The following is a 47803-nucleotide window of genomic DNA, read 5'->3' on the forward strand; positions in this document are numbered from 1 at the left end:
GCTCCCGCCCTCGGCGGCGGCGCCCCGGCGCAGGCCGTCGGCCGGCGCGAAGCCCTCCGCCTGGGGCAGGCCGTCGCCCTGGACGAAGCCCTCCTCGGCCGCCCGCTCGACCGCGCGGGAGGGGACCGCCGCATCCACGGGCGCGGGCGTGAGCGTCGAACCGCCGAGGGCGGTGCCGCCGAGGGCGGTGAGGGCGGCGCCCGACACCGTGAGGGCGAGGACCGCGAGGCGGCGCCGACGAGGCGAGAGCAGCATGGATCCCGTTCCCCTTGAGCAGTGTCCGGCGGAGTGGAGACTGGTTCGACTGAGAAAATGCGGCAAACAGAAGACCTGTTGGCCCCGTTCGACGGCGGAGCGATCGGGCGAGGTCCCAAGAGTTCGGCCGATAGCTCGGTCGATCGGAGCCCGAACGACCGGACGCCCCATGGTGGAAGCGCCACGTTAAGAAGCGCTTAACCCTGGCGCCCGATCGGGCCGGAACGCCGGGGGGCATCGGAGCGTTTGCGCGCGGCCCGGCGAGGGCATATGTGTCGAACGCCGGACGGCCGAGGTGTCCACCCTGCTGCTTCCCGCATCGGACCCGGTGGCGGTCCGCTTGCGGGCCGGCCTCCCAACCAGACATCCCGGGGGCGCCGCCCCGACCGGGCGAGGAACGCCAGCATGACGTCGACGCAGATCTCGCAGCGCCTGAGGGGCTCGCTCACCGCCCTGGTGACGCCGTTCCGCGACGGCGCCTTCGACGAGCACGCCTTCCGGGCCTTCGTGGCCTGGCAGATCGAGAACGGCACCCACGGCCTGGTGCCGGTCGGCACCACCGGCGAGAGCCCGACGCTGAGCCACGCCGAGCACGACCGGGTGGTCGAGGCCTGCATCGACGAGGCCGCCGGCAAGGTGCCGGTGGTGGCCGGCGCCGGCTCCAACTCCACCACCGAGGCGGTCGAGCGCTCGCGTCACGCCGAGAAGGCCGGGGCGGACGCCCTGCTCATCGTCACGCCCTACTACAACAAGCCGACGCAGGAGGGGCTGTACCAGCACTTCAAGGCGGTGAACGACGCGGTCGGCATTCCGATCCTGATCTACAACATTCCCGGCCGGTCGGTGATCGACATGAGCGTCGACACCATGGCCCGGCTCTACGAGCTGCCGAACATCGCCGGGGTGAAGGACGCCACCGCCAACGTCGCCCGGGTCAGCCTGCAGCGCCAGGCGATGGGCGAGGACTTCATCCAGCTGTCGGGCGAGGATGCGACGGCGCTGGGCTTCATGGCGCATGGCGGCCACGGCACCATCTCGGTCTCCTCCAACGTCGCGCCGCGCCTGTGCGCCGACTTCCAGGAGGCCTGCCTGTCCGGCGACTTCCGCACCGCGCTCGCCCTCCAGGACCGGCTGATGCCGCTCCACACCCACCTCTTCGCCGAGACCAACCCGTCGCCGACGAAGTACGCGCTCGCCCGCCTCGGCCTGATGGGCGACGAGGTGCGGCTGCCGATGGTGCCGGTCGGGGAGGGCACCCGCGCCCTCGTCGACGGCGCGCTGCGCCACGCCGGCCTCACCAACGGCTGAGCCGCACCCTACATACGACGGGAGCCCCCGGGGCTCCCGTCGCCCGCTTCCCAGGACCTCCGCCGCCCGATGGCCAAGAAACCCGAGCCGAAGAACCGCGTCGTCGCCGACAACCGGAAGGCCCGCTTCAACTACGAGATCACCGACACGGTCGAGGCGGGCATCGCGCTCACGGGCACCGAGGTGAAGTCCCTGCGCGGCGGCAAGGCGACGATCGGCGAGGCGTTCGCCGGGCCGTCGGGCAACGACCTGCTGCTGTTCAACGCCTACATCCCCGAATACCTCGAGGCGAACCGCTTCAACCACGACACCAAGCGGCCTCGCCGCCTGCTGCTGCACCGGCGCCAGATCGACAAGTTCATCGGCGCGACCCAGCGCGAGGGCTACACCGTGGTGCCCTTGAAGATCTACTTCAACGAGCGCGGCCGGGCGAAGGTCGAGCTGGGTCTGGGCCGCGGCAAGAAGCTCCACGACAAGCGCGAGACCGCCAAGGAGCGCGACTGGCAGCGCGACAAGGCGCGGCTGATGCGCGACAAGGGCTGAGCCCGGCACGGCGCGCCGGTACGACACGCCGCACTGTCGCCGCCGCCGCGGCCTCCTAGCTCCCTTGGCCTTCAGGCCGGCACGGGGAGGCTCCGATGTTCGTCGAGGGAGGATGGCGTCCGTCCTGGGAGCCGCCGCCGCGCCCGCCGCAGCCCCGGCTCACTGGGCGCCAGGAGCGCACGCTGGTCTGGATCATTCTCGTCAACGTGCTGCTGTGGTTCATGGCGCCGATCGGCGGCGCGACGCTGATCCATGCGGTGCTGGCGCTGATGCGGTAGGCATCGGCCGCGTCACCGGCAGGTGACGAAGACGCTCATCGCCTTGGCGTGGTCGGCGAGATCGGCCGGCGCCATCGCGGTCGCCGTCGTCCCGGCCGTGAACGCGACGCCGTTGCTCTCCAGGAAGGTCGCCGCGACCGCGCCCTTGAGGGCGAAATTGACGTTCTGCGGGATGTCGCCGTTCGTCGCCACCATCACCTTGAGGGCGTTGAGCTTCGCGGTGACGACCCCGACGAGGTTGCCGTTGCCGTCGAGGAGCGGACCGCCGGAATTGCCCGGCTGCACCGGCGCGGAGACCTGCAGGTAGCTGGTGTTGTCGCCCAGCCCTGTCAGTGCCGTGACGTTGCCGAGGGTGAAGTTGCCCGAGGTCGAGAGCATGCCGGCGAGGGGATAGCCAAAGGCCGCCACCGGCTCGCCGAGGCGGATGCCCAGCCGCAGTCCCGCGACCTTCGGGGGCGTCAGCGTGGTGCGCAGGATCGCCAGATCGTTGGCGGCGTCGCGGGCGACGAGGCGCGCGGGCACCGTCCCGACGGCGCCGCGCACCTCGACCTGCCCGCATTCCTCGACGACGTGCGAGTTGGTCAGCACCTCGCCACCAATGCCGACGAAGAACCCGGTGCCCGAGCTCTCCCGCGGCTTGGCAGCCGACGGGGAGGCGGGCGGGACGGCCGCGACCGCCGACGGGGCTTGGGCGGCCGGCGGCGGCGCCAGGACGGGCGGGAGGGTGACCGTGCGCGCGTCCGGCGCCGTGGCCTCGGGAAGCGGGATGAACGGGGCGTCCGGCGTCATCGCCGACCATAGCGAGGCCGAGAGCAGGACGGCGATGCGCTCGGCGGAGAGATCGGTCGCGCGCGTGTCCCAGCGCAGGACGAAGCCGAGGGCGCCCGGCCCGTCCTGGTGATAGCGCATGTAGATGTCTGTGCCGTTCTGCGACGCCGAGATGGCGAAGAAGTCCGATCGCAGCACCTTGTAGTGGAGCGTGGCGCCCTCGCGCTGGAACTTCTCGACCGTGTAGCCGAAGGCATCCGCCACCGCGACGTTCGGCAGGGCGTTGTACGCGAGGGTGAGCCGGCGCGTCGGGTCCTTGAGGTCGAGCCCGCGGGCGGTGCGCTCGGCAGTGAGGCCGAGCCCCATCGGCGCCCAGATCGAGACCGGGCGGAACGGGTGCGCGATCGTGCGCAGGCCCCATTGCGAGAGGTTCGGCGCGGCCAGCATCCGCAGCCGGGCGAGCTGCGCGCCGTCGAGCCAGCCGGTCGGCCGGAAGCCGTTCTCGCCCTGGAATTGCGCGATCGCCTCGAACAGCCGGCGGCCGAAGGTGACGTTCGGCATGCCGGTCCAGTATCCGGCGGCGGTGAGGAGCGTCTGCAGCCGGACCCGGCGCTCGGTCTCCATGAAGGCGAAGCGCGATTCCGCCTCGCCGTAGCCCGCCGGCGCCTGGGCTAGGGCGGGGGCCGGGCCCGCGAGCGCGAGACCGACGGCAAGGACGGTCAGGTGGGCGCAATGCCGGGCCATGAGCGGGAAGCCTCTCGTGTCGCGGCGCATCATGCACGCCCAGGTTTTGACACGAAATTGACATGCAGATGGCAATTGTTCAATCGCACGAAACCGTCGGGTCACCTCGCGCCGGCCTGTGGCGAGACTGCCCGCAGCCCAGCCCCGCGCCGCCCCGAATTGCCGCCCGCCCGACCCGCGTGCTAGCGCCACCGTCCACACCCCACGGACGAAGCGAAGCATCAATGGCGCGGCGCCCCCTCCTCTCCGGCGACATGCTGCCGTTGCTCACCCGGCTCTGGCGCGACTGGCTGCGGCCGCATGCCGGGACGCTCGCGGTCGTGCTGGTGCTGATCGCGGTGATCGGCGCCGCCACCGGCTTCTACCCGACCCTGATCAAGGCCGCCTTCGACGCCTTCGACGCCAAGGATGCCGGGGCGCTGGCCTACGGTCCCGTCCTGGTGATCGCGGTGACGGCGGTCCGGGGCTTCGCGCTGCTCGGCCAGACGGTGCTGACCAACCGGGTCGTCACCCGGGTCGAGGCCGACATGCAGGCGGCGCTCTACGGCCACATGATCGACCAGGACCTCGCCCAGCTCGGCCGCGAGAGCCCGGCGAGCCTCACGCAACGCTTCACCACCGACTTCGCCTTCATCAAGGAGGCGCTGACGCGCATCTCCACCGTGCTCCTGCGCGACGTGGCGATGCTGGTGGCGCTCGTCTGCGCCATGGTGTGGATGGACCCGTGGCTGACCCTCGTCGCCGGGGTCACCGTGCCGTTCGTCGCCGGGCCGATCGCCCGGATCGGCAAGAAGCTGCGCCGGGTCTCGACCTCGACCCAGGAACAGGTCGGCCTCACCGCGAGCCTGATCAGCGAGAGCCTGGCCGGCGCCCGGGTCGCCAAGACCTACGGTCTCGAGGGCTACCTCAAGGGCCGCACCCGCGACGCCCTCGACGAGGTGCGCCGGCTCAAGATGAAGGCCGCCAATGCCCGCGGCCGGCTCGACCCGCTGCTCGAGATCGGCGGCGGCCTCGCGGTCGCCGGGGTGCTGGCCTTCATCGGCCACCGCATCCTGTCGGGCGAGAAGACCGTCGGCGACTTCACCGGCTACGTCGCGGCGCTGCTGCTCGCCGCCCAGCCGGCCCGCGCACTCGGCAACCTGAACGCCATCCTGCAGGAGGCGCTGGCTGCGCTCTCGCGCACCTTCGCGCTGATGGACGAGGCGCCGACGATCCGCGAGAAGCCCGGGGCGCCGGCGCTCGTCGTCGCCGGCGGCGAGGTCCGGTTCGAGGGGGTGCGCTTCCGCTACCGCGACGACGCCCCGGCGCTGGAGGGCATCGATCTCACCGTCCCGGCCGGACGCACCACCGCGCTCGTCGGGCGCTCGGGGTCGGGCAAGTCGACGCTGCTCTCCCTGGTGCCGCGGCTCTACGACGTCACCGAGGGCCGGGTCGTCATCGACGGGCAGGACGTGCGCGACGTGACGCTGGATTCGCTGCGCCGGGCCGTCGCGGTGGTGTCGCAGGAGGTCGTCCTGTTCGACGACACCATCGCGCGAAACATCGCCTTCGGCCGCGAGGGCGCGAGCCGGGCCGAGATCGAGGCAGCCGCGCGCAACGCCGCCGCGCACGACTTCATCGCCGCCCGGTCCGAGGGCTACGAGTTCCGCGTCGGGCCGGCCGGCAGCCGGCTGTCGGGCGGCGAGCGCCAGCGCATCGCGCTCGCCCGCGCCTTCCTGCGCGACGCGCCGATCCTGCTCCTCGACGAGGCGACCTCGGCGCTCGACGCCGAATCCGAGCAGCTCGTCCAGGCGGCGCTGACCCGGCTGATGCGGGGCCGCACCACGCTCGTCATCGCCCACCGCCTCTCGACGGTGCGCGACGCCGACCTGATCGTCGCGATGGAGGCCGGCCGGGTCGCCGAGACCGGCAGCCACGCCGCCCTGATCGCCCGGGGCGGCACCTATGCGCGCCTGCACCGGCTCCAGCTCGCCGACGACCGGGAGCCCGCATCGGCGGCGCAGGCGTCGTGAGGCCGGAGGACGGGAGAGCGACCGCCGAGGCGCCGTCCGGACGCCGCCTCGCCGAGGGGGTCGCCTTCGCGCTCCTCGCCGTCAGCCTGTGGGGCGGCTGGTTCGTTATCACCCGCCGCGCGGTGGGGGCGGGGGGCGTGCTCGGGCCCGCCGACCTCGTGGCGCTCCGCTTCGGCATCGGCGGGCTGCTGCTGCTGCCGGTGCTGGCCTTGCGCCTGCGCGGCCTCGACCGGCGGGCGTACCTCGACGGCGCGGTCCTGTACGTGGCGCAGGGCGCGCCCTTCGCGCTCCTGATCTCGATTGCGCTCCGCTACGCGCCGGCCGGCCACGGCGCGGCGCTCACCCCCGGCACGATGCCGCTCTTCGCCGCGCTGCTAGGCGCCCTGGTGCTGGGCGACCGGCCGGGGCGCCTGGCGCTCGCCGGCCTCGGGCTGATCGCCGCCGGGGCGCTCACCCTGGCGGGGGGCTTTCGCGATGCGGACGAACTCTTCGGCTACGGCCTGCTCCTCACCGCCGCCTTCCTGTGGGCCGCCGGCACGGTGCGGATGCGGCGTTCGCGTCTCACGGCCCTGGAGGCCACCGCGCTCATCTGCGTCGGCTCACTCGTCACCTACATCCCGGTCTACCTCGCCTCGGGCCTGTCGCGCCTCCTGGAGGCGGCACCCGCCGAGGTCGCGCTCCAGGCCCTCTACCAAGGGGTCCTGGTGAGCGTGGTGGCGCTCGTCGCCTTCAACCGCTCGCTCGGGCTGATCGGCCGGCGCACCCCGGCCTTCACGGCACTCGTGCCGGTGATCGCGACCATCCTGGCGATACCGGTGCTCGGGGAGGTGCCGGACCCGCTCCATGTCGGCGCCATCCTGGCGATCGGCGCGGGCGTACTGCTGACGACGCGGGGGTAGCCTCACTCCCGCCGCAGCAGACGGTCCACCAGCAGGTCCGACCACACCCCGGTGCGGAAGTCGCGCTTGAGCGCCTCGGGATCGTAGTGGTGCTCGACCCAGTCGAGGAAGCTCAGGCCCTTCGGCTCGCCCTCGGTGAGGTAGCGCTCGAAGAACGCGTCGAGGATGCCGGTCTTGGCGAAGCGGAAATGGCCGAACTTCGCCGAGAGCTGGCGCGCCGCCTCGCGCACCGGCCGACCCTCGTGCAGGATCAGGTAGAGGGCGGCGGCCAGCCCCGCCCGGTCGGCGCCGGACTTGCAGTGCAGCACCGCCGGATAGGCGAGGCCGGCGAAGAAGTCCCTCGCGGCCAGCAGCGTCGCCTTGTCGGGCGCCTCGCGCGAGCGCATCACGAACTCGACCAGCGCCAGCCCCTCGCGCTCGCAGGCCTCGCGCTGGAGCTGCCAGGAGCCGTGCTCGCGCCCGCCGCGCAGCGAGATGATGGTGCGCACGCCCTGGCGCCGGAACCAGGCGAGGTCGTGCGGGCCCGGCTGGGCCGAGCGCCAGACCATCCCGCGGCCGATCCGGTGGCGGTTGAGATAGGCCAGGCGAAACACGCCGTGATCGACGAGCAGCATGTTCGCCCAGGCGCGCAGGCGCCCGCCCGGCCCGGCGATCGGCTGCTCCCAGCGGGCGATCCGGGCCATGCGGCGGGCGTAGCGGGTCTCGGGCGGGAGGAAGCGGTTGAGCACGAAGGGACGGGCGCCTGGCTGGGACGGGAGAACGCGATTCGCGCGGAGGAACAGTAGGCCGCTCTACCAGCCGCGTGACCCGGCCGCAACGACCGGCCGTTCGATGAGCCGGCGCAAGAGCGTGGCATTGCGCTTGCGAAGTCTCCCCCGCATCGTGGGGACGCGATCCGTCGGCTAACAATCGAGGGGGTAGACCGTGAGCACTCAGGTCGTCAGCATGCGCAGGGCCCGGGAGCAGGATGCCGGGATGCTGTCGGAGATCTTCGACGCCGCGTGGCGCGAGGCCTACCAGGGCATCATCCCGGGCGTCGCCCTCGACCGGATGCTCGCCCGGCGCGGGCCGCGCTGGTGGCGCTCCACCATCGGGCGCAGCCGGCCGCTGGTGGTGCTGGAGATCGGCGAGAGCGTGATCGGCTACGTGTCCTACGGGCGTTGCCGCGACCGGGCCCTCAAGGCCGAGGGCGAGATCGACGAGATCTACCTGGCGCCAAACTACCAGGGCCTCGGCTACGGCACCCGCCTGTTCCGGGCGGTGCGCAACGACCTCGCCGACCGGGACGTGCGCCGGATCGCCGTCTGGTCGCTCGCCGAGAACGACCGGGCGCGGGACTTCTACGAGCGGATGGGCGGGCGCGTCGTCGCCGAGGCCTGCGACCGGATCGCCGGCGCCGACCTGCCCAAGGTCGCCTACCTGTTCGGTTGAGGGCCGGGGCGGGAGGCATCCTGCCTCCCGTTTGGTCGCCGGCGCGCCGTCATCTGCTCAACGCGTGCTCATCGGCAGCAAACGGACCGTCCGCGCCGGTTTTCGCGCGAAGCGTGGCCGGACGGGACCTTGTCCTCGACTGTCATGGCCACCGTTGCGCGCAGGCGCTTGTGCCGGCGCCTGCGGCCCTCTAAGGACCGCGCCATTCAGGGGCGCGTCCGCCCTTGCAGGGAGTTCGCTCATGCGCCTCGACGCCATCTCCATCGGCAAGAACCCGCCCGAAGACGTCAACGTCGTCATCGAGGTCCCGGTCGGCGGCGAGCCGATCAAGTACGAGATGGACAAGGATGCCGGGACGCTGATCGTCGACCGGTTCCTCTACACCGCGATGCACTACCCGGGGAACTACGGCTTCATTCCCCACACCCTGTCGGGCGACGGCGACCCGTGCGACGTGCTCGTCGCCAACACCCGGGCGATCGTCCCCGGCGCCGTGATGAGCGTGCGCCCGGTCGGCGTGCTGGTGATGGAGGACAATGCCGGCGAGGACGAAAAGATCATCGCCGTCCCGTCGCGCAACCTGACCAAGCGCTACGACCGGATCGAGAACTACACCGACCTGCCCGACATCACGATCCACCAGATCCAGCACTTCTTCGAGCACTACAAGGATCTCGAGCCCGGCAAGTGGGTGAAGATCGTGCGCTGGGGCGACAAGGCCGAGGCGCAGCGCCTGATCCTCGAGGGCATCGAGCGCGCCAAGAAGGCGTGACGCCGGCGCGGGCGCCGACCGCGCCCGCCTCGCCCCCTGGGGGGCCGCCACGCGAACCCTCCCTCCTCCGCGGGGGGAGTGTTCCTGCATACCGACCGGCGCGGATCACGTCCCCGGTCGCGGAATCGTCCTCAGACCGCCCGCGCCTGCGCGGCGCGCGGCTTCTTCACCGCATCGTTGTAGGGCGCGTTGTAGGCCCGGCGCACCGAGGCCCAGTAGGCCTCGCGCTCGTGGGCCGGGAGGCGGCCGAGCGCGGCATTGAGCGCGGCCTCGCCGGCGGCTTCCAGCCCGCGCAGCTGGTCCGGGGTGACGTCGTGAACGGTGGTCATCGTGAAGGGGTCCCGAGCCCGGTTGGGTTCGAGCGCCACCATGCCACAAGCGCTGCCGTTTCGCACGTCCGACCCTGGTCGTACCGGGAGGCCGCGCTAGGGCTGTCCCCGCTGTTTCGGTGTCATGCCCGAAGACGGCCGCCGCCTCAGCGCCCGGTTCCCTTGCCGGCTCCCTTGCCGGTCAGGAACGGGTTGCGGTCCGCGGCGCGGGTTGCGCTCGGCGGCAGGGCGTCGGCCTCCGGCGTCCTGCCCCAGGCGGGCAGGGGGGACCCGGACCGGATATCGGGCCGCTTGGCCTGCCATCCGTAGCCGGCATTGATGCCGGCGTAGAAGCCGGTGAAGTCCTCGGCCGCGGCAGGGCCCGGCAGGGCCAGGACCGCCAGGAATCCGAGCAGCGCGAGTTTTGTCAGGACGACGCGCAAACGGAAAGGAGCGGTGGCCATGGGCCACCGCTCCGTCCGTATCAGTCGATCATCCGTGCTGGAATGCACCGAGGATCAGTCGACGCTGATGCTCTGAGCCTCGCGGCCCTTCATGCCCTCGACCACGCCCATGGTGACGGGCTGGCCCTCGGCGAGGGACTCGAGGCCGGCGCGGGCGAGCGCCGAGCGGTGGATGAAGACATCCTTGCCGCCGTCGTTCACCGACACGAAGCCGAAGCCCTTGGCGGGATCGTACCACTTCACGGTGCCGGTCATCTCGGTCGAGGGACCGGAGGCGAAGCGGCCACCGCCGCCGGCGCCACGCTCGGGACGGTCGCCGTAGCCACCACCACCGAAACCGCCGCCGCCGAAGCCACCGCTGCGCGGCGGACGGGGATCGCGACGGACCGGGGCCTCGGCCGTGCTGGTGTCCACGCTGGTGATGTTGGTCACCTGCGGGCCCTTCTGGCCCTGCGCGGTCTGCACGCTCAGGCGGGTGCCCGGCATCAGATCGGCGTGGCCGGCCGCCTCGACGGCGCGAATGTGGAGGAAGGCGTCGCCCGAGCCGTCGCCGAGCTCGACGAAGCCGAAGCCTTTCTCCTTGTTGAACCACTTGACCGTCGCGTCGCGCTCCGGCCCCGAGGGGGCAGCGCTGCGCGGGCCGCCGCGGTCAAAGCCACCGCCGCCGCCGCCGAAGCCGCCGCCGCCGTAACCACCACCGCCGCCGCCACCGTAGCCGCCGCCACCACCGCCGCCGCCATAGCCACCGCCGTAGCTGCTGCCCTGCGGGGCCTGGTCAGGCCACCGCGGCTCGCCACCACCCTCGTCGAAGCCGCGACGGCGCGGCTCCCTGAAATCACGACCACGTCCCATTAGAAGCTCGCCAAAACGTAAAAACCGCCGACCACCCTTGTACCCCGGTGCGTTCTGTACCTGACAGCGGACGCCTCGAGATCGTTCCATTCCCGGTTGCGGTGACCAAGATGACCGCCACACTCCTGACGCAACTCAGACCGTCCCGCAAGGCGGATCTGCCACGTGTGGCGATGACGAGGGACACTTTCTCACGTCGCGAAGCGGATTGACAGCCCGATTCGCACGCTTTTCCGCGTGTCGTTCACGCATCACTGTGACATGCATGCACCCGCCGCGGCGATGCCGGAACGGGTGCCCCCGGGGCACCCGGGACCCGGGATCGCGGGCGGCGCGTTGCGCCACCGACCCCGCCCGACCGATTCGCCTCCCGTCGATCGGCCCGGCCACCCCGCTCCTTCGTCGAGGTCCCGATGCCGGCCACACCGTTCCGTCCCTCGCGCCGCCACGCCGATCTCGGGCCCGACTTCTACGACGTGGTGGCGGCCGCCCGCTTCCCGGCCCACATCCTGCGCCACCGCAACCGGCCCTGGGCGGCGCGGGTGGGGCTGGAATCGCTCACCGACGAAGAGTGGGTCGCGCATTTCGGCCGCTTCGCGCCGCTGCCCGGCAGCTTTCCCGAGCCGCTGGCCCTGCGCTACCACGGCCACCAGTTCCGCAGCTACAATCCCGAGATCGGCGACGGCCGCGGCTTCCTGTTCGCGCAACTCCACGATCTCGCCGACGGACGCCTGCTCGACCTCGCCACCAAGGGCAGCGGGCGCACCCCCTGGTCGCGCACCGCCGACGGCCGACTGACCCTCAAGGGCGGGGTGCGCGAGGTGCTGGCCACGACGATGCTGGAGGCGCTCGGCGTCGAGACCTCGAAGTCGTTCAGCCTGATCGAGACCGGGGAGGCGCTGGTGCGCGGCGACGAGCCGTCGCCGACGCGCTCGTCGGTGCTGGTGCGGCTCAGCCACTCCCATATCCGCATCGGCACCTTCCAGCGCTTCCGCGCCTACGACGACCGGGAGAACCTGCTGCGCCTGCTCGACCACGCGGTCGCGACCTACCGGCCGGAAGCGTGGCGCGACGACCCGGCCGACCGGGCGGCGGCCTTCCTCGCCGACGTCTGCCGGCGCGTCGCCCGGATGGGCGCGCAGTGGATGGCGGCGGGGTTCGTGCACGGGGTGCTCAACACCGACAACATCAACGTGACCGGCGAGAGCTTCGATTACGGCCCGTGGCGCTTCGCGCCGGTCAACGACCCGGCCTTCACCGCCGCCTATTTCGACGAGTACGGCCTCTACGCCTTCGGGCGCCAGCCGGAGGCCCTGGGCTGGAACCTCGCACGACTCGCCGAGTGCCTGCTGCCGCTCTCCGACGAGGCCAGGCTGGGCGCGGCCATGGACGTCTACGGCCCGGCGCTGCAGGAGGCCTTCGCGGAGGCGATCCTGCGCCGGCTCGGCCTCGCGACGCCGGCGGACGAGACGGCGACGCACACCCTCGTGGGCGCGTTCTGGGCCTTCCTGCAGACGAGCCGGGCGCCATTCGAGCAGGTCTTCTTCGACTGGTACGGCGGCCTGGCGAGCCAGGACCGCGCCGCCCGCAGCCCGGCCGCCGCGCACTACGCCGGCGAGGGTTTTTCGCGGGTGCGCCAAGCGCTCGGCGCCCTCTCGCCCGATCCGGCGGCCAGGCTCGACCACCCGTACTTCGCGCAGGCCACGCCGTGCACGATGCTGATCGACGAGGTCGAGGCCCTGTGGGCGCCGATCGCGGAGGGCGACGACTGGTCGGCCTACCACGCCAAGCTCGCGGCGATCGACGCCATGGCGGAGGCCTACGGCACCCGGCCGGCGGCACCGTGACCGCAGCGCCCCGTACGCCAAAAACCCCCGCTCGGCGATCGGGCGGGGGTCGTGTCCGTCGGCGGACCGGGGCGGCCGCGCGGATTACTCCGCCGCGGTCTGCTCGGCGGTGAAATGTCCGCACCAATCCTGGCCGGCGACGACCGGCCACAGGCCGTGGCCCTGCGGGTCGGGCTGGCTGACCGGCGGGTTGAAGCGGCACAGGCCGGCATCGGCCGAGGCGGCGGCGCCGTTGAGCTTGTGGTCGTCGAAGTAGCGGCAGCTGTTGCAGGCCGCGCCCTGGGTGGTCGCCATGATGGTGTCTCCCGGTCGTGGGCCGCCTCCGGCCCGTTCAGTTGCTAATTAGAACAACTAAAAACTGATGGCAAGGGGCGCTCCCGCATTCGGGCGGCGTGCGGGGCGGGCTGCGGCGGCGGGGCAGGGGCACGGCCCCGACGCGCCCCAAGGAGCGCCCTGATCGTCTCCGCGGATCCAAGGCTTCGATCCGGACACGGCTGGCGCGGCCGACCGGCGGCGACCCGGACCGCCCGGGCGGCACCGGGGGAGGAGAGTCGAGCGGGCCCATCGCCAAGACATGTCGGTGCCGGGACACGGCACGAGGACGCGGGCGGGAACGGCCGTCGGCACGCCGATTCGCCTCGACGCCGGTCGCCGCCACGGCGCGTTCGCCGGCGCAGCCGCCGCACATCCCGTCGCGGGCTCGCCGGACCGGCTCCGGACGGGGACAAGGGTTCGCCAACGCCCGTCGCGACGCGCCGAATATCCACCCCCTCGGTTGCGTCGAAAGCGATCGCGACGGCACGCCGATCCGCTTCACGACTTCGAATGGCGTCTATTCCTGGGTCGAGACCATGCCGATCAGGACGGGAAGCCAGATATAAAGGCGGATCGAAGCGATAGTTATGTTTTGTTAGTGCCTGACTCTTACGCGCTGGCACCGACATCATCCAAGATTATACCAACGTTATTTTTGTTAGTTCATAAGTAGATCGTCCCGGTCTCGACGGCAGAAATGTGATGATTCTGCCACATTCCGGCAGCAAGGGCACAGCCGAGCCTTGTTAGAACTTGAGGACGATTGATCAACTCGGCCGTATGAAAGATTGTTCCGATCGCACCGAACGAAGTCAGGTGTGGTTCGGCACTGTCTGTGCGGCAGCCGAATCTTCGGGGGCATAAGAGGGACATGGTCTCGAGGCCGAAAAGGTCTTCGGAACAGAGTCGTTCACCCCAATCGGGTCCGAAATCTTGGAGGTCTCCATGAAGCTCGTTAAGAGCCTTCTGCTCGGTTCGGCCGCTGGCCTGACCGTCGTTGCCGGTGCGCACGCTGCCGATCTGCCGATCAAGAAGGCTGCGCCCGTCGAGTACGTGCGCGTCTGCTCGGCCTACGGCGCCGGCTTCTTCTTCATCCCGGGTACCGACACCTGCCTGCGCGTCTCCGGCCGCGCCCGCTTCGAAGCCGGCTACTCGCAGGGCTACACCCGCGGCGGCAACAACGGCGACCTGATGGGCTACCGCGGCCTCGGCCGCCTCAACCTCGACGCCCGCACCCAGACCGCCTACGGCACGCTCCGCGCCTTCGTGCGCTTCGAGCTCGCCTCGCGGACCGGCGCCTACCTCACCTCGGGCACCCAGAACCGCGCCGCCAACGGCTTCTTCGGCATCGGCGTCGACACGTTCAGCCGCTCGCAGCAATACGTGAACGTCGACAAGGCCTTCATCCAGTTCGCCGGCCTCACCGCCGGTCGCGCGGCCTCGTTCTACGACTTCTACGCCCACGACTTCGAGATCATCGGCACCTCGCTGGGCTCGGACGTCGCCTCGACCAACCTGCTCGCCTACACCGCGACCTTCGGGAACGGCTTCTCGGCGACGCTGTCGGTCGAAGACCCGATCTTCCGCAAGACCCCGCTGTTCGGCACCGCCACCGCCGGCAACGCGGCGAGCGCCTTCGCGGTCTACACCGCCGCGACCGCCAACCTGACCCCGGTCATCGCCACCAACGCGGCCGGCGTGCCGGTCGGCGAGGCGTTCTACGACCTGCGCCAGACCTCGCGCATGCCCGACTTCGTCGGCGCCCTGCGCTACGACGCTGCCTGGGGCTCGGCCCAGCTCTCGGCCGCCGTGCATGAGCTGAACGCCGGCAACGCTGCCGCCGTCCTGAACTTCGCCGGCGGCGGCATCACCGGCGCCTCCGCGCCGCGGGTCAACTCCGAGTACGGCTGGGCCGTGCAGGGTGGCCTGAAGATCAACATGCCGTTCATCGCCGCCGGCGATGCGCTGTACCTGCAGGGTTCGTACGGCGAGGGCGCGCAGCTCTACACCGGCTACTCCTCGTACATCGGCTCCTACACCGTCAGCTCCGGCAACACCCAGGGCGCGCCGTTCGCCACCTTCTTCGCCGACGCCGCGGTGAACCCGCTGAGCGGCAAGATGGAGCTGTCGACCAGCTGGACCGTCGTCGGTTCGTACCTGCACTACTGGGCACCCGAGTGGCGGTCGGCCGTCATCGGCAGCTACGGCGAGATGAGCTTCGGCAAGACCAGCCGCAACCTGCTCGGCGGCCTGAACTTCAACGGCCTGGGCAACCCGGTCAACAGCCCCGGCGCCTTCCTCTACAGCGCGGCCCTGCGCGACACGAGCCAGATCGTCGTCGGTGCCAACCTGATCTGGTCGCCGGTCAAGGATCTCGATATCGGCGTCGAGGGTCTCTACAACCGCGTCGACCTGAAGGGCGGCGCCGTGATCGACCAGAACAAGGCCCCGGGCGCCAGCGCCGCCGGCATCAACGCCGCCGGCCTGCCGATCAACGCGGCCGGCCTGGTTCTGCCGACCGCCAAGTCGGCCGACACCTTCAACATCCGCATGCGCGTCCAGCGCGACTTCTAAGATCAGTCTTAGTCGATATCAGGGGGTCCCGGCGCGAGCCGGGGCCCCTTTTTCGTTTTGGGAAACCGAGCAAGAAAAAAGGCGCACTCGGGGAGTGCGCCTTGCAGGTTCCCTGGGTCTCGAAACTCAGGATGATCAACTTATAACAGGACGATCGGGTCGTTTCAACTATCGAAAGATCATTTTCTCGACGGCGCAAATAAAAATTGCCGCCGGGTCGAGCGCCGGCAAGTTTCCTCGGGAACGGTGGGGCTCCGGGTGAGACGGCGGCGCTGACGGCGGCGCTCCAGGACGCGAGACCGGCCGCACCCCGCCCGATCAGGCCCCGTCGCCGCGCCTCGGCGGACGCGCGGGCCCTCAGGCCTTCTGCTCCTTCAGGCGGCGGACGCACTTGCTGTAATATTGCGGCCAACGCGGGCCTTGCACCGCCTTCTCGGACGGCGCGAGGGCGCGCCACTCGGCGCCGCACTTGCGCTGGCGCTCGCGGGCGGCGAGGGCGCGGATGCCGGGCTCGCGGCGGGGCGCCGCTTCGATGCCCGGACCGGCCTGGCCGAGGGCGGAAGCGGGCGCGGCGACGACCAGGACCGCCAGGGCGGCACGGAGAAGGGCAGGGCGGATTCGGGCGGGGCTCACAGCGGAGATCATGTCAGGGCTCGCGGGAAGGACAGGCGGTACGGGCCGCGGATCGACGCGCCGCGCAGCCGAGACTGCCACAACCTGACGTAAGGGCAAGAGGGCAGGGCGGTTGCGCCCGCCCGCCGCGCGCACCGAAGCCGGCCCGGCCGGACGATCGGGCTTCGGGGAAAAACAGCCCTGCATGACCGCCGGTTGAGACAACCTTCACCCTGTACAGCGCAGGCCCGGCCCTGTTTATCTGCCGGGGAAGCCCGATGCGCGACGGACGCGACCCGTCCCCGCCGTGCGAGAAGGACCAGCCGCATGTCGGCCGTGACGACGCCGCCGATCGACCTCTACTACTGGACGACGCCGAACGGCTGGAAAGCCTCGATCATGCTCGAGGAATGCGGCCTGCCGTACCGGATGATCCCGGTCAACATCGGCAAGGGCGCCCAGACGGCCCCCGAATTCCTGGCGGTGGCCCCGCTCGGCAAGATCCCGGTCATCGTGGATCCGGACGGGCCCGGGGGCGCGCCGATCACGGTGTTCGAATCGAACGCGATCCTGCAATATCTCGGCCGCAAGACCGGGCTCCTCTACCCCTCTGAGGAGCGGGCCCGCATCGCGGTCGACATCTGGCTGTCCTGGCAGGCGGCGAATTTCGGGCCGACCCTGGGCCAGACCCATCATTTCCGCATCTACGCTTCCGACAAGATCCCGTACGCGATCGAGCGCTTCACGGCCGCGACGACGAAGCTCTACGCCGCCCTCGACGCCCAGCTCGGCCGCCACGCCCACGTCGCCGGCGAGGCGTACAGCATCGCCGACATCGCGATCCTGCCCTGGGCCAAGATGTGGGAGCGCCAGGGCCAGGACATCGCCGGGTTTCCGAACGTCGCCGCCTGGATCGAGCGGCTGAAGGCCCGCCCGGCGGTCCAGCGCGGGTTCCGGCTCAAGCCGGACGCCGACGAGCCGCCGGGGACCGGACCCCGCGGCTGAACCGCGGGCCCGTCCCTCGGCGGGCTGATCACTCGGCCGGCTTTGGGGCCGGCTTCGCCTTGGCGGGCGCCGGGGCGACCTGGGCGAATTCCTCCGGCGCCTTGGTCCAGGTCTGCGAGCCGCACAGGATCTTCAGCATGCAGCCCGAGATCGCGAGCTCGCTGGCGCTCTCGCGGCTGACCGAGACGTCGTAGATCTTGCCTTCCTCGGCATTGTAGATCTGGCCCTTGTAGCCGCCGTCCTCGGGCTTCAGCCCGTCCATCAGTGTGAGGCCGATCACCGGGCGGCTGCGCTTCTTCGGGTCGGGATTCTTGATGTCGGTGCGCGGCTGGCCCTGCTCGTTGAGCGGCGTCTTCAGCCACACCACCTTGCCGCAGGCATGGGCGGCACCCGGGCCGCACTTCTCGATCTTGATCTTGGCCCGGCCGTCCTCGGTGAGCCAGGTGCCCGACGGATCGCCGGCGGCGGCCGCGGCGGTGACGCCGGCCGAGAGCAGGGAAGCGGCGAGGGTCGGGATCAGGATCGAGCGCATGCAGGAAGCTCCTGGCTGTCCGCCACGGCAGCCCTGACGGGCCTGCGCGGGGCGGAAGGGGCGAGGGACGCCGCCGCGGGCGAGCCGGGCAGCGTGGCCGAAAGGTCACGTCGAAGCCAGGAAGCACGAGCTTTGGGGCGATTTTTCGGCCGCGTTGCGGCAAGGTCGCAATGGATGGCTCGGCGCGCCGCCGCGTCACCTTCCGTGCTTGAGGGGCGCCGGGCCCGCGGCTATAAGCCCGGCGCCGGGCGTCCGCATGGCCCCGGCGCGCGGGCGCTCGCGCCCGGCTCACGCCGGACCGTCAGGGTCCGGTGCCGCGCGGCCTCCCACCGCCCCCGCCACCGCTTTTCTTCTGAACGGACCGTCCCATGGCCACCGAGCGCACCTTCTCCATCCTGAAGCCCGACGCCACCGCCCGGAACCTCACCGGCGCGGTCAACGCCGTGATCGAGGAGGCGGGCCTGCGCATCGTCGCCCAGCGCCGCATCCGCATGTCGGACGCCCAGGCCAAGAAGTTCTACGAGGTCCACGCCGAGCGTCCGTTCTACGGCGAGCTCGTCGAGTTCATGACCTCGGGCCCGGTCGTGGTCCAGGTGCTCGAGGGCGAGAACGCCGTCGCCAAGTACCGTGAGGTGATGGGCGCCACCAACCCGGCCCAGGCCGCCGAGGGCACCATCCGCCAGAAGTTCGCGAAGTCGGTCGGCGAGAACACCGTCCACGGCTCCGACAGCCTCGAGAACGCCGGCATCGAGATCAAGCAGTTCTTCGACGACAAGGACATCGTCGGCTAAGGTTTCCCTGACCGGAAAACGCCGATAGGTTCAGAGCCCCTGCCGCCAAGCGGCGGGGGCTTTTTTCATGGGGGAGCGACACGGTGACGGCGCAGCCACGGATCGAGCGGACGACCTCCACCTGCCCGCACGACTGCCCGTCGGTCTGCGCCCTCGAGGTCGAGGTGATCGACGGCTCGACCATCGGCCGGGTGCGCGGCAACCCGCGCCACAGCTACACGGCCGGCGTCGTCTGCGCCAAGGTCGCCCGCTACGCCGAGCGCATCCACCATCCCGACCGGCTGACCCAGCCGCTGATCCGCACCGGGCCGAAGGGCTCGGGCGCGTTCGCGCCGATCGGCTGGGACGAGGCGCTCGACCGCGTCGCGGAGGAATTCCGCAGGGCCGAGGCGGCGCACGGGCCGGAGGCCGTCTGGCCCTACTACTATGCCGGCACGATGGGGCTGGTGATGCGCGACGGCATCAACCGCCTTCGCCACGCCAAGGGCTATTCGGGCCAGTTCTCGACCATCTGCACCACGCTCGCCTGGTCGGGCTACATCGCCGGCACCGGCCGCCTCGGCGGGGTCGACCCGCGCGAGATCGCCGAGAGCGACTGCGTGGTGATCTGGGGCACAAACCCGGTGCACACCCAGGTCAACCTGATGACCCACGTCCAGGCCGCCCGCAAGAACCGCGGCGCAAAGGTCGTGGTCGTCGACATCTACGACAACCCGACCATGAAGCAGGCCGACCTCGCGCTGCTGCTGCGCCCGGGCACCGACGGGGCGCTCGCCTGCGCGGTGATGCACGTGCTGTTTCGCGACGGCCTGGCCGACCGCGACTACATGGCCCGCTACACCGACTGCCCGGACGTGCTGGAGGCGCACCTCGCGACCCGCGACCCCGCATGGGCCGCCGCGATCACCGGCCTCACGGTCGAGGAGATCGAGCGTTTCGCCCACCTCGTGGGGGAGACGAAGAACACGTTCTTCCGCCTCGGCTACGGATTCGCCCGCAGCCGCAACGGTGCCGCCAACATGCACGCCGCGCTCTGCATCCCGGCGGTGACGGGCGCCTGGCAGCATCGCGGCGGCGGCGCCTTCCATTCGAACAGCGGCGTGTTCGGCCTCGACAAGCGCCTGATCGAGGGGCTCGACGCGATCCGGCCCGGCACCCGCATGCTCGACCAGTCGCAGATCGGCCGCGTGCTCACCGGCGACGGGCAAGCCCTGCGCCACGGCCCGCCGGTGACCGCGATGCTGATCCAGAACACCAACCCGGTCTCGGTCGCCCCCGAGCAGGAGCTGGTGAAGCGGGGCTTCTCGCGCGAGGACCTGTTCGTCTGCGTCCACGAGCAGTTCATGACCGAGACCGCCCGGATGGCCGATCTCGTCCTGCCCGCCACGATGTTCCTGGAGCACGACGACCTCTATACCGGCGGCGGCCAGCAGCACATCCAGCTCGGCCTGAAGCGCATCGACCCGCCGGCCCTGTGCCGCTCGAACCACGAGGTGATCGTGGGCTTGGCCGAACGGCTCGGCGCCGCGCATCCGGGCTTTTCCATGAGCCCGCGCGAGCTGATCGACGCGACGCTGAAGGCCTCGCGCCGCGGCAGCCTGGCAGAGATGGAGGGAGACGGCTTCCTCGACGTGCAGCCCGCTTACGAGCGTGCCCACTTCCTCGACGGCTTCGCCTATCCCGACCGGCGCTTCCGCTTCAAGCCGGACTGGGGCTCCGTGCCGGTGGCCAAGGACGGCCCGCGCGGGCCGGCGATGCCGCCGCTCCCCGACCATTGGGAGGCGCCCCTGATGGCCGCCACGCCCGACCACCCGTTCCGCCTCGCCACCAGCCCGGCGCGCAACTTCCTCAATTCGAGCTTCACCGAGACCCCGACCTCTCTCGCCAAGGAGCGCCACCCGACGGTGATGATCCATCCGGAGGATGCCGGCCCGCTCGGGATCGGGGAGGGGACCTGGGTGCGGCTCTCCAACGAGCGCGGCGCCGTCACCCTGCGGGCGACGCTGTTTGCCGGCCTGCGCCGCGGCGTGCTGATCGCCGAATCGATCTGGCCGAACGACGCCTACCCGGATGGGCGCGGCATCAACACCCTGACGGGAGCCGACGCGGCCGCCCCCTTCGGCGGCGCCGCCTTCCACGACAACCACGTCGCGATCGCGCCCCTGCCGCAGTAGCGCGCGCTCGGCTTTTCGCGCCCCGGTGTGGCCCGCCCGCCCTTGTGCGGGCGGGGAGTTTCGGCGTCCAACGGTCCAGCTTGACGACAAGCAGCCCAACGGACCTTCCCTCCCATGCGTCTCCGCACCCTCCTCGCCGCCGGCTTCCTCGCGCTCGGTGCCACCGCCGCCCTCGCCGGCGCGTCCTCGTCGCAGCTCGAGGCCTACCAGCCCGATCCGGCCCTGCGCACCGCGCCCAAGGCGGACCTCGAGAGCCGGGTGCGCCGCGCCTGCGCGGTCGTCCAGGCCCGGCTGCAGAACACCGCCGAGACCGGCTTCGAGCGCCCCTGCGGCTGCTACGCCAAGACCACCCTGCGCTCGCTCGACGCCTCCGAGATCGAGGCCTACCGGGCCACCGGCTACTTCAACGATTCGGCCCGCGCCAAGGCGCTCAACGCCATCGACGCCTGCAAGCTGCAGCGTCCGGTCTGAGCGGGACGACGGCGATCGTCGATTGATTCCCATCGCGTCATCCCGGGGCCGCGATAGCGGAGCCCGGGATGACGGATTCCGCATCCGGCCCGTCGGGTGACCCGAACCCGGGCGACTACAGCCGCGCCCGCGCGCTGCGCGGCGTGGCGAGCAGCAGGTGCGTCTCCGAGGTGGTCACGCCCGGGACCAGGCGCACCCGGCGCAGCATCTCGTCGAGCTCCGGCAGGCTGCCGGCCGACACCTCCACGATGATGTCCCAGCGGCCGACCGTGGTGTGGACCGAGGTGATCTCGGCGAATCCCTTGAGGGCGTCGATCACGTCGCCGGCCCGGCGCCCCTCGACGGCGACCAGGGTGATCGCCCGCACCGCCGCAGGCTGGGCATCCGCCCGCAGGACCACCGTGTAGCCGATGATCTCGCCCGCGCGCTCGAGCCGGTCGATCCGCGCCCGCACGGTGGCGCGCGAGACCTTCAGCAGCACCGCCAGTTCCGAGACCGGCCGCCGGCAATCGTGCCGCAGCAGGGTGACGAGGGCCTGATCGAGATCGTCCATTCCGCCACTCTGCGCAGGGTGCCTTGCCAGAATGCGCGACCGGCCCGGAAAATCGACCGGTTTCCCGTGTTCGGAGTGACGCATCCCCTTGGTACCGTCGAGGTCGTTCGATGGTCCGAGACGGAGGCGGGACAGTGGGTGCGGGACATCCGGAACGGTGCGTCCTCGTCGGGGCGCCGGTGCAGTCGGGGACGGACCGGCTCGGTTGCGACATGGGGCCGAGCGCCTACCGGGCGGCGGGCCTGCCGGGGGCGCTGCGCGATCTCGGCCTCCCGGTCGAGGATGCCGGGACCGTCGTCCCGAAGCCCTTCGACGCACCGGCGCATCCGAACCGGGCGATCCACCACCTCGCCGAGACCGCGGGCTGGACGCTGGCCCTGACCGAGGCCGCCTTCCGGGCGAGCGAGGCGGCACGGCCGATCTTCCTGGGCGGCGACCACAGCCTCTCGGCCGGCACCGTGGCGGGCATGGCGCTGAGGGCGCAGGCCGAGGGACGCCCGCTCTTCCTGCTCTGGCTCGACGCGCATGCCGACCTGCATACCCTCGAGACCACGACGAGCGGCAACCTGCATGGCGTGCCGCTGGCCTACCTCACCGGGCGGCCGGGCTTTGCCGGCTACTTCCCGCCCCTCGCGGCCGCCCTCGATCCGGCCCGAATCTGCATGGTCGGCCTGCGCAGCGTCGATCCGGCGGAACGCGCCGCCCTGACGGGCAGCGGCGCCCGGGTGCACGACATGCGCGACATCGACGAGACCGGGATCGTCGCCCCGTTGCGCGACTTCCTGGGCGACGTCGCGGCGGCGGAGGGTCTCCTCCACGTCAGCCTCGATGTCGACTTCCTCGATCCCGGCATCGCGCCGGGGGTCGGCACGACGGTGCCGGGCGGGGCCACCTTCCGGGAGGCCCACCTGATCATGGAGCTGCTGCACGATTCCGGGCTGGTGCGCAGCCTCGACCTCGTGGAGCTCAACCCCTTCCTCGACGAGCGCGGCCGCACCGCCCTGCTGATGGCCGACCTCGCCGCCAGCCTGTTCGGCCGGCGCATCCTCGACCGCCCGACCCGGAGCTTCTAGATGGCTGCGCTCAACGTCGTCCCCTTCGTCAGCGTCGACAACATGATGCGGCTCGTCCACGCGGTCGGCATCGAGGCGATGCTGGTCCGCCTCGCCGCGGCGATCGCCGAGGACTTTTCGCGGTGGGACGTGTTCCAGAAGACCCCGCGGGTCGCCGCCCACAGCGCCGAGGGCGTTATCGAGCTGATGCCGACGAGCGACGGCACGACCTACGGCTTCAAGTACGTCAACGGCCACCCCAAGAACGCCGCCGGCGGGCGCCAGACCGTCACCGCCTTCGGGGTCCTGGCCGATGTCGGCAGCGGCTATCCGGTACTCGTCACCGAGATGACGCTGCTCACGGCCCTACGCACCGCCGCGACCTCGGCGCTCGCCGCGCGGCACCTCGCCCGGCCGGGTTCGCGCACCATGGCGCTGGTCGGCAACGGCGCCCAGGCCGAGTTCCAGGCCCTGGCCTTCCGGGCGCTCATGGGGATCGACACGCTGCGCCTCCACGACATCGACCCGGCGGCGACCGAGAAGTGCCGGCGCAACCTCGCGCGGTTCGGCTTCCACCTCACGGCCTGCGCCAGCACGGCGGAGGCGGTGCACGGCGCCGACATCGTCACCACGGTGACGGCGGACAAGCGCAACGCCGTGATCCTCGGCGACAACCTCGTCGGGGAGGGGGTGCACGTCAACGCCGTCGGCGGGGACTGCCCGGGCAAGACCGAGCTGGCGCCGGAGATCCTGCGCCGGGCCGGGATCTTCGTCGAGTACGAGCCCCAGACCCGGATCGAGGGCGAGATCCAGCAGCTCGCCGCGGACCACCCGGTGACCGAACTGTGGCGGGTCCTGTCCGGGGAGGTGCCCGGGCGCAGGGACGCGCGCCAGGTCACGGTGTTCGACTCGGTCGGCTTCGCGATCGAGGATTTTTCCGCCCTGCGCACCGTGCGCGACATGCTAGCCGAGCGGCCGTTCTACGACAACCTCGACCTCCTGGCCGATCCGGACGACCCGCGCGACCTGTTCGGCATGCTGATGCGGGCGGGCCCGCCGCGCCTCGCGGCCTGAAGCCGCCGGCGCGCGGAGCGGCGAATACTGTCCTCGACTGTCCGTCGGGCGGCTCGCGGGCCATGGCCTGCCGGCCGGTCGCGCGCCAACGTCTCGGGCGCGGCCGGCAACCCCTGACCCGCCACGCAGCAGGGCAGTATCGCGAAGTCCGGGCCTTGTAGTGAACGCGCCTCCGCAGGCGGTCTCCAAGAGCAGATCCGTCCTCCACCAGTGCCGCGCCGGCCCGCCATGCACAGGCCTTCCCCGGCGCGATTACCTACGCAGTCCCGCACGAATGGACGTAAGGCCTTGGAGTCGATCCACTTTCCGAAACCGGTTTGGTAAACGACTTCACAAGTATCCAGTCGTGTCTATCGACACGTTTCGGCACATCTGGCATCCCAAGACTGCGAACGGGACGCGACAGCAATCCCGGACCTGAGGATGGCATCGATGAAGACGCTCGACCTGAAGACCCTCGGCACCGTCACCGGCGGCACGATCTGCGCCCCCGTCTGCGCCCCGGCCTGCCCGCCGCCGGCCCCGGTCTGCCCGCCCCCGAGCTGCGGCAGCACCAAGTCCAAGAAGGGCTGCTGAGCCCGCGCCCACGCAGGGGGACGAAAGCGGCCTCGCCGCCCGGCCCCGCTCCAACGACAGCGTTCGACGATCCTCGGAGGAACACCATGAAGAAGCTCGACCTCAAGACCCTCGGCACCGTCGCCGGCGGCACCCTCGGCATCTCGGTCGGCGTCGGCGTCTCGGTCGGCTGCGCCCCGGCCTGCCCGCCGGCCCCGACCTGCGGCAGCACCAAGTCCAAGAAGGGCTGCTGAGCCCGCGCCGACGCGCCGGGAAGCGGACCACCGCCCCGGCGACGCGGTTTTCCACAACCACGATACCACCAGAAGAGACATCATGAAGAAGCTCGACCTCAAGACCCTCGGCACCGTCGCCGGCGGCACCCTCGGCATCTGCGTCGGCGTCGGCGTCTCGGTCGGCTGCGCCCCGGCCTGCCCGCCGGCTCCGACCTGCGGCAGCACCAAGTCCAAGAAGGGCTGCTGAAGGCAGCCCCGGACCGGGATGGGCGGGCGCGGCGGCAGGAGGAGACACGGATCCGATGACCACCGCCCCGCACATCCCCTGGACCTACGCCCGCCTCGCCGGCCTGCCGCTGGCGTGGCGCCGGCGGGTGCTGAGATCGGTCCTGGCGGTGCGCGGCCTCGCCGCCCGCCTGCGGGGCCGGACCGACGAGGCCGGCTTCGCCGCCACCTTCGAGAGCGTCCTGCGCCTGCCGCGGCGCGAGGCCCTGCGCCTCTCGCGCGAGGCCGCCCGGCACGACGTCGCCTCCGAGATCGAGTGGTGCGCCCTGCACCGCCGCCCGGTCGCCGCGATCCTGCGCGACGTCGCCCGCGTCTCGGTCGCCGAGCCCGCCGTGATGGAGCGCGTCGCCGCCTCCGGCCGGCCGGTGATCCTCGCGCCCCTGCACATGGGCGCCTACGTGCTGGGGCTCGCCGCCCTGATGGTGCGCTACTTCCCCGGCCGCCCGATGCTGGTGCTGCGCCAGCGCGACGACATGGTGATGGAGACGCAGGTCATCGAGCGCCTGCGCGAGATCGACGTCGACGTGCGCTTCCTGAACGTGACCGAGCGGGGCGACTTCCTCTCGGCGATCCGCTTCGCCCAGAAGGGCGCGGTGATCGTGGTGTTCTGCGACCTCGACCCGTCCTACGGCGCGCCGGCCCAGATGCCGATGTTCGGCCGTCCCTTCCGCTTCGCCTTCGGCACCGACACCCTGGCGCGCCTCACCGGCGCCACCGTGGTGCCGCTCGCCACAACCATGGACGACGACGGCGACACCGTCGGCATCGGGCGGCCTTTCGAGGTGCGCGGCAGCGCCCCAGAGGAGCGGGCAGTCGTGGCCGACATCATGCGCCGGCACCTCCAGGCCGCAATCGCGGCCCGGCCGGAACAGTGGCACCTCTGGCCGATGCTCGCCGATTATTTACCATCTTCTGAGACGGTGCAGGACAACCTTCCGGAGGACGGAGGGGCGCCGCAGACCCTCGCGGCGTAGAGCCTCGCGAGCGGACGATCGATGAGCGAACCCGCGGCGCCTCCCCCCGCGGAGGCCACGTTCCAGCGCCGGCGGATCAACGGCACCGTCCACCTCCAGCACGACCGCGGCGCCGTCTGGATGGCGTGGTTCTTCGGCGCCATCATCGTGGTGATCGTGGCGAGCCTCTTCCTCGGCCGGCTCGCCCGGTCGGAGGCGGTGCGGGGCTACGTTTCGGCGGCGTCGGGCCTCACCCGCCTCGACGCCCAGGCCGCCGGCATCGTCCGCGAGATCGCCGTCAAGCAGGGCGACACCGTCAAGCGCGGCGCGCGCCTGATGCAGATCCAGCTGCGCGAGCAGACGACCGGGGGCGTCTCGACCGTCGGGGCGACGCTGCGCAGCCTGCAGGAGCGCCGGACCAGCCTCGCCGCCGAGGAGGCGCGCCTCTTGGTCTACCTCGATTCGACCCGCGGCGACCGCGCCGAGACCGAGCGCAACGTCACGGCGGTGCTGCGCGCCCTGGACGAGCAGGAGCGCACGCTCAAGGAAGGCCTGGCCCAGCAGGAGGAGATGGTCTCGCGCGTCGAGGCCTACCTCCGCCAGGGCTACGCCACCCGCGAGACCCTCAACGGCCAGCGCCGCGCCGCCCTCGACTACGCCCGCCAGATCGCCGAACTGCGCGCCCGCCGGGCCGAGCTGCGCCAGAGCACCTCCGAGCGCCTGCGCGCGCAACGCACCGGCGACACCGAGAAGGCGGCCCAGCTCGCCACCACCCGCAACGAATTGAGCGCCATCGAGGCGCAGATCACCGCGCTCGGCGCCCAGTCGCGCATCGACGTGGTGGCCCCCACCGACGGGGAGGTCGCGGGCCTCTACGTCCAGCCCGGCGATTCGGTCACCGCCGACCAGGTGGTGGCGATCCTCGGCGACACCCGGGCCGATCCGCTGGTCGTGCTGGAGGTGCCGGCCCGCGCCATCGGGCTCGCCAAGGTCGGCCAGGAGGTGGTGCTGAAATACGACGCCTTCCCGTTCAAGACCTTCGGCATCGCCAAGGGGGCGATCGCGGTGATCTCCGGCACGCCTCTGCGCAACCCGATGCTGGCCTCCGCCGACGACGGCACCGGCGACGCGGCAGCCGCCGCGGCGCGCCAATCGGTCTACCGGGTCGAGGTGCGGCCCGAGTCGCGCACCATGCGGGCCTACGGGACCGACGAGCCGATCCGCATCGGCTCGACGCTGTCGGCCGACATCGTGGTCGAGCGCCGCCGGCTGATCGACTGGATGCTCGATCCGATCCGGGCGATGCGCGGGCGTGGGTGAGCGCGAGAGGATGATCCGATGACCGACTGGCTCAAGCGCGTGCTCAGCCCGCGCCGGCGGGTGCGCTCGATCCTCCAGAACGAGGCCAACGAGTGCGGGCTCGCGGCGCTCGCGATGGTGGCGAACTACCACCGCCACGACATCGACCTCGCCTACCTGCGCGCGCTCTTCCCGCTCTCGCGCCGCGGCATGACGCTCGCCAGCATCGTCACGCTCGCCGACAGCCTCGACCTCGACGCCAGCGGCTACGCCCTCGACGGGGTGGCCGAGCTGGAGCAGGTGGCCCTGCCGGCGATCCTGCACTGGCGCGGCAACCACTTCGTGGTCCTGGAGAAGATTTCTCGCGGACGCTACCACGTCCACGACCCCGAATTCGGCCTGCGGATCTACGAGCGGGCCGACATGGAGCGGTTCTTCGCCGGGATCGTGCTCGAATTCGCGCCTCGGATGGACTTCCGCGCCATCAAGGCCGGCGACCGGCTCAAGCTGCTCGACATCCTGCGCACCACCCGGGGCCTCGGCGGCACGGTGTGGCAGATCACGCTGGTCTCGGTGGCGATCTCGCTCCTGGGCCTCACCACCCCGGTGCTGCTCCAGATCGCGCTCGACGTGGTGATCCCGCAGGTCGACCTCGACCTGATGCAGATGCTGGCCGCCGGCCTGATCCTGATGATGCTGTTCGAGGCGTTCGGGCAGTGGCTGCGCGGCTACATCGCGCTGCGCGCCTCGACGCTGCTGCAGCTCCAGTTCACCCGCAACGTCGTCGGCCACGCGCTCAGGCTGCCCCTGAGCTACTTCGAGCTGCGCCATCCGGGCGACTTCGTCACCCGGATCCAGTCGATCGACACGGTGCGCAACTTCCTGGTCGGCGGACTCGTGACGTCGTTTGCCGATATCGGCACGTCGTTCCTGCTCGTCGGGCTGATGTTCTACTACTCGGCCCCGATGGCGGCGATCACGCTGGCGACGCTCGCCGCCGTGCTGGCGATGCGCTTCGTCACCTTCCCGACGCTCGACCGCGCCACCGCGGGCTCGCTCGAGGCGCGCTCGCAGGAGCAGGCGAGCCTGATCGACGGCCTGCAGCGCATCGGCAGCCTGAAGGCGCACAACAGCACCGAGCTCTTCACCATGAACTGGTTCGAGAGCTTCGCGCGCTTCGCCAACCTCGACTTCCGGGCGAAGAAGGCGGGGCTCGACGCCGAGTTCCTGATGCACGCCGTCATCGCGGTCAGCACCGTGACGACGCTCTATCTCGGCATCACCGGGGTCATCAAGAACACCCTGACGATCGGCACGCTCTACGCCTTCATCGCGCTGCGCACCGACTTCTTCGACCGGGTCAACCACCTGACCTCGAGCCTGCTGCAGCTCGCCGCCCTCAAGGTCCATGTCGCCCGCCTCGACGACGTGATCGGGCAGGCGCCCGAGGAGGGCTTGCACGAGGCGACCTTCCACCGGGCGATCCGCAAGGAGATCCGGATCGAGGACGTGACGATCCAGTTCGGCCGCGGCGACGAACCGATCCTGACCGGCGCTTCGCTCGCCATCGATGTCGGCCGCTGCGAGACCATCGCGATCGTCGGCGCCTCGGGCTCGGGCAAGTCCTCGCTGATGCGGGTCCTGGCGAGCCTGACCGAGCCGGCCTCTGGCTCGGTCACGGTGGACGGCGTCGCGCTCGGCCAGTTCGGCAAGCGCGAGTACCGGGCCAATCTCGGCGTCGTCTTCGCCGATGACGGGCTGTTTGCCGGCACCGTCGCCGACAACCTGTCGCTGTTCGACCCCGCCGTATCCCATGCCGAGATGGAGGCGGCCCTGGTCCGGGTCAGCTTACGCGACGAGGTCGAGCGGCTGCCGCAGGGCTACGCCACCCACGTCTCGGAGGAGGGCAGCGTTCTCTCCACCGGCCAGCGCCGGCGCCTGCTGCTCGCCCGCGCCCTCTGCCGCCGGCCGCGGCTGCTGCTCCTCGACGAGGTGACGGCGAACCTCGATCCGGCCACCGAGACGGCGCTCGTCGAGAGCCTGAAGGGCGTGAAGGCCGCCAAGGTGTTCATCACCCACTCCGAGCGGCTGCTCGACCAGGTCGACCGGGTGTTTCGCATCGAGAACGGGCGCCTGACCGAGGACCCGCGCCCACCGGCGAAGCCCGGGCCGGTGACGGAGGCGGCGTGAGGGACTGGCGGCTCGAGGCATGGTTTTCTAACCGCCCTCACCAGCATCGAAACCTAATGCTATTTCGGAGCCGCGGAAGCGGAGGCCGAATCCGGAACCGCCAGCAATGCAAGGCAAGAGCGGCAAGTTTGCCGGTCTGCGAGATTTGCTCCGGACAAATAAAAGCCCAGCAGCCAACTGACAAAATTTGTTAAGCCCATCCCTATGCAGATCGGCCTTCGGACAGTTATCAACATGCCGAACTTCAGCACTCAAGAAAGCTTTCGCAGATCGAAAGACTTGATAGGCGGAAAATAAATGCATTCGATGGCGTCGAATGTTACATCGAATGCGCTGCTGGCGTTGCGGGCATAAGCCAGCGCATCCTCATGCCGATCACTCCTCACCTGCGTACTGAGCGTGCAGTGAGGTTTCCACGTCCCAGGACGATAATGCGGCCGACAAGACATAGGATCGATGGTGGCGTGAATCGCTTCGTGGACCTTCCGCAGGACCACGTTAGGACGGGGCGAAGCCCATAGAACCATCGGCGGCCCGTCAAAGCTGCGAATGGCGTCAAAGGTTAGCGTGAGCGCGCCGATGTCTCTGCTGGCTTCATCGAGTGCCCTCCGAACCTCGTTTTCTTCCACCACCTCACCATCGTAGATGGCGAGGGTAACGTGGGGCGGGTAGCCGAGGAGAGACATCGAGGGGCGATCCTCGAACTGCTGCACAACATCCCACAGCGCACGAACGATGCCTGCGCTCGGATGGTCGCTCCGCATTGAAATCGCGAACCCCACGCCCCGACCCCTGCATCTGCCGCTTCTCCTATATCAGAAGGCAGCGTCGCACCCCGAGCGGTCTTTCGCCCATGGCCGCCCGTCATGCGGTCAAGATTATCGGTTTTTGGCTCGAACCCATCAACGACCATCCTCTTCCGCCCGCGACACCCGTAGCACCAGAGCTGGCTGCGGCTTCGAAACCAGCCCTGCGCGACCGCGCAGGGCCGGGGCTGTCTCCACCGGCACCGCCGCGAGCGAGCGGCGCAGGGCCGGCGGCGGCGGAGAGGCGAGGGACTCGAACCGCCCGCCCGGTCCGCCCGGCGCGGCGTCGAGGAGGGCGGCGGCCGCGGCGAGTTGCAGCGACTGGCCGTCGCGCTCGTTCAGGACGATCTCGGCCGCCACCTCGGCATTGGCGAGCTCGCCCCGGATGTTCAGTTCGTCGAGCACCGTGCGGAACCCCGCCGTCCGCTCGATCGAAAAGCCCCGCATCGTCTCGCGCAGCTCGCGGATGCGGGCGACGAGCTGCGTGTACTGCTCGGCGGTGGCCTGGCGGCGCGCGAAGGCGATGCGGGCCGAGGTCAGGGTCGCGAGTTCCTTGTCCTGTGCCTCGTAGCCGCGCTGGCGCGCGAAGGCCGAGGCCTCGCCGATGCGGGGCAGGGTGCCGGGCTCGTAGATCGGCACGGTCGCCACGATCCGGGTCGTGGTGTCGGTGATCCGGTCGAGGACCGGGCTGTAGCCGAGCTGCCCGATCTTGGAGAATTGCAGGTTGACCTTGGGCAGGAGGTCGGCGACCGCCGCCTTGGCCTGATAGCCGGCGGCCTCGGCCTCGAGCTGGAACGCCGCGATGTCGGGATTGGCCCGGCGCACCAGATCGGCAAAGGCGTCGGCGCTGCGCGGCAGCCCGTCAGGCAGGCGCGGCGGGCGCATCCGCTCCGGCGCCATCCGGGTCAGGCGGGTGAACTCCAGCCGCGAGGCGGTGAGGTCGGCCTGGGCGCGCAGGCGCAGGGCCTCGGCCTCCTGCACCCGCGAGCGGGCGAGCGCCGTGTCGGTGCGGGTGGCGTCGTTGAGCTCGAACTGCTTGTCGGTGAAGGCGGCGATGCGCTGGATCGCGGCGAGCTGCGCCTCGCGGGCGGCGAGGATGCGGGTGTCGCGCAGGACCGCGATATAGGCCAGCGCGGTGTCGAGCAGCACCTGCTGGCGCCGGCCGATCAGCAGCATCCGGCCCGATTCGGCCAGCGTGCGGGCCGACTGGAAGCCGTGCCAGCGCCGGAATCCGTCGAAGAGCAGCAGGCTCGCGGAGATGCCGACGACGCTCGGCGCACGCCGGGGCGTCGCGTCGAGCCCGACCACCGGCGGGGCGGCGTCGGGCGCGTAGGTGATGCGGCTGCGCAGCGGGCGGTCGGCGGTGAAGGCCACGCTCGGCATGAAGGCGTCGATGGCGCCGCGCAGGCGTTCCTCGGCCCCGTCCTGGCGGGCGCGCTCGGCCCGCAGCACGAAGCTCGATTCGAGCGCGGCGGCGGAGGCCTCCTCCAGGCTCTGCGCGCCGGCCGGACCGGCCATGCCCGCCAGGATCGCGAGGATGCAAGCCAGCCTCTCAACCCTCGCGCGCCGCACCGGCATCTGATCTCCGACAATGAGTGGAACCGGGAACCAGGCTCGGCGACCGTCCTTCGCGAGTTTGATTTCTTCTTGGCGCAACAAGGTAAATGAAGCCTTACCCCCAAGTGCCAAGACTTACGGGCTGCAGCTGCGAAGGACGAAAACAATGAATTCGCCGGTACGGCCCGCCCCCGATTTGAATGTAACGATGCCATATGCATCTAAAAGAGAATGATGATTGCAAGTAATTTTCGTGAAAAATCGGTCGATAGCCAAAGAACTCGCCACCATCTGCGCTCGTGGCGTGTCATCCGGCGTCTGCAGGGCTGTCCGGGGAAGGACAATGCGCGGGCTCTCCCCTCTCCCCGCCCGCGGGGAGAGGAGAAAATCCGGCGCTATTCCTTTCGCCGGACAACTCCGCGGCGAAGGGATGCGCCTCGTCGGCCTCCGCCTCCGGCTCGCCCACCGGCGCCGGCACACCGCCGAGCGGTCCGACCGCGATCGAGCGCAGCAGCGTCGCCCGGGCGGTGCGCAGGTGCGCCCGGCAGGTCTGGTCGATCAGGCGCAGGTCGCGGGAGCGCAGCGCGTCGATGTAGTCGAGGTGCTCGAGCAGGGCGACGCGGTTGCGCTCCTTCTCGTCCGACTTGTCCCACTGGTAGTGGTAGTGGAAGATGATCGAGATCACGTCGTAGAAGTCGCGGATGAACCGGTTGCGCGACGCGTCGTGGATCAGCCGGTGCAGGCGCTCGTCGAGGCGCGAGAAGTCGCGGTAGCGACCGTCGATCTCGGCCAGCAGCGCACGGTGCTCGCCCGCGATGGCGTCGAGCTCGGCCCAGGCCGGGGCGTCCGGCGCCAGTTCGACGAAGCGACGGGCCGAGCGGAGCTCGAACATCTCGCGGATCTCGTAGATCTCGGCGGCGAAGTCCGGCGTCACCCCGGCGAAGATCCAGCCGCTGTTCTCGCGCCGCTTGAGGAGCCCGACCTGGCTGAACCGGGTCAGGTATTCCCGTACCGCCGTGGTCGAGGTGCCGAACAGGCGCGCCAGCTCGGAGGTGTTGACCGCCTGGCCCGGGCGGCAATCGCCCTGCAGCACCCATTGCATGAACTTGCGCTCGACGGCCTCGGCCACCGTCTCGGTCTCGAAATCGGGAAAGTAGTCGGCCGGACCGGGATGGCGCAGGAGGCGGCGCCGGCCGCCCTCGGTCCCGACGAGGCCCGCCTCCGCGAGCCCCGCCAGCACCGCCCGCACCGTGGTGCGGCTGACCTCCAGCACCCCGGACAGCTCGGCCTCGGAGGCCCCCCAGGGCCCGGGCGACCGGGCCGCCAGCAGCGTCAGGCACCGGTTGTAGGCCCGCTTGTGGACCGTGTTCGCCCGCATTCCACCCCTCCCGAGGACCACCACTGCACCACGGCCGCGCGAGCGCGTCCATCGGCTCGTGAACCGGATCTTTGCGCATAAAAAACCGTTTGACAGCGCCGGATCGCCGGTCCTTTATGCACGATAATACATAAGACCACCCGGTGAGGACACGCCCTTGGCCCAGTTCGCCAGCATCTCCGCCTGCGCGGTCCCGCGCGCATGAGCGCCGCCCGCCCGACCCGGCGCGTGGTCCAGTTCGGGACCAGCCGCTTCCTGCAGGCCCATGCCGATCTGTTCATCCACGAGGCGCGCGCGGAGGGCCAGGAGGCAGGGCCGGTGACCGTGGTGCAGACCTCGGGGGACGCCGCCCGGGCCGGGCGCGTCGCCGCCTTCGGGTCCCCCGGCGGCTACCCGGTGATCGTCCGCGGCATCGCGGACGGCGCCCCGGTCGAGCGGCGGATCACCGTCACCAGCATCGCGCGCGGCCTGTCGGCGGCGACCGACTGGGACGCCGTGACCGCCCTCGTCGTCGAGGAGGCCGACATCCTCCTCTCGAATACCGGCGATACCGGCTACGCGATCCCCGATTCCGATCGCGGCGGCGCCTGGGTCGCGGCGCATCCCCCGGCCTCGTTCCCGGGCAAGCTCGCCCAGCTCCTCCATCGCCGCTGGCAGGCGGGCGGGCGCCCCCTCACGGTGCTGCCCTGCGAGCTGATCTACCGCAACGGCCGGGTGCTGCGGGGCCTGGTGCTCGACCTCGCCGCCGAGGCCGGCCTGCCGGAGGCGTTTTCCGCCTGGCTGCGCGAGGGTGCGACCTTCACCGACACGCTGGTCGACCGCATCGTCTCCGAGCCGATCGAGCCGGTCGGCGCCGTCGCCGAGCCCTACGCCATCTGGGCGATCGAGCGCCGGCCGGGCCTCCTGGTGCCGTGCGAGCACCCCTGCATCGTGCTCGCCGACGATCTCGAACCCTACGAGCGGCTGAAGATCCACATCCTCAATCTCGGCCACACCTTCCTCGCCGAGATCTGGCAGCGCGAGGGCCGCCCGGCGGACGAGACCGTGCGCGAGATCCTGGCCGATCCGGCGGTGCGGGCGCGGCTCGACGCGCTCTACCGCGACGAGGTGGTGCCGGGATTTTCCGCCCGCGGGATGGAGGCGCAGGCCCGCGACTACGTGGCGGCCACCCTCGACCGCTTCCTCAACCCGTACCTGAACCACCGCATCGCCGACATCGCCCAGAACCACGTCCAGAAGGTCGAGCGCCGGGTCGACGCCTTCCTGGCCTGGGTCGCGGAGACCGGCGCCGAGCTGCCGGCGCCGGTGCTCCGGGCGCTCGCCGCCGCCTACCCGGCCCCGCCCGCGGCATGACCTACCAGTTCGATTTCGCCGCCCTGCTGCCGTACTGGCGCGAGTTCGCCGCCGGCGTCTGGCTGACGCTCCAGCTCTCGGGCGTCGCCACCGTGCTCGGCTTCGTCGGCGGCGCGCTCTGCGCCATCGCCCGGGCGGACGGGCCGCCCTGGCTCAAGCGTCTCGTCGGCGCCTATGTCGAGGTGATCCGCAACACGCCGCTGCTGGTGCAGATCTTCCTGGTCTATTTCGGCATCGCGGTGCTCGGGATCCGGGTCGACGCCAACGTCGCGGCGGTGCTGGCGCTCGTCGTCAACGTGGTCGCCTATACCTGCGAGATCATGCGCGCCGGGATCGAGAGCATCCACAAGGCGCAGGTCGAGGCCGGGGAATGCCTGGGGCTCAACCGCCGCCAGATCTACTGGCACGTGGTCTTGCGCCCGGCGATCGAGCGGGTCTACCCGGCGCTCGTCAGCCAGTACGTGCTCCTGATGCTCGCCTCCTCGATCTGCTCGCAGATCTCGGCCGAGGAGCTGACGGCGGTAGCGAACCGCATCCAGTCCGACACCTTCCGCAGCTTCGAGACCTACATCGTCGTCGGCCTCGTCTACCTCGCCCTGTCCTTCGTCGTGCGCTGGGCCTTCTGGGGCTTCGGCCTCCTCGTCTTCACCCGCCGGCGCAAGCTCGGCACGGCGCTCTAGCGGGGAGGGGAGCGATGCCCACTTTCGGACCCCAGCACCTCTGGTTCCTGCTCACCGCCGCCGGCTGGACGCTGGCTTTGTCGGCGATCGCCTTCATCGGCGGCGGCCTCCTCGGCTTCGGCGTGACGCTGGCGCGCATCTCGCCGAACCGTTTCGTGCGCGGGCTGGCCTCGGCCTACGTCCAGGTGGTGCAGGGCACGCCGCTCCTGATCCTCCTGTTCATGATCTATTTCGGCCTCGCCATCGCGGGCTTCGACCAGCTGCCCGCGCTGATCGCGGCGGGCGCCGGGCTCACCATCTACGCCTCGGGCTTCCTCGGCGAGATCTGGCGCGGCTGCATCGAGGCGGTGCCGAGGACCCAGTGGGAGGCGGCCGAGTGCCTGGCCCTGTCGCCCTGGCAGCGCCTGACCCGGGTGGTGCTACCCCAGGCGATGCGGCTTGCGACCGCCCCGACGGTCGGGTTCCTGGTCCAGATCGTCAAGAACACCTCGCTCGCTTCAGTGGTCGGCTTCGTGGAATTGTCGCAGGCCGGCAAGCTCATCAACAACTCGATCTTCCAGCCCTTCATCATCTTCGTGACCGTGGCGCTGTTCTACTTCGCCATCTGCTATCCGCTGTCGGCCTGGAGCCGCGGGCTGGAGAGGAGGCTCAATGTCGGCCGTCGTTAAGCTTGCCAACGTCCACAAGAGCTTCGGCCCGCTGAAGGTGCTGGACGGCGTCTCGTTCGAGGTCGGCCGCGGCGAGGTGGTGGCGCTGATCGGCCAGTCCGGCTCCGGCAAGTCCACCGCGCTCCGCTGCATCAACGCGCTCGAGACGATCGAGGAGGGCGCGATCGAGGTCTGCGGCCACGCGATCCACTCGCCCGCCCTCGACAAGCGGGCCCTGCGGCTCTCGGTCGGCATCGTCTTCCAGAGCTACAACCTCTTCCCGCACCTCACCGCGCTCCAGAACATCATGCTGGCGCCGACCTGCGTGAAGGGGATCAAGCGCGGGCAAGCCCGCGACCTCGCCATGGACTGCCTGACCCGGGTCGGCCTCGCCGAGAAGGCCGAGCACTACCCCGAGCAGCTGTCGGGCGGACAGCAGCAGCGGGTCGCCATCGCCCGGTCGCTCGCCATGCAGCCGCAGGTGATGCTGTTCGACGAGGTCACCTCGGCGCTCGACCCGCAACTCACATCGGAAGTGCTGCGCGTCATGGAGGATCTCGCCCGCGGCGGCATGACCATGATCCTGGTCACCCACGAGATGGGCTTTGCCCGCCGGGTCGCCGGCACCGTCATCTACATGCGCCAGGGCCGGGTCTGGGAGACCCTGGCCGGCCGCGACCTCGACAACCCACGCACGCCCGAGCTGCGCGACTTCGTCGGCAGCGGGCTGTAATCAAAAGGAGAATTGGGGATGAAGCGCAGGACCTTCCTGGCCGGCGGCCTCGCGGCCGCCTCCACCCTGGCGATGCCGGCCCTCGCCGACACGCTCGACACGATCAAGAGCCGCAAGAAGCTGCTCGTCGCCCTCGATCTCGGCTCGCCGCCCTTCGGCATGACCGATGCCGCGATGCAGCCGACCGGCTCGGACGTCGAGACCGCGCGGCTGCTCGCCGCCGACTGGGAGCTGCCGCTCGAGATCGTGCAGGTCACGAGCCCGAACCGGGTGCCGTTCCTGCTCACCGGCAAGGCCGACATGGTCATCGCCTCGTTCAGCGTGAACGAGGAGCGCCAGAAGGTCATCGACTTCTCGGATCCCTACGGGGTGATCCAGGCGGTGATCGCCGGGCCGAAGGACCGCGAGGTCAAGGACTACGCCGCGGTCGTCGGCAAGCGCCTCGGCACCACCCGCGGCAGCACCAACGACAAGGAGGCGACCGCGCGCGCCCAGGGCGCCCAGATGGTGCGCTACGACGACGATGCGACGCTGATCACCGCGATGGTCTCGGGCCAGGTCGACATGGTGGCGACCTCGCCGCAGGTCATGAACACCGCCAACGCCCGCAAGCCCCCGGCGCCGTTCGAGACCAAGATCGTGATGCGGACGTTTCCCTACGCGATCGGCATCCGCAAGGGCGAGACCAAGCTTCAGGCCGCGCTGAACGAGTGGGTGCGCAAGAATCTGCGCAACGGAAAGCTCAACACGATCTACAAGACCTATCACGGCAGCGACCTGCCGGCCGAGATGCTGGCGTAATTCAAGAGGGCACTTCCCCTCCCCCTTGCGGGGAGGGGTCAGGGGTGGGGGTGGTGCCGGATAAAGCTCAATGGCGCCTCCTGCCCCCCGCGCGGGATCTTCGATCTCCCATACCCCTCCCCACAAGGGGGAGGGGAGGCGCCTTATCTTCGAACCGTTCGCCTTTCCCCACTCCATCCTCCCGAAAGACCCCCTCCCATGAAGGTGCTCCTCTGCGACGAGCCGGGCCGGCTGCGGCTGACCGAGCGGCCGGAGCCGGTCCCGGCCGAGGGCGAGGCGCTGGTGCGCATCCGCCGGGTCGGCATCTGCGGCACGGATTTCCACATCTACCAGGGCAAGCACCCGTTCCTGCAGTACCCACGGGTGATGGGACACGAGCTCTCCGGCACGATCGAGCGGGCGCCGGCCGGCAGCGGACTCGTGGCGGGGCAGAACTGCTATGTCGTGCCGTACCTGTCTTGCGGACACTGCGTCGCCTGCCGCAAGGGCGTGACCAATGCCTGCCAGAACATCTCCGTGCTCGGCGTCCATTGCGACGGCGGCATGGCCGAGCTGATCAGCGTGCCGGCGCGGAACGTGGTGCCGGTGGGCGATACCCCGCTCGACGACGCCGCAATGATCGAGTTCCTGGCGATCGGCGCCCACGGCGTGAAGCGCGGCGGCATCGCGGCCGAGGACCGCGTGCTGGTGGTCGGCTCCGGCCCGATCGGCATGTCGGCGGTGATCTTCGCCAAGGCGCGGGGAGCCCACGTCACCGTCATGGACCTGCGCGAGGACCGGCTGGCCTTCACGCAAGACGCGCTCGGCGCCGACGCGCTGCTGCGCGCCGACGACGAGGCCGAGGCGAAGGCGGGCGCCGCCACCGCGGGCGACTTCTACGATTGCGTGATCGACTGCACCGGCAACCGCGCCGCGATGCAGCGCGGCTTCGGCTTCGTCGGCCATGGCGGGCGCTACGTGCTGGTGAGCGTGGTGCGCGACGACATCGTGTTCTCGGATCCCGAGTTCCACAAGCGCGAGACCACGCTGTTTGCCAGCCGCAACGCCCAACCCGACGACTTCGCCGAGGTGGTGCGCCAGATGCAGGCCGGCCGCGTGCCGACCCGGGCGCTGCGCACCCATCGCGGCGCGCTGGCCGACGGGCCCGAGCTTTTTCGCGACTGGCTGCGGCCGGAGGCGGGGGTGATCAAGGCGATCCTGGAACTCTGACCAAACCGCACCGGAGGGTCTTTTCCGTCCCACGCGCGGCCTCATTCCGAGGTGCTGCGAAGCAGCCTCGAAGGACGGATCCAGATGCCGCTGCGTTCCCCGGGGCCTCCTTCGAGGTCAGTCCATCCTCGATGGGCTGACACCTCAGGATGAGGCGCGGGTGGGACGGAAAATGTCGAACGGTCAAACAGGCCATCAACCCAGGTGATGGCACCGGCCCACGCCGTCGGGCATGCCGGCGGCATGGACCGACGACACCTCACCATCGGAGACGGTCGCCTCTCCCCGACCGACCTGCGCCTCTGGGTCGTGCTCGCCCTGGCCCTGGTCTTCTTCGGCCTGGGCGGGCTCTTCCTGGCGGCGCCCGCGCTGGGCGCGCTGATCTACGGCGTGCCGGAGCCCGAAGGGATCGGTCGCACGACCCTGCGGGCGATCGGCGCGCGGGACGCCGCCCTCGCGCTCCATCTCACCGGTCTCAGCCTGTTCTCGACCCGACGCGCCGTCGCGATCGTGCTGGCGGGAAGCCTCGTCATCCCGGCCTGCGACCTCGCCCTCATCCTGTCCGCCGGCACGGCGGCGTGGTGGCAAGTCGGGCTGCATGCGCTGAGCGCCGGGGTGCTGACGCTCACCGCCCTCTGGATGCTGGTCCCGGATGAGGATCACTCCGCGTAATCCGGCTCCTCCCGGTCGAGCCGCCGGCGGATCGCCGCGAGATGCAGCCGGGCCGATTCGGGATCGCCCTCGCGCATCTGGCGATAGGCCGCCTCGGCGATGGCGGGGTCGACCGGCAGGACGTCGCGGCCGGTCGAGAGGGCGAGAACCTGCACCTCGGCCGCGCGCTCCAGGTAGTAGAGGTCGTCCCAGGCCTCCGCGATGGTGGGGCCGAGGACCATCACGCCGTGGTTCTTCATGAACACGATATCGGCCTCGCCGACGCTGTCGGCGATGCGGTCGCCCTCCCGCTCGTCGAGGGCGAGCCCGTTGTAGTTCCGGTCGAAGACGGTGCGGCCGTAGAACTTGAGCGAGGTCTGCCCGGCGAAGATGAGGGGATCGCCCTCGGTCATCGAGAGGGCGGTGGCGTAGGGCATGTGGGTGTGGAACGCCACGCGGGCCCGCGGGATGCGCTTGTGCAGGCGGGCATGGATGTAGAAGGCGGTGGCCTCCGGCTGGCCCTCGCCCGAGACGACGTTGCCGTGGAAGTCGCAGACCAGGAGCTTCGAGGCGGTGAGCTCCGCGAAGGCGTAGCCGTAGGGATTGACGATGAAGAGGTCGTCGTAGCCCGGCACCATCGCCGAGAAGTGGTTGCAGATGCCCTCTTCCAGGCCGTGGCGCGCCGCCATGCGGAAGCAGGCCGCCAGATCCTCCTTGGCGCGGCGCACCTCGGGCCCGGCGAGGTCGGGCTGGTTGAGGCCGTCGGGAATCCGCTCGCCGGCCGGGGCGCCCAGTGCGTGAGCCATGATGTCCGTGTCTCCTTCGCCGCCGCCGCGGCCTCGATGGCGAATCCTGGCGGAAGCCGGACACGCTTGTCCATGGCCTCGCGATCTCAGCGCGCCTTCACGTGCTCCAGCAGGGCCGGGGTGGCGTAGCCGTCCGCCGGCAGGCCCGCCGCGATCTGGTAGCGCCGCACCGCCTCGCGCAGTTTCGGGCCGGCGCGACCGTCGAACGGGCCCTCGTAGAGCGAGCGGGCGGCAAGCCCGCGCTGGAGCGCGGTGACCCCGGCCTGGTCGAGGCGCGGCCCGGTCGGCCAGGGGGCGGCCAGCGGCGGCCCGCCGGCGATCCGGTCGGAGAAGTGGCCCACCGCCAGCGCGTAGGAATCCGAGGTGTTGTAGGCGCGGATCGCCTCGAAATTGGCGGTGATCAGGAAGGCCGGCCCGCCCGCGCCGCCGGGCAGGAAGAGGCTCGCCTCGCCGGCCGACGGCAGCGCCGCGCCGTCGAGGGACCGCACCCCGCGCCGGGCGAAGTCGGAAAATTGGCCGCGATAGCGCGCGAGGTCGAACTCCGCCGGCAGGGTGACGGCGACGCCCCAGGGCAGGTCGCGGCGCCAGCCGGCCTGTGCGAGGAAATTCGCGATCGAGGCGAGCGCGTCCGGCGCCGAATCCCAGATGTCGCGCCGCCCGTCGCCGTCGAAATCGACCGCCGCCCGCAGGTAGGCCGAGGGCAGGAACTGCGTCTGCCCCATGGCGCCTGCCCAGGAGCCGCGCATCCGCTCGGGCTTCACGTCGTGATGCTCGAGGATCTCGAGCGCGGCCAGCAATTCGTCGCGAAACAGCTCGCCGCGATGGCGCGCCTCGGCCAGGGTGGCGAGCGCCCGGATCACCGGCATCGTGCCGGCGCTGGCGCCGAAATCCGATTCGATGCCCCAGAACGCGAGCAGGACGGGGCCGGGCACGCCGTAAGCCGCCTCGATCGCCGCCAGCGTCTCGGCACGGCGCGCGGCCTCCGCCCGCCCGCGGGCGATGCGGCCGGCGGAGACCGCCCCGGTCAGGTACTCCCAGACCGGACGACCGAACTCGCCCTGGCGGCGCAGGCGCGCCAGCACCGCCGGGTCCGGGGTGATGCCCCGGAACGCGGCATCGAAGGTCGCCCGCGAAATCTTTCGCGCTTGGGCCGCCGGCCACAGCTCCTCGACGAAGGTCCGGAAATCGCCCGCGCCTACGGGCGCGGCGAGGACCAGGACGGCGCCGAGCGCCAAAGCGGCGCGCAGGGCGAACCGGGTGCGGAGCATCGGATCAGACCCGGTTGCGTCGGCCCAGCGCCTCTTCCCAGGCGAGCGCCTGGGTGACGATCCCGCGCAGGTCGTCGTGCTGGGGCACCCAGCCGAGCTCGGCCCGGATCCGGTCGGCCCCGGCGACGATCCGCGACGGGTCGCCGGCCCGGCGCGGCGACAGCTTGACCGGGAAGTCGACACCGGAGACCGACTTCACCACGTCGATCACCTCCAGCACAGAGTAGCCGCGGCCGTAGCCGCAATTGAGCGTCATGCTTGCCCCCCCGCTGCGCAGGTGGTTGAGCGCGACGAGGTGGGCTTGCGCCAGGTCCGAGACCTGGATGTAGTCGCGAAGGCACGAGCCGTCCGGCGTCGGATAGTCGGTGCCGAACACCTCAAGATGGCTCCGCTTGCCGAGCGCGGCCTGCGTCGCGACCTTGATGAGGTGGGTGGCGTTGGGGGTCGACTGGCCCGAGCGCCCGCGCGGATCGGCGCCCGCCACGTTGAAGTAGCGCAGGACCACGTAGCTGATGCCGTGGGCGCGGGCGGCGTCCTCCAGCATCCACTCGGTCATCAGCTTCGAGCGGCCGTAGGGGTTGATCGGGTTCGGCGTCAGGTCCTCGGGCACCGGCACCACCGCCGGCTCGCCGTAGACCGCGGCGGTCGAGGAGAAGATGACGTGGCGCACGCCCGCGCCGATCGCCGCCTCGATCAGGGCGCGCGACTTGACCGTGTTGGCGAGATAGTAGCCGAGGGGATCGGAGACCGAATCCGGCACCACGATCTTGGCGGCGAAATGGGCGAGCGCGTCGATCTTGTGCGTGCGGATGGTCTCGGCCACCAGGGCCTGGTCGGCGACGTCGCCGCGCACCAGCGTGACTTCCGGCGGCAACGCCCAGTCGAACCCGGTCGAGAGATCGTCGATGACCACGACCTCGTCGTGTCCGGCGTCGATGAGGGCGAGCACCATGTGGCTGCCGATGTAGCCCGCGCCGCCTGTGACAAGTACCGCCATTCCGTCCGCTCCCCGGCGTGATGCGGGTTGATCCATACCCTGCAATGCTTCAGCGTCAATTAAGCTGTCGGGTGGCAAGGCTGCCCGCGGGGAGGGGATCCGGCGGGCGCGTGGTGCCCGCTCGCGCCCATTCCCGCCGGGCGGTCCGGCAGCTCCTCGGTGTTCACTGGATCACGCACGATGAAACGCATTCGCAAAGCCGTCCTCCCGGTCGCGGGCCTCGGCACCCGTTTCCTCCCGGCGACCAAGGCGGTGCCCAAGGAGATGCTGACGGTCGTCGACCGGCCGGTGGTCCAGCACGTCGTCGACGAGGCCCGCGAGGCCGGGATCGAGCACTTCATCTTCGTCACCGGCCGCGGCAAGGCGGTGATCGAGGATCACTTCGACATCTCCTACGAGCTCGAGCGCACCCTGCAGGAGCGCAACAAGACCGAGGCCTACGAGGCCCTGAGGAAGGACCTGCCGGCCGCCGGCCAGACCAGCTTCACCCGCCAGCAGGAGCCGCTGGGGCTGGGCCACGCGGTGTGGTGCGCCCGCGAGATCGTCGGCGACGAGCCCTTCGCGGTGATCCTGCCCGACATGCTCAGCCGTGGCAGCATGGTGCAGATGCTCGAGGCCTACGAGCAGCACGGCGGCAACATCATCGCCGTGGAGGAAGTCGCCCCCGACCAGACGCACCAGTACGGCATCGTCAGCGTCGGCGAGCAGTTCGGCGACACCTTCGAGATCACCGGGATGGTCGAGAAGCCGCCGAAGGGCACCGCGCCGTCGAACTACATCATCTCGGGCCGATACATCCTGCAGCCGGAGATCTTCTCGATCCTGGAGCGCGGCGAGCGCGGGGCGGGCGGCGAGATCCAGCTCACCGACGGCATGAAGCGCCTATCGGAGACGCAGAAGTTCTACGGCATGCACTACCGCGGTAAGACCTACGACACCGGCTCGAAGCTCGGCTTCCTCGTCGCCAACCTCGCCTACGGCCTGGAGCGGCCCGAGCTGCGCGACGCGCTCAAGCAGGAGATCGAGGCGCTGCTGGCGAAGGGCTGACGGCCGGTCCGCCCTCCGTGCCCGGTCTTCGGGGCCGGGCGCGGAGGGCGCCCTATTCGTCGTCGAACCAGTTGCGCCCGGGCTCGATGCAGCGGTAGCCGACGAAGCATTCCGGCGTGTCGCGGGCCGGCACGACGGCGTTTCGGGTGATCTCCGTCGGTTCGCAGAAGCTGCGGTCGCGCACGAAGCGGTCGTAGGTATAGCCGCCGGTGCCGAGCACCGCGGCGCCTCGCGCGGCGAGGTAGTTGCGCGCCTGGCCGCAGGTCATGGCGAGGGTAGAGGGGCGGCCCTGCTGCGCAAGCGCCACATCCGGCACGGCCGCGAGGGCGCCGAGAACGCCGACGAGGGACGCAGCGAACAGGATCGGGTTCGTTCGGCGATCGGCGGACACGGTGGGACTCCCGGGATCAGGAGCCGGGCCAACGCCTGCCGCCGCCGGTCGGATCCCCCACCGCTACTGCGTCAATTGCCCCACGCTCAGGATCGCCCCCATCACCGAGATGATCAATCCGCCGATCAGGCCGCCGATCGCCACGGTCACCAGGGGGGTGAGGAGGGCGAGCAGACGGTCGATGCGCTGGCGGGTCTCGGTCTCGTGCATCTCGGCGGCGTGGATCAGCACGCTGCCGAGGCGGTTCACCTGCTCGCCGCTGGCGATGAGGTTGAGGGTCGAGGCGGCGTAGGGCTTGAGCGAGGACAGCCCCGAGGCGAGGCTGCCGCCCTCGGCGAGCCGCCGCCCGGCCTCGTCGAAGGCGCGGCGGAACACCCGGTTGCCGGCGAGCGGCCGCGTCGCCGCCACCGCGTCGGGGATCGGCACCTCGGCGGTCAGCAGCGTGCCGAGCACCCGGCAGAACCGGCCGCACTCGATGCCCACCACGATCTCGCGCACCAGCGGCAGGCGCAGCGCCAGCCGCGCCCGCGCCGCCGCGAAGCCGGGCACCCGCCAGGCCCGGGCGAGCGCCAGAATCACGAGCGCGAGGCCGCCCAGCAGCATCGGCCAGGTCGCCGCGAGCGTGTCGCCCAACCAGGACGCGGCGCGGATCGCGAAGGGCGGCACCTGGCCGCTGCCCTCGAAGAGCGGGCTGAGCGCCGGCACCAGGACCCCGACGATCATCGCCACGGTGCCGATCGCCATCGCGATCAGCAGCGCCGGGTAGATCATCGCCGAGACGAGGTGGCGCCGGACCGCGTCGCGCCGCTCGATCGAGGCGGTGAGCGAGCCGACCACGTCGACCAGCGTACCGGTAGCCTCGCCGGCCCGCACGATGTCGACCATGTCGCGCGGGAAGGCCTGGGGATGGGCCGCCATCGCGCGCGACAGGGAGGCACCGGCCACCACCCGCTCCAGCAGGTCGGCCAGCACCGGCTTCAGGGCCGGCCCGGCCTGGCGCTCGACGAGGCGCAGCGCCCGGTCGACGGTGAGCCCGGCGCCGACCAGCGTGCCGAACTCGCGCAGGAAGGCGATCCGGGCGGCGTCGTTGACCCGGTCGCGCCCAAAGAGGGCGCGGCGCCAGAACGGGGCCGGGCCGGCGGCGGCCTGGGCGATCTCGTAGACCTGCAGCCCGTCGGCACGCAGGCGCGCCACGGCGCGCTGGCGCGTCTCGGCCTCGATCGTGCCGGCCCGCGCGCGCCCGTCGCCCGCATAGGCCTTGTAGGCGAAGCGGGGCATGTCAGAGCGTCCCTTCCAGCACCCGCCCGACCTCGTCGAGGGTGGTCTCTCCGTCGAGCACCCGCGCCCGGGCGCTGTCGGCGAGCCCCGTCATCCCGGTGGCCCGCGCCCGGGCGGCGAGCATCTGCTCGTCGGCGCGGTGGGCGATGAGGCCGCGCAATTCCCCGTCGAGGGTCATGATCTCGGACGCGACCATCCGGCCGCGATAGCCGGTGCCGTTGCAGGCCGGGCAGCCGCGGGCGCGCTTGAGGCTCAACGGGGCCTCGTCCGGGATGCCGAGGCGCAGGCGCTCCTGCGGCGTCGCGGGCGTGGCCTCGGCGCAGGCCCCGCAGAGACGCCGCACCAGGCGCTGGGCCACCACGCCGTTGAGGGTCGCGGCGATCAGGTAGGGCTCGATGCCCATGTCCATCAGGCGCGTCACGGTGGCGGGGGCGGAGTTGGTGTGGAGCGTCGAGACCACGAGGTGGCCGGTCAGCGCCGCCTGCACGGCGATACGGGCGGTCTCGCCGTCGCGGATCTCGCCGACCATCACCACGTCCGGGTCCTGGCGCAGGATCGAGCGGAGCGCGGCCGCGAAGTCGAGGCCGATGCCCGGATGGGCCTGGACCTGGTTTACGCCGGCCATCCGGTACTCGACCGGGTCCTCGACCGTGACGACCTTGAGGTGGGGGCCGTTGATCCGGCGCAAAGCCGCGTAGAGCGTCGTGGTCTTGCCCGATCCGGTCGGGCCGGTGACGAGGACGAGGCCGTTCGGCCGGCTCGTCATCGCGGCGATCTCCCGGATCGCCGCCGCGTCGAAGCCGAGCGCGGAAAAGTCCTCGACCCGGCGCGAGCCGTCGAGGACGCGCAGGACCACGCTCTCGCCGTGGGCCGTCGGCAGGGTCGAGACGCGGATGTCGACCTCCTGGCCGCGGTCGGGCGCCTGCATCCGCCCGTCCTGGGGCAGGCGCCGCTCGGCGATGTTGAGCCCGGCCTGGATCTTGATGCGGGTGGTGAGCGCGAGCTGGACCGATTTCGGCAGCCGCTCGGATTCGACCAGCACGCCGTCGACCCGGTAGCGCACCCGCATGTCGGATTCCTCCGCCTCCAGGTGAATGTCGGAGGCCGACAGCTCGAAGGCCTTGCGCACCAGGCGCGCCGAGAGCCGCACGATCGGCGCCTGGCTCGCCACGTCGGCGAGCCGCGCGAGGTCGTCGTCGCTCCCCGCCTCGCCCTCCTCGGCGACGTCGCCGTAGACGGCGCGGTGCGCCCGCTCGAAGCTGCCGGGCCCGACGAGCCGGGGGGCGACCGCCCGCTCGACGAGGTGCTCCAGCGCCCGGGTCGTGTCCGTGTCGAACGGATCGACCAGGGCCACGACGAGGCGCTCGGCCTCGATCGCCAGCGGCAGCACCCGGGCGCGGGCGCAGTAATCGGGCGAGAGGAGATCGGGCAGGACCGGCTCGCCCGGCAGGTCGTCCTGGCGCAGGATCGGCAGGCCGGTCGCCTCCGACAGGGCGGTGACGAGCGTCGCCTCGTGGACGAGGCCGAGCTCGGTGAGCAACAGGGGGAGGGGGCGCCGGCCGGGCCCGTCGAGGGCGGCGAGCGCCCGTTCGTGGCCGACGGGGTCGAGCACCTCGCTCTCGGCGAGGCGGTCGACGAAGGCGCGCAGGTCGTCGGCGCGGGCGCGGGCGGCGTCGCGCCGGTCCGCCCGCGCGCGCCGCGGCCGGGTCTTGCCGCCCCAGATGCTCAGCATCGTCCTGCCCCAGAGAAAGCCGGCTGGGCGCGACCCGCCGGCGGGGCATTCTCGCGCGACGTCCTTAAGCGGACGGAAATATCGGGGCGCTAGACCAGGGACACCGCCCCGGCTGGTATCCGGGCGCCGGAGCCGACCCGTTGCGCGCGCCCACGATCCCCTCGCAGGTTCTCCTGTCCTCGGCCCGGGCATCGCTCCGCCGGGGGATCGACGCCGCCTCGCACCTCCTCGGCTTCGCCGAGGTGCGGACCGACCGCGCGCCGGCGCTGCTGACGCTCAGGCTTGGGACGCCGGGCGACACCGGGCTGACGGTGACCGACCGGCGCGACGGCCAGGACCGGACCTACCGCCTCGAACTCGGGGCCGACGACCTCGCCGAGCGGCTGGCGGCGATCCGGGGCGGCCGGGCGGAGGCGCGGGCGAAGGTCGTGGTCGATCCCGCCGCCTGCTTCATCCGCACCCTGGAGCTGCCGAGCGCCGCCCTGCCGCGGATGCGCGCGGTGCTGGCCCAGGAGCTCGAGGCCGCGACGCCGTTCCGCGCCGACCAGGTGTTCAGCGACTGGTACGTCGAGGGCGAGGATCCGGAGACCCGCACCCTGCGGGTGCGCCACGTCGTGCTCAAGCGGGCCCGCCTCGCCCCCGTGCTGGCGGCGCTCGCCGGGGCCGGGCTGAACCCCGGCATCGTCGCGGTCGGCCCGGCGGAGGACCGGACGATGCCGGTCGACCTCCTGTCGAGCGGGCACCACGCCCTGCCGGGGCTGCTGCGGGGCTCGGGCAACCTCGTGCTCGCGGCGGCGACCGGCCTGTTCCTGCTCGCGGCGTTCGTGGGCCTGCGCCAGCACCAGGCGGCGACGCTGGCGGCCCTCGACGACGCCTTCGCGGCGGCCCGCCGCGCGGCCGCCGCGGGCCGGCCTCCGGCGGTCCAGGCCGGCACGGCGCAGATCCTGGCCGAGCGCGGAATGCCGCTCGCCCGGACCTGGGACGCGGTCGCCGCCGCCCTGCCGGGCACGGTCTCGGCCGAGACCCTGCGGTTCACCGGGGCCGGGCTGGAGCTGACGCTGCGCGCACCCGACCCGGCGGCCTTGCTGGCCGCGCTCGCCCACCTGCCGGGCTACGGCGCGCCGGCCCTGCAGCGGGCCGAGCCCGTCGAGGGCGGGCAACGCGTCGTCGTCGCCCTGCCGCGCCGGGCCGCCGGGGGCCGCCCGTGAGCATCGCCCTCCCGCCCGCGGGCCGGCCGCTCCTCCTCGGCCTCGCGGGCATCGGCCTCGCGCTCGCGCTCGCCGCCGGCCCGGTGCTCGACGCGCTCGGCGCCGCCGA

Annotated in this window: 48 protein-coding genes and 1 pseudogene; 30 read left to right on the top strand and 19 right to left on the bottom strand. The window is 71.2% G+C overall.

Annotated features, from left to right (window positions below; genetic code table 11):
- Nucleotides 1-255, bottom strand: a 255-nt coding sequence (locus tag HPY23_RS22225; protein ID WP_200601875.1) for a hypothetical protein, incomplete at its 3' end; no start/stop codon positions are given.
- A gap of 405 nt (nucleotides 256-660) precedes the next feature.
- Here HPY23_RS22225 and dapA point away from each other — a divergent pair.
- From dapA to HPY23_RS22240, 3 genes are all read left to right on the top strand, one after another.
- A complete protein-coding gene (dapA, locus tag HPY23_RS22230; RefSeq protein WP_091883995.1) occupies nucleotides 661-1563 on the top strand; it encodes a 4-hydroxy-tetrahydrodipicolinate synthase in 903 nt (300 codons plus the stop codon).
- Between the two features lie 69 nt (nucleotides 1564-1632).
- On the top strand, nucleotides 1633-2106 hold the full coding sequence (smpB, locus tag HPY23_RS22235) for an SsrA-binding protein SmpB (RefSeq protein ID WP_048428442.1): 474 nt from the start codon (nucleotides 1633-1635) through the stop codon (nucleotides 2104-2106).
- 95 nt (nucleotides 2107-2201) lie between these two features.
- Nucleotides 2202-2384, top strand: coding sequence for a hypothetical protein (locus tag HPY23_RS22240; RefSeq protein WP_060848027.1), 183 nt, complete (start codon nucleotides 2202-2204; stop codon nucleotides 2382-2384).
- 12 nt (nucleotides 2385-2396) lie between these two features.
- Here HPY23_RS22240 and HPY23_RS22245 read toward each other — a convergent pair whose 3' ends face one another.
- Complete coding sequence (locus tag HPY23_RS22245) at nucleotides 2397-3896, bottom strand: serine protease (protein WP_175539895.1); 1500 nt, start codon at nucleotides 3894-3896, stop codon at nucleotides 2397-2399.
- A 224-nt stretch (nucleotides 3897-4120) separates the two neighbouring features.
- Between HPY23_RS22245 and HPY23_RS22250 the strand changes: the two genes are divergently transcribed.
- Entirely contained in the window at nucleotides 4121-5908 is a 1788-nt protein-coding gene (locus HPY23_RS22250) for an ABC transporter ATP-binding protein (RefSeq protein ID WP_091883990.1), read from the top strand.
- Complete coding sequence (locus tag HPY23_RS33895) at nucleotides 5905-6807, top strand: DMT family transporter (RefSeq protein WP_091883988.1); 903 nt, start codon at nucleotides 5905-5907, stop codon at nucleotides 6805-6807. Before HPY23_RS22250 ends, HPY23_RS33895 begins: the two co-directional genes overlap by 4 nt.
- A 2-nt stretch (nucleotides 6808-6809) precedes the next feature.
- On the opposite strand, the gene HPY23_RS22260 is transcribed toward HPY23_RS33895, so the two are convergent.
- Nucleotides 6810-7535: a fused DSP-PTPase phosphatase/NAD kinase-like protein gene (locus HPY23_RS22260; protein WP_060848024.1), complete on the bottom strand. Its 726-nt coding sequence runs from the start codon at nucleotides 7533-7535 to the stop codon at nucleotides 6810-6812.
- Nucleotides 7536-7731: 196 nt separating this feature from the next.
- Here HPY23_RS22260 and HPY23_RS22265 point away from each other — a divergent pair, with 196 nt between their 5' ends.
- Together HPY23_RS22265 and ppa are read left to right on the top strand one after the other, a co-directional pair.
- On the top strand, nucleotides 7732-8238 hold the full coding sequence (locus HPY23_RS22265; RefSeq protein WP_060848023.1) for a GNAT family N-acetyltransferase: 507 nt from the start codon (nucleotides 7732-7734) through the stop codon (nucleotides 8236-8238).
- 241 nt (nucleotides 8239-8479) lie between these two features.
- Nucleotides 8480-9010 carry an inorganic diphosphatase gene (ppa, locus tag HPY23_RS22270; RefSeq protein ID WP_060848022.1) on the top strand — a complete coding sequence of 177 codons (531 nt, stop codon included), beginning with the start codon at nucleotides 8480-8482 and terminating at the stop codon, nucleotides 9008-9010.
- A gap of 131 nt (nucleotides 9011-9141) precedes the next feature.
- On the opposite strand, the gene HPY23_RS22275 is transcribed toward ppa, so the two are convergent.
- The 3 genes from HPY23_RS22275 to HPY23_RS33780 form a co-directional block, all read right to left on the bottom strand.
- Nucleotides 9142-9339: a hypothetical protein gene (locus HPY23_RS22275; RefSeq protein WP_060849485.1), complete on the bottom strand. Its 198-nt coding sequence runs from the start codon at nucleotides 9337-9339 to the stop codon at nucleotides 9142-9144.
- A 146-nt stretch (nucleotides 9340-9485) separates the two neighbouring features.
- Nucleotides 9486-9782: a hypothetical protein gene (locus HPY23_RS22280; protein ID WP_236012810.1), complete on the bottom strand. Its 297-nt coding sequence runs from the start codon at nucleotides 9780-9782 to the stop codon at nucleotides 9486-9488.
- 54 nt (nucleotides 9783-9836) lie between these two features.
- Nucleotides 9837-10634 (bottom strand): cold-shock protein, encoded by a 798-nt coding sequence (locus HPY23_RS33780; RefSeq protein WP_091747429.1) that lies wholly within the window; start codon nucleotides 10632-10634, stop codon nucleotides 9837-9839.
- A 413-nt stretch (nucleotides 10635-11047) separates the two neighbouring features.
- Between HPY23_RS33780 and HPY23_RS22290 the strand changes: the two genes are divergently transcribed.
- Nucleotides 11048-12481 carry a protein adenylyltransferase SelO gene (locus HPY23_RS22290; protein WP_091883985.1) on the top strand — a complete coding sequence of 478 codons (1434 nt, stop codon included), beginning with the start codon at nucleotides 11048-11050 and terminating at the stop codon, nucleotides 12479-12481.
- 84 nt (nucleotides 12482-12565) lie between these two features.
- On the opposite strand, the gene HPY23_RS22295 is transcribed toward HPY23_RS22290, so the two are convergent.
- Nucleotides 12566-12775, bottom strand: a complete 210-nt coding sequence (locus tag HPY23_RS22295) for a hypothetical protein (RefSeq protein WP_060848019.1) — start codon at nucleotides 12773-12775, stop codon at nucleotides 12566-12568.
- A gap of 966 nt (nucleotides 12776-13741) precedes the next feature.
- Between HPY23_RS22295 and HPY23_RS22300 the strand changes: the two genes are divergently transcribed.
- Nucleotides 13742-15370: a porin gene (locus HPY23_RS22300; RefSeq protein ID WP_060848018.1), complete on the top strand. Its 1629-nt coding sequence runs from the start codon at nucleotides 13742-13744 to the stop codon at nucleotides 15368-15370.
- 357 nt (nucleotides 15371-15727) lie between these two features.
- Here HPY23_RS22300 and HPY23_RS22305 read toward each other — a convergent pair whose 3' ends face one another.
- Nucleotides 15728-16015 carry a hypothetical protein gene (locus tag HPY23_RS22305; RefSeq protein WP_175539894.1) on the bottom strand — a complete coding sequence of 96 codons (288 nt, stop codon included), beginning with the start codon at nucleotides 16013-16015 and terminating at the stop codon, nucleotides 15728-15730.
- Nucleotides 16016-16309: 294 nt separating this feature from the next.
- Here HPY23_RS22305 and HPY23_RS22310 point away from each other — a divergent pair, with 294 nt between their 5' ends.
- Nucleotides 16310-16987 (top strand): glutathione S-transferase family protein, encoded by a 678-nt coding sequence (locus HPY23_RS22310; RefSeq protein ID WP_091883983.1) that lies wholly within the window; start codon nucleotides 16310-16312, stop codon nucleotides 16985-16987.
- A gap of 28 nt (nucleotides 16988-17015) precedes the next feature.
- Here the strand turns inward: HPY23_RS22310 and HPY23_RS22315 are convergent, their stop codons facing one another.
- Entirely contained in the window at nucleotides 17016-17519 is a 504-nt protein-coding gene (locus HPY23_RS22315; RefSeq protein ID WP_091883980.1) for a DUF2147 domain-containing protein, read from the bottom strand.
- A 368-nt stretch (nucleotides 17520-17887) separates the two neighbouring features.
- On the opposite strand from HPY23_RS22315, the gene ndk reads away from it, so the two are divergent.
- From ndk to HPY23_RS22330, 3 genes are all read left to right on the top strand, one after another.
- Nucleotides 17888-18310, top strand: coding sequence for a nucleoside-diphosphate kinase (ndk, locus tag HPY23_RS22320; protein ID WP_048429253.1), 423 nt, complete (start codon nucleotides 17888-17890; stop codon nucleotides 18308-18310).
- An 83-nt stretch (nucleotides 18311-18393) separates the two neighbouring features.
- A complete protein-coding gene (locus tag HPY23_RS22325; protein WP_091883978.1) occupies nucleotides 18394-20484 on the top strand; it encodes a molybdopterin-containing oxidoreductase family protein in 2091 nt (696 codons plus the stop codon).
- 114 nt (nucleotides 20485-20598) lie between these two features.
- Complete coding sequence (locus HPY23_RS22330; RefSeq protein WP_091883975.1) at nucleotides 20599-20955, top strand: hypothetical protein; 357 nt, start codon at nucleotides 20599-20601, stop codon at nucleotides 20953-20955.
- A gap of 115 nt (nucleotides 20956-21070) precedes the next feature.
- On the opposite strand, the gene HPY23_RS22335 is transcribed toward HPY23_RS22330, so the two are convergent.
- The gene (locus HPY23_RS22335; RefSeq protein ID WP_091883973.1) at nucleotides 21071-21508 is read right to left on the bottom strand and encodes an Lrp/AsnC family transcriptional regulator; all 438 of its coding nucleotides are present in this window, start codon (nucleotides 21506-21508) and stop codon (nucleotides 21071-21073) included.
- A 110-nt stretch (nucleotides 21509-21618) separates the two neighbouring features.
- Between HPY23_RS22335 and rocF the strand changes: the two genes are divergently transcribed.
- The 8 genes from rocF to HPY23_RS22375 all read left to right on the top strand — a co-directional run bounded on the left by rocF (nucleotide 21619) and on the right by HPY23_RS22375 (nucleotide 29152).
- The gene (rocF, locus tag HPY23_RS22340; protein WP_091883971.1) at nucleotides 21619-22581 is read left to right on the top strand and encodes an arginase; all 963 of its coding nucleotides are present in this window, start codon (nucleotides 21619-21621) and stop codon (nucleotides 22579-22581) included.
- Nucleotides 22582-23634 (top strand): ornithine cyclodeaminase, encoded by a 1053-nt coding sequence (locus HPY23_RS22345; protein ID WP_091883968.1) that lies wholly within the window; start codon nucleotides 22582-22584, stop codon nucleotides 23632-23634.
- A gap of 432 nt (nucleotides 23635-24066) precedes the next feature.
- Entirely contained in the window at nucleotides 24067-24210 is a 144-nt protein-coding gene (locus tag HPY23_RS22350; RefSeq protein WP_167543931.1) for a hypothetical protein, read from the top strand.
- A gap of 86 nt (nucleotides 24211-24296) precedes the next feature.
- Nucleotides 24297-24443: a hypothetical protein gene (locus tag HPY23_RS22355; RefSeq protein ID WP_167543930.1), complete on the top strand. Its 147-nt coding sequence runs from the start codon at nucleotides 24297-24299 to the stop codon at nucleotides 24441-24443.
- 82 nt (nucleotides 24444-24525) lie between these two features.
- Nucleotides 24526-24672 (top strand): hypothetical protein, encoded by a 147-nt coding sequence (locus HPY23_RS22360; RefSeq protein ID WP_175539893.1) that lies wholly within the window; start codon nucleotides 24526-24528, stop codon nucleotides 24670-24672.
- 55 nt (nucleotides 24673-24727) lie between these two features.
- Nucleotides 24728-25684, top strand: coding sequence for an LpxL/LpxP family acyltransferase (locus HPY23_RS22365; protein WP_091883965.1), 957 nt, complete (start codon nucleotides 24728-24730; stop codon nucleotides 25682-25684).
- A gap of 21 nt (nucleotides 25685-25705) precedes the next feature.
- On the top strand, nucleotides 25706-26983 hold the full coding sequence (locus HPY23_RS22370; RefSeq protein WP_091883963.1) for an HlyD family secretion protein: 1278 nt from the start codon (nucleotides 25706-25708) through the stop codon (nucleotides 26981-26983).
- A gap of 18 nt (nucleotides 26984-27001) precedes the next feature.
- Entirely contained in the window at nucleotides 27002-29152 is a 2151-nt protein-coding gene (locus HPY23_RS22375) for a peptidase domain-containing ABC transporter (protein WP_091883960.1), read from the top strand.
- A 251-nt stretch (nucleotides 29153-29403) separates the two neighbouring features.
- Here HPY23_RS22375 and HPY23_RS22380 read toward each other — a convergent pair whose 3' ends face one another.
- From HPY23_RS22380 to HPY23_RS22390, 3 genes and pseudogenes are all read right to left on the bottom strand, one after another.
- The gene (locus tag HPY23_RS22380; protein ID WP_175539892.1) at nucleotides 29404-29865 is read right to left on the bottom strand and encodes a 2'-5' RNA ligase family protein; all 462 of its coding nucleotides are present in this window, start codon (nucleotides 29863-29865) and stop codon (nucleotides 29404-29406) included.
- Nucleotides 29866-30054: 189 nt separating this feature from the next.
- A complete protein-coding gene (locus HPY23_RS22385; RefSeq protein WP_091883955.1) occupies nucleotides 30055-31536 on the bottom strand; it encodes a TolC family protein in 1482 nt (493 codons plus the stop codon).
- Nucleotides 31537-32011: 475 nt separating this feature from the next.
- Nucleotides 32012-32893 (bottom strand): annotated as a pseudogene (locus HPY23_RS22390) (GntR family transcriptional regulator); the annotation flags it as partial.
- Between the two features lie 201 nt (nucleotides 32894-33094).
- On the opposite strand from HPY23_RS22390, the gene HPY23_RS22395 reads away from it, so the two are divergent.
- From HPY23_RS22395 to HPY23_RS22425, 7 genes are all read left to right on the top strand, one after another.
- Nucleotides 33095-34246: a mannitol dehydrogenase family protein gene (locus tag HPY23_RS22395; RefSeq protein ID WP_091883949.1), complete on the top strand. Its 1152-nt coding sequence runs from the start codon at nucleotides 33095-33097 to the stop codon at nucleotides 34244-34246.
- Nucleotides 34243-34926: an amino acid ABC transporter permease gene (locus HPY23_RS22400; RefSeq protein ID WP_091883946.1), complete on the top strand. Its 684-nt coding sequence runs from the start codon at nucleotides 34243-34245 to the stop codon at nucleotides 34924-34926. The genes HPY23_RS22395 and HPY23_RS22400 overlap by 4 nt, the downstream gene beginning before the upstream one ends.
- Before the next feature lie 14 nt (nucleotides 34927-34940).
- Nucleotides 34941-35594: an amino acid ABC transporter permease gene (locus HPY23_RS22405; protein ID WP_091883944.1), complete on the top strand. Its 654-nt coding sequence runs from the start codon at nucleotides 34941-34943 to the stop codon at nucleotides 35592-35594.
- On the top strand, nucleotides 35578-36306 hold the full coding sequence (locus tag HPY23_RS22410; RefSeq protein WP_060848004.1) for an amino acid ABC transporter ATP-binding protein: 729 nt from the start codon (nucleotides 35578-35580) through the stop codon (nucleotides 36304-36306). Before HPY23_RS22405 ends, HPY23_RS22410 begins: the two co-directional genes overlap by 17 nt.
- A gap of 18 nt (nucleotides 36307-36324) precedes the next feature.
- Nucleotides 36325-37107, top strand: a complete 783-nt coding sequence (locus tag HPY23_RS22415) for a transporter substrate-binding domain-containing protein (RefSeq protein ID WP_060848003.1) — start codon at nucleotides 36325-36327, stop codon at nucleotides 37105-37107.
- A 198-nt stretch (nucleotides 37108-37305) separates the two neighbouring features.
- Nucleotides 37306-38316: a zinc-binding alcohol dehydrogenase family protein gene (locus HPY23_RS22420; RefSeq protein WP_091883941.1), complete on the top strand. Its 1011-nt coding sequence runs from the start codon at nucleotides 37306-37308 to the stop codon at nucleotides 38314-38316.
- A 207-nt stretch (nucleotides 38317-38523) separates the two neighbouring features.
- Complete coding sequence (locus HPY23_RS22425) at nucleotides 38524-38988, top strand: DUF4267 domain-containing protein (RefSeq protein ID WP_236012811.1); 465 nt, start codon at nucleotides 38524-38526, stop codon at nucleotides 38986-38988.
- Here the strand turns inward: HPY23_RS22425 and HPY23_RS22430 are convergent.
- From HPY23_RS22430 to galE, 3 genes are all read right to left on the bottom strand, one after another.
- Complete coding sequence (locus tag HPY23_RS22430) at nucleotides 38976-39773, bottom strand: aldolase (protein ID WP_060848001.1); 798 nt, start codon at nucleotides 39771-39773, stop codon at nucleotides 38976-38978. The genes HPY23_RS22425 and HPY23_RS22430 overlap by 13 nt on opposite strands.
- Nucleotides 39774-39859: 86 nt before the next feature.
- Nucleotides 39860-41041, bottom strand: coding sequence for a lytic murein transglycosylase (locus HPY23_RS22435; protein ID WP_091883939.1), 1182 nt, complete (start codon nucleotides 41039-41041; stop codon nucleotides 39860-39862).
- Between the two features lie 4 nt (nucleotides 41042-41045).
- The gene (galE, locus tag HPY23_RS22440; RefSeq protein ID WP_091883936.1) at nucleotides 41046-42038 is read right to left on the bottom strand and encodes a UDP-glucose 4-epimerase GalE; all 993 of its coding nucleotides are present in this window, start codon (nucleotides 42036-42038) and stop codon (nucleotides 41046-41048) included.
- Between the two features lie 180 nt (nucleotides 42039-42218).
- On the opposite strand from galE, the gene galU reads away from it, so the two are divergent.
- Nucleotides 42219-43085 (top strand): UTP--glucose-1-phosphate uridylyltransferase GalU, encoded by an 867-nt coding sequence (galU, locus tag HPY23_RS22445; RefSeq protein WP_091883934.1) that lies wholly within the window; start codon nucleotides 42219-42221, stop codon nucleotides 43083-43085.
- A gap of 52 nt (nucleotides 43086-43137) precedes the next feature.
- Here galU and HPY23_RS22450 read toward each other — a convergent pair whose 3' ends face one another.
- From HPY23_RS22450 to HPY23_RS22460, 3 genes are all read right to left on the bottom strand, one after another.
- Nucleotides 43138-43446: a hypothetical protein gene (locus HPY23_RS22450; RefSeq protein ID WP_175539899.1), complete on the bottom strand. Its 309-nt coding sequence runs from the start codon at nucleotides 43444-43446 to the stop codon at nucleotides 43138-43140.
- A gap of 93 nt (nucleotides 43447-43539) precedes the next feature.
- Nucleotides 43540-44754: a type II secretion system F family protein gene (locus HPY23_RS22455; protein ID WP_091883932.1), complete on the bottom strand. Its 1215-nt coding sequence runs from the start codon at nucleotides 44752-44754 to the stop codon at nucleotides 43540-43542.
- Between the two features lies 1 nt (nucleotide 44755).
- Nucleotides 44756-46486 carry a GspE/PulE family protein gene (locus tag HPY23_RS22460; protein ID WP_091883930.1) on the bottom strand — a complete coding sequence of 577 codons (1731 nt, stop codon included), beginning with the start codon at nucleotides 46484-46486 and terminating at the stop codon, nucleotides 44756-44758.
- Nucleotides 46487-46626: 140 nt separating this feature from the next.
- Between HPY23_RS22460 and HPY23_RS22465 the strand changes: the two genes are divergently transcribed.
- Nucleotides 46627-47694, top strand: a complete 1068-nt coding sequence (locus HPY23_RS22465) for a hypothetical protein (protein ID WP_091883927.1) — start codon at nucleotides 46627-46629, stop codon at nucleotides 47692-47694.
- Nucleotides 47695-47803 lie beyond the last annotated feature (109 nt).

This window comes from Methylobacterium ajmalii (assembly GCF_016613415.1).
Taxonomy (GTDB): domain Bacteria; phylum Pseudomonadota; class Alphaproteobacteria; order Rhizobiales; family Beijerinckiaceae; genus Methylobacterium; species Methylobacterium ajmalii.

Excerpts from the sequence above, each read along its gene's own strand:
- HPY23_RS22410 (WP_060848004.1), top strand. The coding sequence starts at position 35,578 with ATGTCGGCCGTCGTTAAGCTTGCCAACGTCCACAAGAGCTTCGGCCCG.
- HPY23_RS22365 (WP_091883965.1), top strand. The coding sequence starts at position 24,728 with ATGACCACCGCCCCGCACATCCCCTGGACCTACGCCCGCCTCGCCGGC.
- HPY23_RS22415 (WP_060848003.1), top strand. The coding sequence starts at position 36,325 with ATGAAGCGCAGGACCTTCCTGGCCGGCGGCCTCGCGGCCGCCTCCACC.
- HPY23_RS22315 (WP_091883980.1), bottom strand. The coding sequence starts at position 17,519 with ATGCGCTCGATCCTGATCCCGACCCTCGCCGCTTCCCTGCTCTCGGCC.
- HPY23_RS22290 (WP_091883985.1), top strand. The coding sequence starts at position 11,048 with ATGCCGGCCACACCGTTCCGTCCCTCGCGCCGCCACGCCGATCTCGGG.
- HPY23_RS22435 (WP_091883939.1), bottom strand. The coding sequence starts at position 41,041 with ATGCTCCGCACCCGGTTCGCCCTGCGCGCCGCTTTGGCGCTCGGCGCC.
- HPY23_RS22425 (WP_236012811.1), top strand. The coding sequence starts at position 38,524 with ATGGCACCGGCCCACGCCGTCGGGCATGCCGGCGGCATGGACCGACGA.
- HPY23_RS22295 (WP_060848019.1), bottom strand. The coding sequence starts at position 12,775 with ATGGCGACCACCCAGGGCGCGGCCTGCAACAGCTGCCGCTACTTCGAC.
- smpB (WP_048428442.1), top strand. The coding sequence starts at position 1,633 with ATGGCCAAGAAACCCGAGCCGAAGAACCGCGTCGTCGCCGACAACCGG.
- HPY23_RS22275 (WP_060849485.1), bottom strand. The coding sequence starts at position 9,339 with ATGACCACCGTTCACGACGTCACCCCGGACCAGCTGCGCGGGCTGGAA.
- HPY23_RS22350 (WP_167543931.1), top strand. The coding sequence starts at position 24,067 with ATGAAGACGCTCGACCTGAAGACCCTCGGCACCGTCACCGGCGGCACG.
- HPY23_RS22420 (WP_091883941.1), top strand. The coding sequence starts at position 37,306 with ATGAAGGTGCTCCTCTGCGACGAGCCGGGCCGGCTGCGGCTGACCGAG.
- HPY23_RS22370 (WP_091883963.1), top strand. The coding sequence starts at position 25,706 with ATGAGCGAACCCGCGGCGCCTCCCCCCGCGGAGGCCACGTTCCAGCGC.
- HPY23_RS22240 (WP_060848027.1), top strand. The coding sequence starts at position 2,202 with ATGTTCGTCGAGGGAGGATGGCGTCCGTCCTGGGAGCCGCCGCCGCGC.
- HPY23_RS33780 (WP_091747429.1), bottom strand. The coding sequence starts at position 10,634 with ATGGGACGTGGTCGTGATTTCAGGGAGCCGCGCCGTCGCGGCTTCGAC.
- HPY23_RS22300 (WP_060848018.1), top strand. The coding sequence starts at position 13,742 with ATGAAGCTCGTTAAGAGCCTTCTGCTCGGTTCGGCCGCTGGCCTGACC.
- HPY23_RS22460 (WP_091883930.1), bottom strand. The coding sequence starts at position 46,486 with ATGCTGAGCATCTGGGGCGGCAAGACCCGGCCGCGGCGCGCGCGGGCG.
- HPY23_RS22395 (WP_091883949.1), top strand. The coding sequence starts at position 33,095 with ATGAGCGCCGCCCGCCCGACCCGGCGCGTGGTCCAGTTCGGGACCAGC.
- ppa (WP_060848022.1), top strand. The coding sequence starts at position 8,480 with ATGCGCCTCGACGCCATCTCCATCGGCAAGAACCCGCCCGAAGACGTC.
- HPY23_RS22405 (WP_091883944.1), top strand. The coding sequence starts at position 34,941 with ATGCCCACTTTCGGACCCCAGCACCTCTGGTTCCTGCTCACCGCCGCC.
- HPY23_RS22355 (WP_167543930.1), top strand. The coding sequence starts at position 24,297 with ATGAAGAAGCTCGACCTCAAGACCCTCGGCACCGTCGCCGGCGGCACC.
- rocF (WP_091883971.1), top strand. The coding sequence starts at position 21,619 with ATGGTCCGAGACGGAGGCGGGACAGTGGGTGCGGGACATCCGGAACGG.
- HPY23_RS22305 (WP_175539894.1), bottom strand. The coding sequence starts at position 16,015 with ATGATCTCCGCTGTGAGCCCCGCCCGAATCCGCCCTGCCCTTCTCCGT.
- galE (WP_091883936.1), bottom strand. The coding sequence starts at position 42,038 with ATGGCGGTACTTGTCACAGGCGGCGCGGGCTACATCGGCAGCCACATG.
- HPY23_RS22335 (WP_091883973.1), bottom strand. The coding sequence starts at position 21,508 with ATGGACGATCTCGATCAGGCCCTCGTCACCCTGCTGCGGCACGATTGC.
- HPY23_RS22330 (WP_091883975.1), top strand. The coding sequence starts at position 20,599 with ATGCGTCTCCGCACCCTCCTCGCCGCCGGCTTCCTCGCGCTCGGTGCC.
- HPY23_RS22280 (WP_236012810.1), bottom strand. The coding sequence starts at position 9,782 with ATGGCCACCGCTCCTTTCCGTTTGCGCGTCGTCCTGACAAAACTCGCG.
- HPY23_RS22375 (WP_091883960.1), top strand. The coding sequence starts at position 27,002 with ATGACCGACTGGCTCAAGCGCGTGCTCAGCCCGCGCCGGCGGGTGCGC.
- HPY23_RS22345 (WP_091883968.1), top strand. The coding sequence starts at position 22,582 with ATGGCTGCGCTCAACGTCGTCCCCTTCGTCAGCGTCGACAACATGATG.
- HPY23_RS22385 (WP_091883955.1), bottom strand. The coding sequence starts at position 31,536 with ATGCCGGTGCGGCGCGCGAGGGTTGAGAGGCTGGCTTGCATCCTCGCG.
- ndk (WP_048429253.1), top strand. The coding sequence starts at position 17,888 with ATGGCCACCGAGCGCACCTTCTCCATCCTGAAGCCCGACGCCACCGCC.
- HPY23_RS22455 (WP_091883932.1), bottom strand. The coding sequence starts at position 44,754 with ATGCCCCGCTTCGCCTACAAGGCCTATGCGGGCGACGGGCGCGCGCGG.
- HPY23_RS22245 (WP_175539895.1), bottom strand. The coding sequence starts at position 3,896 with ATGGCCCGGCATTGCGCCCACCTGACCGTCCTTGCCGTCGGTCTCGCG.
- HPY23_RS22430 (WP_060848001.1), bottom strand. The coding sequence starts at position 39,773 with ATGGCTCACGCACTGGGCGCCCCGGCCGGCGAGCGGATTCCCGACGGC.
- HPY23_RS22310 (WP_091883983.1), top strand. The coding sequence starts at position 16,310 with ATGTCGGCCGTGACGACGCCGCCGATCGACCTCTACTACTGGACGACG.
- HPY23_RS22360 (WP_175539893.1), top strand. The coding sequence starts at position 24,526 with ATGAAGAAGCTCGACCTCAAGACCCTCGGCACCGTCGCCGGCGGCACC.
- HPY23_RS22400 (WP_091883946.1), top strand. The coding sequence starts at position 34,243 with ATGACCTACCAGTTCGATTTCGCCGCCCTGCTGCCGTACTGGCGCGAG.
- dapA (WP_091883995.1), top strand. The coding sequence starts at position 661 with ATGACGTCGACGCAGATCTCGCAGCGCCTGAGGGGCTCGCTCACCGCC.
- HPY23_RS22250 (WP_091883990.1), top strand. The coding sequence starts at position 4,121 with ATGGCGCGGCGCCCCCTCCTCTCCGGCGACATGCTGCCGTTGCTCACC.
- galU (WP_091883934.1), top strand. The coding sequence starts at position 42,219 with ATGAAACGCATTCGCAAAGCCGTCCTCCCGGTCGCGGGCCTCGGCACC.